General features: G+C 69.5%; 50 protein-coding genes and 1 tRNA gene (2 of these 51 running past the window's edge). 38 read left to right on the forward strand and 13 right to left on the reverse strand.

Annotated features, from left to right (window positions below; all coding sequences use genetic code 11):
• Positions 1-444 carry the 5' portion of a dicarboxylate/amino acid:cation symporter gene (locus tag MRBLWH10_RS00695; RefSeq protein ID WP_341941270.1) on the reverse strand. It extends 978 nt beyond the left edge of the window, so the window shows 444 of its 1,422 coding nt (coding positions 1-444); the start codon lies at positions 442-444; its stop codon lies off the left edge, out of view.
• Positions 445-572: 128 nt separating this feature from the next.
• On the reverse strand, positions 573-905 hold the full coding sequence (locus MRBLWH10_RS00700) for a hypothetical protein (protein WP_105672920.1): 333 nt from the start codon (positions 903-905) through the stop codon (positions 573-575).
• 96 nt (positions 906-1,001) lie between these two features.
• Here MRBLWH10_RS00700 and MRBLWH10_RS00705 point away from each other — a divergent pair, with 96 nt between their 5' ends.
• Entirely contained in the window at positions 1,002-1,364 is a 363-nt protein-coding gene (locus MRBLWH10_RS00705; RefSeq protein WP_105672944.1) for a YbjQ family protein, read from the forward strand.
• 1 nt (position 1,365) lies between these two features.
• Here MRBLWH10_RS00705 and MRBLWH10_RS00710 read toward each other — a convergent pair whose 3' ends face one another.
• Together MRBLWH10_RS00710 and MRBLWH10_RS00715 are read right to left on the reverse strand one after the other, a co-directional pair.
• On the reverse strand, positions 1,366-1,596 hold the full coding sequence (locus MRBLWH10_RS00710; RefSeq protein WP_341941271.1) for a helix-turn-helix transcriptional regulator: 231 nt from the start codon (positions 1,594-1,596) through the stop codon (positions 1,366-1,368).
• Positions 1,593-2,318: a hypothetical protein gene (locus MRBLWH10_RS00715; RefSeq protein WP_341941272.1), complete on the reverse strand. Its 726-nt coding sequence runs from the start codon at positions 2,316-2,318 to the stop codon at positions 1,593-1,595. Before MRBLWH10_RS00715 ends, MRBLWH10_RS00710 begins: the two co-directional genes overlap by 4 nt.
• A 258-nt stretch (positions 2,319-2,576) precedes the next feature.
• Between MRBLWH10_RS00715 and MRBLWH10_RS00720 the strand changes: the two genes are divergently transcribed.
• The 10 genes from MRBLWH10_RS00720 (at position 2,577) to MRBLWH10_RS00765 (ending at position 15,425) form a co-directional block, all read left to right on the forward strand.
• A complete protein-coding gene (locus tag MRBLWH10_RS00720) occupies positions 2,577-5,105 on the forward strand; it encodes an ATP-dependent Clp protease ATP-binding subunit (protein WP_105672917.1) in 2,529 nt (842 codons plus the stop codon).
• 420 nt (positions 5,106-5,525) lie between these two features.
• Positions 5,526-6,974: an aldehyde dehydrogenase family protein gene (locus MRBLWH10_RS00725; RefSeq protein ID WP_341941273.1), complete on the forward strand. Its 1,449-nt coding sequence runs from the start codon at positions 5,526-5,528 to the stop codon at positions 6,972-6,974.
• Positions 6,975-7,270: 296 nt separating this feature from the next.
• On the forward strand, positions 7,271-9,136 hold the full coding sequence (locus tag MRBLWH10_RS00730) for an FAD-dependent monooxygenase (RefSeq protein WP_341941274.1): 1,866 nt from the start codon (positions 7,271-7,273) through the stop codon (positions 9,134-9,136).
• Positions 9,137-9,272: 136 nt separating this feature from the next.
• Complete coding sequence (locus MRBLWH10_RS00735) at positions 9,273-10,274, forward strand: amidohydrolase family protein (protein ID WP_341941275.1); 1,002 nt, start codon at positions 9,273-9,275, stop codon at positions 10,272-10,274.
• A 28-nt stretch (positions 10,275-10,302) separates the two neighbouring features.
• A complete protein-coding gene (locus MRBLWH10_RS00740) occupies positions 10,303-11,319 on the forward strand; it encodes a hypothetical protein (protein ID WP_341941276.1) in 1,017 nt (338 codons plus the stop codon).
• A 1-nt stretch (position 11,320) separates the two neighbouring features.
• Positions 11,321-11,986: a 4-carboxy-4-hydroxy-2-oxoadipate aldolase/oxaloacetate decarboxylase gene (locus MRBLWH10_RS00745; RefSeq protein ID WP_341941277.1), complete on the forward strand. Its 666-nt coding sequence runs from the start codon at positions 11,321-11,323 to the stop codon at positions 11,984-11,986.
• A gap of 5 nt (positions 11,987-11,991) precedes the next feature.
• The gene (locus MRBLWH10_RS00750; RefSeq protein WP_341941278.1) at positions 11,992-12,645 is read left to right on the forward strand and encodes an RraA family protein; all 654 of its coding nucleotides are present in this window, start codon (positions 11,992-11,994) and stop codon (positions 12,643-12,645) included.
• Positions 12,642-13,280, forward strand: coding sequence for a 4-carboxy-4-hydroxy-2-oxoadipate aldolase/oxaloacetate decarboxylase (locus MRBLWH10_RS00755; RefSeq protein ID WP_341941279.1), 639 nt, complete (start codon positions 12,642-12,644; stop codon positions 13,278-13,280). Before MRBLWH10_RS00750 ends, MRBLWH10_RS00755 begins: the two co-directional genes overlap by 4 nt.
• A 35-nt stretch (positions 13,281-13,315) precedes the next feature.
• Positions 13,316-14,968, forward strand: coding sequence for an FAD-dependent oxidoreductase (locus tag MRBLWH10_RS00760; RefSeq protein ID WP_341941280.1), 1,653 nt, complete (start codon positions 13,316-13,318; stop codon positions 14,966-14,968).
• Positions 14,969-15,137: 169 nt separating this feature from the next.
• Positions 15,138-15,425, forward strand: coding sequence for a GIY-YIG nuclease family protein (locus MRBLWH10_RS00765; protein WP_341941281.1), 288 nt, complete (start codon positions 15,138-15,140; stop codon positions 15,423-15,425).
• 192 nt (positions 15,426-15,617) lie between these two features.
• Here MRBLWH10_RS00765 and MRBLWH10_RS00770 read toward each other — a convergent pair whose 3' ends face one another.
• Together MRBLWH10_RS00770 and MRBLWH10_RS00775 are read right to left on the reverse strand one after the other, a co-directional pair.
• Positions 15,618-16,994, reverse strand: coding sequence for an aldehyde dehydrogenase family protein (locus tag MRBLWH10_RS00770; protein WP_341941282.1), 1,377 nt, complete (start codon positions 16,992-16,994; stop codon positions 15,618-15,620).
• A gap of 48 nt (positions 16,995-17,042) precedes the next feature.
• Entirely contained in the window at positions 17,043-18,209 is a 1,167-nt protein-coding gene (locus MRBLWH10_RS00775) for a helix-turn-helix domain-containing protein (protein ID WP_341941283.1), read from the reverse strand.
• Positions 18,210-18,351: 142 nt separating this feature from the next.
• On the opposite strand from MRBLWH10_RS00775, the gene MRBLWH10_RS00780 reads away from it, so the two are divergent.
• The 12 genes from MRBLWH10_RS00780 (at position 18,352) to MRBLWH10_RS00835 (ending at position 30,369) form a co-directional block, all read left to right on the forward strand.
• A complete protein-coding gene (locus MRBLWH10_RS00780; protein ID WP_341941284.1) occupies positions 18,352-19,965 on the forward strand; it encodes a thiamine pyrophosphate-binding protein in 1,614 nt (537 codons plus the stop codon).
• A 178-nt stretch (positions 19,966-20,143) separates the two neighbouring features.
• Entirely contained in the window at positions 20,144-20,824 is a 681-nt protein-coding gene (locus MRBLWH10_RS00785) for an FCD domain-containing protein (RefSeq protein ID WP_105672905.1), read from the forward strand.
• Positions 20,825-20,939: 115 nt separating this feature from the next.
• Positions 20,940-21,989 carry an aminotransferase class I/II-fold pyridoxal phosphate-dependent enzyme gene (locus MRBLWH10_RS00790; RefSeq protein ID WP_341941286.1) on the forward strand — a complete coding sequence of 350 codons (1,050 nt, stop codon included), beginning with the start codon at positions 20,940-20,942 and terminating at the stop codon, positions 21,987-21,989.
• A gap of 185 nt (positions 21,990-22,174) precedes the next feature.
• Positions 22,175-23,944 carry an iron ABC transporter permease gene (locus tag MRBLWH10_RS00795; RefSeq protein ID WP_341941287.1) on the forward strand — a complete coding sequence of 590 codons (1,770 nt, stop codon included), beginning with the start codon at positions 22,175-22,177 and terminating at the stop codon, positions 23,942-23,944.
• A gap of 20 nt (positions 23,945-23,964) precedes the next feature.
• Complete coding sequence (locus MRBLWH10_RS00800; RefSeq protein WP_341941288.1) at positions 23,965-25,083, forward strand: extracellular solute-binding protein; 1,119 nt, start codon at positions 23,965-23,967, stop codon at positions 25,081-25,083.
• 40 nt (positions 25,084-25,123) lie between these two features.
• Positions 25,124-26,278 (forward strand): ABC transporter ATP-binding protein, encoded by a 1,155-nt coding sequence (locus MRBLWH10_RS00805; protein WP_105672901.1) that lies wholly within the window; start codon positions 25,124-25,126, stop codon positions 26,276-26,278.
• Between the two features lie 29 nt (positions 26,279-26,307).
• Entirely contained in the window at positions 26,308-27,573 is a 1,266-nt protein-coding gene (locus MRBLWH10_RS00810) for an amidohydrolase family protein (RefSeq protein ID WP_105672900.1), read from the forward strand.
• 1 nt (position 27,574) lies between these two features.
• A complete protein-coding gene (locus tag MRBLWH10_RS00815) occupies positions 27,575-27,892 on the forward strand; it encodes a hypothetical protein (protein ID WP_105672899.1) in 318 nt (105 codons plus the stop codon).
• Positions 27,889-28,278: a Rieske 2Fe-2S domain-containing protein gene (locus tag MRBLWH10_RS00820; RefSeq protein WP_105672898.1), complete on the forward strand. Its 390-nt coding sequence runs from the start codon at positions 27,889-27,891 to the stop codon at positions 28,276-28,278. The genes MRBLWH10_RS00815 and MRBLWH10_RS00820 overlap by 4 nt, the downstream gene beginning before the upstream one ends.
• Positions 28,279-28,398: 120 nt before the next feature.
• A complete protein-coding gene (locus tag MRBLWH10_RS00825) occupies positions 28,399-28,902 on the forward strand; it encodes an amino-acid N-acetyltransferase (RefSeq protein ID WP_223585874.1) in 504 nt (167 codons plus the stop codon).
• Between the two features lie 9 nt (positions 28,903-28,911).
• Positions 28,912-29,556, forward strand: coding sequence for a hypothetical protein (locus tag MRBLWH10_RS00830; RefSeq protein WP_341941289.1), 645 nt, complete (start codon positions 28,912-28,914; stop codon positions 29,554-29,556).
• 402 nt (positions 29,557-29,958) lie between these two features.
• The gene (locus tag MRBLWH10_RS00835; protein WP_105672895.1) at positions 29,959-30,369 is read left to right on the forward strand and encodes a dehydrogenase; all 411 of its coding nucleotides are present in this window, start codon (positions 29,959-29,961) and stop codon (positions 30,367-30,369) included.
• A gap of 117 nt (positions 30,370-30,486) precedes the next feature.
• Here MRBLWH10_RS00835 and radA read toward each other — a convergent pair whose 3' ends face one another.
• Positions 30,487-31,854, reverse strand: a complete 1,368-nt coding sequence (gene radA / locus MRBLWH10_RS00840) for a DNA repair protein RadA (RefSeq protein ID WP_341941290.1) — start codon at positions 31,852-31,854, stop codon at positions 30,487-30,489.
• 250 nt (positions 31,855-32,104) lie between these two features.
• Between radA and MRBLWH10_RS00845 the strand changes: the two genes are divergently transcribed.
• The 5 genes from MRBLWH10_RS00845 to cydC are packed head-to-tail and all read left to right on the forward strand — an operon-like array spanning position 32,105 to position 38,623.
• Positions 32,105-32,755, forward strand: coding sequence for an ArsR family transcriptional regulator (locus MRBLWH10_RS00845; RefSeq protein WP_223585876.1), 651 nt, complete (start codon positions 32,105-32,107; stop codon positions 32,753-32,755).
• Positions 32,742-34,157 carry a cytochrome ubiquinol oxidase subunit I gene (locus MRBLWH10_RS00850; RefSeq protein ID WP_105672892.1) on the forward strand — a complete coding sequence of 472 codons (1,416 nt, stop codon included), beginning with the start codon at positions 32,742-32,744 and terminating at the stop codon, positions 34,155-34,157. Before MRBLWH10_RS00845 ends, MRBLWH10_RS00850 begins: the two co-directional genes overlap by 14 nt.
• 16 nt (positions 34,158-34,173) lie before the next feature.
• Complete coding sequence (gene cydB / locus MRBLWH10_RS00855; protein ID WP_341941291.1) at positions 34,174-35,196, forward strand: cytochrome d ubiquinol oxidase subunit II; 1,023 nt, start codon at positions 34,174-34,176, stop codon at positions 35,194-35,196.
• Entirely contained in the window at positions 35,193-36,971 is a 1,779-nt protein-coding gene (gene cydD, locus MRBLWH10_RS00860) for a thiol reductant ABC exporter subunit CydD (protein WP_341941292.1), read from the forward strand. Before cydB ends, cydD begins: the two co-directional genes overlap by 4 nt.
• Positions 36,968-38,623 (forward strand): thiol reductant ABC exporter subunit CydC, encoded by a 1,656-nt coding sequence (cydC, locus tag MRBLWH10_RS00865; RefSeq protein WP_341941293.1) that lies wholly within the window; start codon positions 36,968-36,970, stop codon positions 38,621-38,623. Before cydD ends, cydC begins: the two co-directional genes overlap by 4 nt.
• Before the next feature lie 35 nt (positions 38,624-38,658).
• Here cydC and MRBLWH10_RS00870 read toward each other — a convergent pair whose 3' ends face one another.
• Positions 38,659-39,435 (reverse strand): hypothetical protein, encoded by a 777-nt coding sequence (locus tag MRBLWH10_RS00870; protein ID WP_223585880.1) that lies wholly within the window; start codon positions 39,433-39,435, stop codon positions 38,659-38,661.
• Between the two features lie 79 nt (positions 39,436-39,514).
• Here MRBLWH10_RS00870 and MRBLWH10_RS00875 point away from each other — a divergent pair, with 79 nt between their 5' ends.
• The 3 genes from MRBLWH10_RS00875 to MRBLWH10_RS00885 all read left to right on the forward strand — a co-directional run bounded on the left by MRBLWH10_RS00875 (position 39,515) and on the right by MRBLWH10_RS00885 (position 41,957).
• Positions 39,515-40,561 (forward strand): hypothetical protein, encoded by a 1,047-nt coding sequence (locus tag MRBLWH10_RS00875; protein ID WP_341941294.1) that lies wholly within the window; start codon positions 39,515-39,517, stop codon positions 40,559-40,561.
• Between the two features lie 167 nt (positions 40,562-40,728).
• Positions 40,729-40,819: transfer RNA gene (locus MRBLWH10_RS00880), tRNA-Ser, on the forward strand.
• Between the two features lie 424 nt (positions 40,820-41,243).
• A complete protein-coding gene (locus MRBLWH10_RS00885) occupies positions 41,244-41,957 on the forward strand; it encodes a hypothetical protein (RefSeq protein WP_341941295.1) in 714 nt (237 codons plus the stop codon).
• Between the two features lie 295 nt (positions 41,958-42,252).
• Here the strand turns inward: MRBLWH10_RS00885 and MRBLWH10_RS00890 are convergent, their stop codons facing one another.
• Together MRBLWH10_RS00890 and MRBLWH10_RS00895 are read right to left on the reverse strand one after the other, a co-directional pair.
• Positions 42,253-42,468 carry a hypothetical protein gene (locus MRBLWH10_RS00890; protein WP_341941296.1) on the reverse strand — a complete coding sequence of 72 codons (216 nt, stop codon included), beginning with the start codon at positions 42,466-42,468 and terminating at the stop codon, positions 42,253-42,255.
• A 525-nt stretch (positions 42,469-42,993) separates the two neighbouring features.
• Entirely contained in the window at positions 42,994-43,908 is a 915-nt protein-coding gene (locus MRBLWH10_RS00895) for an FRG domain-containing protein (protein WP_341941297.1), read from the reverse strand.
• 932 nt (positions 43,909-44,840) lie between these two features.
• On the opposite strand from MRBLWH10_RS00895, the gene MRBLWH10_RS00900 reads away from it, so the two are divergent.
• A complete protein-coding gene (locus MRBLWH10_RS00900) occupies positions 44,841-45,986 on the forward strand; it encodes an epoxide hydrolase family protein (protein WP_341941298.1) in 1,146 nt (381 codons plus the stop codon).
• Here the strand turns inward: MRBLWH10_RS00900 and MRBLWH10_RS00905 are convergent.
• Complete coding sequence (locus tag MRBLWH10_RS00905) at positions 45,976-47,193, reverse strand: NAD(P)/FAD-dependent oxidoreductase (protein ID WP_341941299.1); 1,218 nt, start codon at positions 47,191-47,193, stop codon at positions 45,976-45,978. The two genes, MRBLWH10_RS00900 and MRBLWH10_RS00905, sit on opposite strands and share 11 nt — an antisense overlap.
• Positions 47,194-47,295: 102 nt before the next feature.
• Between MRBLWH10_RS00905 and MRBLWH10_RS00910 the strand changes: the two genes are divergently transcribed.
• Entirely contained in the window at positions 47,296-47,721 is a 426-nt protein-coding gene (locus MRBLWH10_RS00910; protein WP_341941300.1) for a MarR family transcriptional regulator, read from the forward strand.
• A gap of 184 nt (positions 47,722-47,905) precedes the next feature.
• Positions 47,906-48,904 (forward strand): magnesium and cobalt transport protein CorA, encoded by a 999-nt coding sequence (locus MRBLWH10_RS00915; protein WP_341941301.1) that lies wholly within the window; start codon positions 47,906-47,908, stop codon positions 48,902-48,904.
• 120 nt (positions 48,905-49,024) lie between these two features.
• Here the strand turns inward: MRBLWH10_RS00915 and MRBLWH10_RS00920 are convergent, their stop codons facing one another.
• Positions 49,025-49,600: a hypothetical protein gene (locus MRBLWH10_RS00920; protein ID WP_341941302.1), complete on the reverse strand. Its 576-nt coding sequence runs from the start codon at positions 49,598-49,600 to the stop codon at positions 49,025-49,027.
• Between the two features lie 411 nt (positions 49,601-50,011).
• On the opposite strand from MRBLWH10_RS00920, the gene MRBLWH10_RS00925 reads away from it, so the two are divergent.
• From MRBLWH10_RS00925 to MRBLWH10_RS00940, 4 genes are all read left to right on the forward strand, one after another.
• Complete coding sequence (locus MRBLWH10_RS00925) at positions 50,012-50,677, forward strand: hypothetical protein (protein ID WP_341941303.1); 666 nt, start codon at positions 50,012-50,014, stop codon at positions 50,675-50,677.
• 53 nt (positions 50,678-50,730) lie between these two features.
• Complete coding sequence (locus MRBLWH10_RS00930) at positions 50,731-54,654, forward strand: Pls/PosA family non-ribosomal peptide synthetase (RefSeq protein ID WP_341941304.1); 3,924 nt, start codon at positions 50,731-50,733, stop codon at positions 54,652-54,654.
• Positions 54,651-56,009, forward strand: a complete 1,359-nt coding sequence (locus tag MRBLWH10_RS00935; protein WP_341941305.1) for a M1 family metallopeptidase — start codon at positions 54,651-54,653, stop codon at positions 56,007-56,009. Before MRBLWH10_RS00930 ends, MRBLWH10_RS00935 begins: the two co-directional genes overlap by 4 nt.
• Before the next feature lie 196 nt (positions 56,010-56,205).
• Positions 56,206-57,222 carry a pyridoxal-phosphate dependent enzyme gene (locus MRBLWH10_RS00940; protein WP_105672877.1) on the forward strand — a complete coding sequence of 339 codons (1,017 nt, stop codon included), beginning with the start codon at positions 56,206-56,208 and terminating at the stop codon, positions 57,220-57,222.
• Here MRBLWH10_RS00940 and MRBLWH10_RS00945 read toward each other — a convergent pair.
• On the reverse strand, positions 57,219-57,671 hold the 3' portion of the coding sequence (locus tag MRBLWH10_RS00945) for an endo alpha-1,4 polygalactosaminidase (RefSeq protein WP_341942615.1). It continues 300 nt past the right edge of the window; only the last 453 of its 753 coding nucleotides appear in the window; its start codon lies beyond the right edge, outside the window; its stop codon occupies positions 57,219-57,221. The genes MRBLWH10_RS00940 and MRBLWH10_RS00945 overlap by 4 nt on opposite strands.

Genomic DNA, 57,671 nt, shown 5'->3' on the forward strand with positions numbered 1-57,671 from the left:
GAAGTTCCACCAGGTGCCGACCGTGTACGGGTCGCCCTCCTGCAGGCCCTCGCCCGCGCGGGAACCGGGCTGGATGATGAGGCCGAGGCCGATGCCGATCACCACGGCGATGAACGCCGTGTAGGCGAACCAGAGGAGCGTCTGCCCCGCCAGGCGCGCGGCGTTCTGCACGCGGCGCAGGTTCGAGATGCTCGCGACGATCGCGGTGAAGATCAGCGGGATGACGGCGGCGCGCAGCAGCGTCACGTACGAGCCGCCGATCGTGTCGAGGGTCGCGGAGAGGCCGTTTGGCGCCTCGGCGGTGGCGCCGAGGTTGCGGGCGACGAGGCCTGCGACGATGCCGAGGACGAGGGCGGCGATGATCTGGAAGCCGAACGAGGTCAGCAGCTTCCGTACGGGACCGCGGGTGTCGGGCGCCTTCGCGGCGCGGGCGGTGGTGCTCATGTGGGGGGACTCCAGGAATGACTGCGTGCCGAGTGCACGCCATAGCCTCAACGCTATGAGCGCCTGTGAATTCCCTGGGTGGATGTGACGAAGCATGACGGATGCCGGCGGCATCCGTCGTGCCCGAGTCAGGTCGTGCACTCCTCGAAGTTGTCCTTGAGGATCTTGACGGTGAGGTCGCGGTCCTCGACGCTGGACGCCTGGTCCTTGCCCTGCGCGATGTAACTGAGGGTCTCGTTGCTGAGCTTCGAATCCAGCAGGTAGCCGGCGAAGCAGGCCGCGGCATCCGCGTTCACCTGATCGCTCATGCTCTGCGAGGTGTAGTAGTCGATCAGTCCGTCGGTCAACTGCTTCTCGGTCGGTCGGCTCGCACCGCAGGCGGCGAGGGAGAGGGCGAGGGCGGCGACGGGCAGCGCCATCAGCACGCGTGCGGGGGTGCGCAACTTCCGGTCCGGATTCATGGCCTCCACCGTACGCGTTCCGGCGCCGGATCAGAGGGCGGCGGGCGGAGAGAACTGCCCATACCCCGGGGGCGGCGCCTGTGGCACCATGTGGTCATGTTCATGGTGACGACGAACGACATCCCCGGCTACCGCATCACCAACGTGCTCGGAGAGGTCATGGGCATCACGGTCCGCTCGACCGACTTCGGCCAGGGGTTCACGGCGGGTTTCCGGGCGCTCGGCGGCGGGGAGATCCCCGAGTACACGCAGATGATGTACGAGAGCCGCCAGGTCGTGATGAGCCGCATGTGGGCCGAGGCGCAGCAGCGCGGCGGCAACGCGATCGTCGCCATGCGCTTCGACGCCGGGTCGATCGGCACCTTCAGCGAGATCTGCGCCTACGGGACGGCCGTGGTGGTGGAGCCGGTGGGGGCGCCGCCCGCACCGCCCGTCGTCCCGCAGCAGCCGGCGGTGTGACTCAGGCCATCACGAGCAGCTCGCCGACCTCGCACTGCAGCGCCTCGCAGATCGCCCGCAGCGTCGAGTAGCGGATGGCGCGTGCACGGTCGTTCTTGAGGACCGACAGGTTGACGATGCTGACGCCGACCTGCGCGCTCAGCTCGGTGAGGGTCATGCCGCGATCGGCGAGCAGCTCATCGAGTCGGCAGTGGATGCCGGTGAACTCGTCGTCGCTCTCGGCCGGGGTCACACCAGCCCCTCCGTCTCCTTCTCCAGCTGCTCCTTCTCGCCCTGCAGTCGACTGCCGTGGCGGAAGATCGCGGCGAGGGCGAAGCATCCGACGCCCACGGCGAAGGGCCAGACCGGCACGCTGAACTCGAAGGGGATGAAGGCGTCGTCCGTCTGCGGTAGAGCCTGTGCGGCGACGGTCATCCCGACCTGGCGGAGGATGCCGCCGATCACCGCCGTCGTCATGACGATGATCGCAGTCGCGACGAAGACCCGGGGGACGGTCGCGTCGAACGGGGCGCCGAGCGCGGCGCGCTGCGCGGCCACGTGGATCGCCCATGCGATCGAGGCGGAGCAGACCAGCAGCAGCACACCGGAGATGAGCATCAGTATCTGCGCGCCCACGGGCGGGTTCACCACGGCGCCGTAGCAGTCCAGCTCCGTCCCACCTTCGGCGCCAGCGAAGTCGCAGTTGTCCGGCGTGGAGGCCTTCGCACGGTCGAGCACCGGCTGGTCGAGGGAGATCGTCTTCATGGTGAGCGCCTGGAAGACGGCGAGGAGCACGCCGACCCCGCACAGGAAGACCCAGCCGAGGCTGAGCCGGTCGACCACGTCGAGGACGAGGGTTTTGCGGCGCCGGCGGTGGGAGCTCGCGACGCTCATCGCGACGACCGCTCCGACGATCAGGAAGCCGATGAGCAGGGTCAGCAGACCCGCGCCCAGATTCTCCGCGGTGAACGTCATCAGACCAGCCCTCTCTGCGCCCGGCGGGACACCCTCCCGCCATAACGATTATCGATATTATCGATTTTCGTTAAGGTATCGGATGCTGGTCCTCCCGTCAACGGACGCCCCGCGCGACGGCATCCGCTCCGCCCCGTCACCGACCGCCACGGGCGGTATGCCCACGGCGAACACGGGCATACCGGCTCGATGTGGTGGTTACTCTCGATGTACAAGCGCTTCACGCGTCTTCGCCCCGTGCGAATAAGGAGTCACAGCATGTTCGAGAGATTCACGGACCGAGCCCGTCGAGTGGTCGTCCTCGCCCAAGAAGAGGCGAAGATGCTCAACCACAACTACATCGGCACCGAGCACATCCTGCTCGGCCTCATCCACGAGGGCGAGGGCGTCGCCGCCAAGGCGCTCGAAAGCCTGGGCATCTCCCTTGACGCCGTCCGCGAGCAGGTCCAGGACATCATCGGCCAGGGTCAGCAGCAGCCGACCGGGCACATCCCGTTCACGCCGCGCGCCAAGAAGGTGCTCGAGCTCAGCCTCCGCGAGGCTCTGCAGCTCGGCCACAACTACATCGGCACCGAGCACATCCTGCTCGGCCTCATCCGCGAGGGCGAGGGCGTCGCCGCTCAGGTGCTCGTCAAGCTCGGCGCCGACCTGAACAAGGTGCGCCAGCAGGTCATCCAGCTGCTGTCGGGCGCCCCCGGTCGTGAGCCCGCCGCCGTCGGCGCGCAGACCAACGACTCGCAGGCCAGCGCCCAGGGCGGGTCGGCGGTGCTCGACCAGTTCGGCCGCAACCTCACGCAGGCCGCGCGCGACAACAAGCTCGACCCGGTCATCGGGCGCGAGAAGGAGGCGGAGCGGGTCATGCAGATCCTCTCTCGTCGCTCCAAGAACAACCCCGTCCTCATCGGCGAGCCCGGCGTCGGCAAGACCGCCGTCGTCGAGGGACTGGCGCAGGCCATCGTCAAGGGCGATGTCCCCGAGACGCTGAAGGACAAGCAGCTCTACTCGCTCGACCTCGGCTCGCTCATCGCCGGTTCCCGCTACCGCGGCGACTTCGAGGAGCGCCTGAAGAAGGTCACCAAGGAGATCCGCACGCGCGGCGACATCATCGTCTTCATCGACGAGATCCACACCCTCGTGGGTGCGGGTGCCGCCGAGGGCGCGATCGACGCCGCGTCGATCCTCAAGCCGCTCCTCGCCCGTGGAGAGCTCCAGACCATCGGCGCCACCACGCTCGACGAATACCGCAAGCACTTCGAGAAGGATGCAGCGCTCGAGCGCCGCTTCCAGCCGGTGCAGGTCAACGAGCCGACGCTGCCGCACACGATCAACATCCTCAAGGGTCTGCGCGACCGCTACGAGGCGCACCACAAGGTGCAGATCACCGACGGCGCACTCGTGGCCGCGGCGAACCTCGCCGACCGCTACGTGTCCGACCGCTTCCTGCCCGACAAGGCGATCGACCTGATCGACGAGGCCGGCGCGCGTCTGCGCCTCAGCATCCTGTCGTCGCCGCCCGAGCTGCGCGAGTTCGACGAGAAGATCGCCGCTGTCCGCGAGCAGAAGGAGCTGGCCTCCGAGGAGCAGGACTTCGAGAAGGCGGCCTCGCTGCGCGACGAGGAGAAGAGCCTCCTCGCGGAGCGCCTGCGCCTCGAGAAGCAGTGGCGTTCGGGTGACGTCGCGACCTCTGCGGTCGTCGACGAGGGCCTGATCGCCGAGGTGCTCGCACAGGCCACCGGCATCCCCGTCTTCAAGCTCACCGAAGAGGAGTCCTCGCGTCTCGTCTTCATGGAGAAGGCCCTGCACCAGCGCGTCATCGGTCAGGAGGAGGCGATCGCCGCCCTCTCCAAGACGATCCGCCGCCAGCGCGCCGGCCTCAAGGACCCGAAGCGTCCCTCCGGCTCGTTCATCTTCGCCGGCCCCACGGGCGTCGGAAAGACCGAGCTCGCCAAGGCACTCGCCGAGTTCCTGTTCGACGACGAAGCCGCCCTGATCTCGCTCGACATGAGCGAGTTCGGCGAGAAGCACACCGTCTCGCGTCTGTTCGGAGCCCCTCCCGGGTTCGTCGGATTCGAAGAGGGCGGCCAGCTCACCGAGAAGGTGCGTCGCAAGCCGTTCAGCGTGGTCCTGTTCGACGAGATCGAGAAGGCCCACCCGGACATCTTCAACTCGCTCCTGCAGATCCTCGAAGAGGGTCGCCTCACCGACGGTCAGGGTCGGATCGTGGACTTCAAGAACACGGTCATCATCATGACCACCAACCTCGGTGCACGCGACATCGCGGGCGGTCCCGTCGGCTTCCAGATCGAGGGCAGCAACGCCACGACCTACGAGCGCATGAAGGGCAAGGTCAACGAGGAGCTGAAGCGTCACTTCAAGCCCGAGTTCCTGAACCGCGTCGACGACATCATCGTGTTCCCGCAGCTCAACAAGGAGGAGCTGGTGCAGATCGTCGATCTGTTCACCAAGCGCCTCGGCGAGCGGCTGCTCGACCGCGACATGACGATCGAGCTGTCGCAGGCCGCGAAGGAGCGTCTCATCGAGATCGGCTTCGACCCGGCCCTCGGCGCCCGTCCGCTGCGTCGCGCGATGCAGCACGAGATCGAGGACCGTCTGTCGGAGAAGATCCTGCACGGCGAGCTCAACTCCGGTGACCACGTCAAGGTGGATGCCGCGGACGGCGAGTTCCAGTTCGAGCACGGCCCGCGCGGCGAGAAGGTCGCGGTCGGTGTGACCACCGGCGGCGAGATCACGGCCACCCCCGACCTGGCGGTCGCCAGCGGGGAGTGACCTCCCGATGAACGAAGGGGCGGATGCTGCGGCATCCGCCCCTTCGTCGTCCCCGGGACGGCCCGTGGATCTGCGGCATCGGTCACGGTTTCGGAGTGCGGCACCGGGCGCGGTTTCGGAGTGCGGCGCCGGGCATAGCTTCGGAGTGCGGCGGTGACACGCCGGTGTCGGGTCTGTGGACGCGGCGTGTCGGATGCCGGGTCCGAAACTGTGCTCACGAGGTGGAACCGTGCTCACGAGGTGGAACCGTGCCCGGGAGGGGTAGCCGTGTTCGAGGGGCGGACCCCGGGCGGACGGGCCAGACGAGAGGTGTGCGACACCGTGTCGTGCGGGCGGGGGCCGGATTCGTGCGGAGGGTGGAAGTCGCGGCGTCGGCCAGCGGCTAGCATCGCAGGGACCTCGATCGAGCAGGAGGGTGCGATGGCGCACTGGGAACCGCGCGCAGCGGACGGACGCATCTTCTCCGGCGGCTGGCGCGAGCCCGGCGGCGGCACGGCGTCGGTGATCTCTCCCGGCGACGGCCTGCCCGTCGGCACCGTGGGCATCGCCGACGAGGCGGATGTCGAGCGCGCAGGTCTCCTCGCCGTCGACGCGCAGCGCGAGTGGGCGCGGTCGTCGTACCGCGTCAGAGCGGGCGTGCTCAGCCGTGCCGCCGAGGCGCTGCGCGAGATCCGCGCCGACGTCGAGCACCTGCTCGTGCGCGAGAGCGGCTCCCTGCCGAGCAAGGCCAGCCACGAGGTGAGCAAGGCGATCGACGAGCTCGTCGAGGCCGCGAGCCTGGTGACGATGTCGCAGGGCGACGTGCTCCCCGTCGACGACCCCACGACCCTCGGCATCGCCCGCCGCATCCCCGTCGGGGTGGTCGGCGTGATCGCGCCGTGGAACGCCCCGCTCATGCTCGCGATCCGTTCCGTGGCACCGGCGATCGCCCTCGGCAACGCCGTGATCGTGAAGCCCGACGTCAAGACCGCGTTCTCGGGCGGCGCCGTGATGGCCGAGATCTTCGAGAGGGCGGGGCTGCCGGACGGCATCCTGCACATCCTCCCCGGCGGACCCGAGACCGGCGAGGCCGTCGTGCGCTCCCCGCACACGAACGTCATCTCCTTCACCGGGTCGTCCGCCGCCGGCCGCCGGGTCGGCGAGGTCGCCGGCGGCCTGCTCAAGCGGGTCATCCTGGAGCTCGGCGGCAACAACGCGTTCATCGTGATGGCGGATGCCGACCTCGACCTGGCCGTCGCCAGCGGCATCGGCGGCTCCTTCCGGCACCAGGGGCAGATCTGCATGGCGACCGGTCGGCACCTCGTGCACGAGAGCATCGCCGACGAGTACGTCGAGCGGCTGCGGGCCGCGGCATCCGCCCTGCGCCTCGGCGACCCGCTCACCGACGGAACGACCCTCGGTCCGCTCATCACCACCGCCCAGGCGGAGCGCGTGCAGGGCATCGTCGACCAGGCCGTCGCCGACGGCGCGCGGGTCGTGCACGGCGGCACCCACGAGGGCGTCTTCTTCGCCCCGACGGTGCTGGACGGAGTGGATGCCGCGAACGCGGCGTTCCAGAGCGAGATCTTCGGCCCCGTCGCGCCGGTGACCCGGTTCGCCACGGAGGCGGAGGCACTGGCCCTCGCGAACGCGAGCGACTACGGCCTCTCCGCCGCGATCCACACGCGCGACATCGCCCGCGGTCTCGGCTTCGCCTCCCGGCTGCGCGCCGGCATGGTCGCGCTCAACGGGCAGACGATCTACGACGCCGCGCACATCCCCATGGGCGGGATCGGCGCCTCCGGCAACGGCGGGCGGCACGGCGGCCACTGGAACCTGGACGAGTTCACCTACTGGCAGTGGGTGACGGTCCCGACGATCTCAGACTGAGACCCGGTCTGCGGACGGAGAGGGCGAGTCGCGCCGAGGGGGTCGACTCGCCCTCTTCCGTCGTTCCTGAGAGGGGTGTTTCGTCTCGCTGCGCTCGCTCAACGACCGTGGGGCTGCGCTCGCTCGACGACCGTGGGGGTGCGCTCGCTCAACGACCGGGCGCGCGCGCTCGACGACCGAGGGGACGGATGTGCGACATCGTGTCGGAGTCCGGGCCCGACTTTCGCGCCGCGGTCACGTATCGGGCGGGATTCCGCGAAATCTAGCCTGGGATTCCCGCAGTCGAGGAGGAGTCCGTGTCCGCATCCGTCAAGAGCCCCCGTGCCCCGCTGTCGCCGCTCGGCGACGACGCCTGGCCCGACTCCGTCGAGGTCCTGATCATGGGCGGCGGCCCCGTGGGCATGTCGTGCGCGATCCTGCTCGCCCAGCGCGGCATCGACGTGCTGCTCGTCGAGCGCCGCGACTTCGTGTTCCGCTTTCCCCGCGCGCACCTGCTCAACCCGCGCACCATGGAGGCGTTCCACGACATGCACGTGGCCGACGACATCTACGCCGCCACCCCCACGCACGACCGCTGGCGCAAGGCCGTCTGGTACACGACCGCGACCGGCCCCGGACGCTTCGACGGCATGAAGATCGGCGAGGTCCCCGCCTGGGGCGGCGGACCGGATGCCGAGCGCTACCGCTCCTCGAGCCCCCGGGCCTTCGCCAACATGCCGCAGCTGCGACTGGACCCTCTCATCCACCGCCACGCCGTGGCCGCGGCCCCCGGTCGCATCCGCAGCAGGCAGGAGGTCGTCGGCATCGAGCAGGATGCGGATGCCGCCGTCGTCTCGGTCCGCGATCTGGAATCGGGGGAGCTGCGCACCGTGCGCGCCCGCTACGTCATCGCGGCGGACGGCGGGCGCGACAGTGCGGCCCTGCTCGGCGTCGAGATGGAGGGCCCGCGCGACATGCGCGAGGTCGTCAACTACCACGTCAGCATGGACCTCTCCGCGTGGTCGGAGCCCGATGCGCTGCTCGGCCACTTCATGCACCCCGCCGGGGGAGCGCGCCGCCGGGGCACGATCCAGGCACTCGGCCCTACCCACTACAACCGCGACGCGGAGGAGTGGCTGGTCTCCGTCGCCGCCTGGATGGTCGAGGGCGACCCCGACGACGAGGCGGCGCTGTTCGCGTCGATCCGCCGCATGCTCGGCCTCGCCGACGATCACGAGATCACCATGCACTCGATGACGCGCTGGAGCTACGACGCGCTCGTCGCGAAGCGCTTCCGCGAGGGGCGCGTGTTCCTCGCCGGCGACGCCGCGCACAAGCATCCTCCGACCGGCGGGCTCGGCCTCAACAGCGGCATCCAGGACGCGCAGAACCTGTGCTGGAAGCTGGCAGCGGTGCTCGACGGTCAGGCGACGGATGCTCTGCTCGACAGCTATCAGGCCGAGCGGAGGCCCACGGTCGCCTGGTACACGGCGCACTCGCTCGAGAACGCGAACCGGCATCCTCCGATCGCCGAGGCCCTGGGCTTCACCGACGACGAGGCCGAGGGTTTCCGCAGCCTCGAGGTCTTCGTGAGCGACACCCCCGAGGGGGTGGCGATGCGCGAGCGCGTGGCCGCGGAGGTCGGGCACAACGCCCACGACTACAGCCAGCTGGGCGTCGAGGCCGGGTACCACTACTGGGCGGGGGCGCTCGTGCCCGACGGCACCCCCGTGCCCGGCGACCCGTCGGATCCGGTGACGTTCCACGCGACATCGCGCCCTGGGCACCACCTCCCGCACGTGTGGCTCGCGGGGCGTGAGCGGGTCTCCTCGCACGACCTGATCGCCCCCGTCGGCTTGACGCTGCTCACCTCGGCATCCGCCGCTGAGCGGTGGACGGATGCCGTGGCCGCCGTCGAGGCGAGCATGCCGATCACCGTCGCCGTCGTCGACGACGCCGACGAGGGCTGGGCCGTCGCCCGGCAGGTCGACGCTGACGGCGCCCTCCTCGTGCGGCCCGACCGCAAGGTCGCGTGGCGTGCGTCGGCTCTTCCCGAGGACGCGGCATCCGCCCTCTCGTCCGCGCTCGCCGTGATCCTCCGCGGTGGCGATGCCCCCGCCGACGACCCCGCCGAGCCCTATCTGCGCCGCATCCGCGCCGCGGCCGACGTCCTCGTGCGCTGAGCCTTCCGGGGCGATCCGACACCGTGTCGGACCGCCGCGGAGGAGTTTCCCGCAGACCGCCGATCCCCGCCGCTCGCCGCTTCCGTAGCGTCGGAAGCGCGACGCGAACCCGCACCACCCTTCTGAAGGAGCCCCCGTGATCATCGACGTCCACGGCCACATGACCGCCCCGGATTCCTACTACGCGTGGAAGGCGTCGCTGCTGGCGGCCCGCGGATCGCACGGCGGCAAGCCCCCTGTGATCAGCGACGACGAGCTCATCGCCTCGTATCACGCGCCGCACCCGAGCTTCGGTCACGTCTCCCACCTCGACCACATCAACGGTGCGGGCATCGACCTGCAGCTGCTGTCGCCGCGCCCGTTCCACGCCATGCACTCGGAGCGTCCGACGAAGATCGTCGAGTGGTTCACGGCCGAGACGAACAACATCATCCACCGCACCACCGAGCTGTTCCCCGGACGGTTCCGCGGCATCGCCGGCATCCCGCAGAGCCCGTACCTCACGGTCGAGCAGTGGCTGCCCGAACTGCGCCGCGCGGTCACCGATCTCGGCTTCGTCGGCGCCATGGTCAACTCCGACCCGTACGAGGGCACCGAGGTGCCGCCGGCGATGGGCGAGCGCTACTGGTACCCGCTGTACGAGGCGCTGTGCGAGCTCGACGTCCCGATGCTGCTGCACTCGGCCGGGTGCAAGTACCCTGCTCGCGAGCCGTACAGCCTGCACTTCATCCAGGAGGAGACGGTCTCGGTCTGGAGCATGATCCAGGCGAACGTGTTCGCGGACTTCCCCGACCTCAAGGTCATCGTCGCGCACGGCGGTGGGGCGATCCCGTACCAGATGGGCCGCTTCCTCCCCTCTGTGGTGCGCACGGGGGTCTCGTACCTCGACAAGCTCCGCAACTTCTACTTCGACTCCTGCCTCTACACGCAGGACAGCCTGGAGCTGCTCATGAAGGCCGTCGGCACCGACCGCGTGCTGTTCGGCTCGGAGAAGCCGGGCACCGGTTCGCAGATCGACCCCGCGACCGGTCGCTGGTTCGACGACATCCATCTGCTCATCGACGATATCGAGTGGCTCGACGCCGACCGTCGAGCCGACGTGCTCGAGAACAACGCCCGCAGCCTCTTCCGGCTCTGAGCATCCGCACTTCGAGAAGGGATCCCTCATGACCGAGATCGTCGCCGGATTCGGCACCTCGCACGGACCGCAGCTGAAGGCCGCGCCGCCCGCGGCCTGGGAGACGCGCGGCACCGCCGACCGCCGCAGCAAGGGACTCAAGTTCCGCGGAGGCACCTACTCCTTCGAGGAGCTCGCGGCACTCCGCGAGGACTTCTCCGCCGAGATCACGCACGACGTGATGCAGCGCCGATGGGACAGCTGCCAGGCGTCGATGGACGACCTGTCGCGCTTCATCCACGAGCAGCAGGTCGACGTGCTCGTCATCATCTCCAGCGACCACAAGGAGACCTACGGAGACGAGTGGCTCGCGCCGTTCTCGGTCTTCTGGGGCGACGAGGTCGCGCACGTGCCCTACACGCAGGCGCAGCTCGATGAGATGGCGCCCGGTCTCGCCGAGGCGGCCCTGGGCGATGTGCCCGACCGCACCGTCATGCGTCCGACCCACCGCGGTCTCGGCAAGCACATCATCCAGTCCACGCAGGCAGACGACTTCGACACCGGCGCCACCGAGGTGATCCCCGCGGGCCGCTACGAGAACCACACGATCCCGCACGGCTTCGGCTTCATCTACCAGCGCTTCATGGGCCAGGAGTCCACGATCCCGATGGTGCCGATCTTCATCAACACCTTCTGGGAGCCGAACCCGCCGAGCGCCAAGCGCTGCTACGACTTCGGCCGCGCCGTCGGCCGCGCCATCCAGTCGTTCCCCGGCGACCTCCGTGTGGGCGTCGTCGCCTCGGGCGGCCTCAGTCACTTCGTGATCGACGAGAAGCTCGACGGCGAGTTCATCCAGGCCATGAAGGACCACGACGCCGACTACCTGACGTCGGTCCCCGCCGGCGAGATGATGTCGGGCGCGTCCGAGCTGCGCAACTGGATCGCCGTCGCCGGCATCGCCGACGAGGTCGGGCTGAACGTCACGCGCGTCGACTACGAGCCCTGCTACCGCACCGAGGCGGGCACCGGCAACGCCATGGGGTTCCTGACCTGGGAGCGCGCCTGAGATGACCGCATCCTCGGAGATCGTCGCGGCGCTGCGGAAGCTCGACAGCTGCGCCGTCTCGGATGCCCTGGACACCCTGGGGCTGCCGGGGGCGGTGACGCCGCTGCATCCGATGTGGCCGGCGGGCCGCACGGTCGCCGGTCGGGTGCGCACGGTGACCGCCGCGCCCAAGGCCGCGGCGGGGCCGGCGACCCACATCGCCACCCCGCTCGTCGCCATCGCCGAACCCGATGACATCGTCGTGATCGACAACCACGCCCGTACGGACGTGTCGTGCTGGGGCGGTCTCCTCGCGGAGGCCGCCGTGCAGCGCGGCGTCGCCGGGGTGATCGTCGACGGCGCCTGCCGTGATGTGCAGGAGAGCGAGGCCCTCGGGCTCCCGGTCTTCGCCCGCGCGTCCGTGCCCGTGAGCGCGCGCGGCCGCATCGTGCAGCAGGCGATGGACGAGCGCATCCAGGTCGCCGGAGTCCCCGTGGCCTCGTTCGACTACGTGATCGCCGACGTCAACGGGGTCGTGTTCGTCACGGCATCCGACGCCGAGCGCGTGATCCCCCTCGCCCAGCGCATCGTCGACCGCGAGGCGCGCATGGCGGATGCCGTGCGCAGCGGCCGCGACGTGAGCGAGGTCATGCACGACTCCCAGTTCCCCACCGTCACCGCGGAGTGAGAAGAATGACCGACACCCTCATCGAGCGGTTCGCCGCCCTCGGCACCGCCACCGTCTCCGACGCGCTCGACCGGCACGCGCGCCCCGGCAGCCTGCTCGGCATCGCGCCCCTGACCGACGGCCAGCGCATGACCGGTCGCGCCTTCACCGTCCGCTACGTCAGCGCGCAGGTGCCCGCCGGCACCGTCGGCGACTTCATCGACCAGGTCGAGCCGGGGCAGGTCGTCGTGCTCGACAACGACGGACGCGTGGACTGCACGGTGTGGGGCGACATCCTCACCGCCGTCGCGCACCACCGCGGCATCTCCGGCACCGTGATCGAGGGCGTCTGCCGCGACACGCACCGCGCCCTGTCGATCGGCTATCCGATCTACAGCCGCGGGCGCTTCATGCGCACCGGCAAGGACCGGGTCGAGGTCGCCGAGGAGCAGGGACCCGTCACGATCGGCGGGGTCACCGTGCGGCCGGGCGACATCCTGATCGGCGACTCGGACGGCGTCGTCGCGATCCCGCAGGACATCGAGGACGCCGTGCTGGAGACCGCGGAGATGATCCACGCCCGCGAGGAGTCCATCCTCGCCGCGGCCCTCGGCGGCGCCTCGATCGCCGAGGCGCGGGCGCGGTTCGGCTATCACGACCTGCAGCGGGCCGAGCAGTGATCGATCCGGACGCGGATGCCGCAGAGCTGCTGCGCCTCGGCACCGCCACCCTGTACGAGGCCTCGCGCAGCGACTGCTTCCTCGACGCGGCGTTCCGCCCGGCGTGGGACGGCGCGCAGCTCGTCGGCAGGGCCGTGCCCGTCTCGGCCCAGGCGGGCGACAACCTCGCACTGCACCACGGCATCGAGGCCGCCGGCGACGGCGACGTGCTCGTGGTCGACGGCGGGGGAGCCCCCTTCGGCTACTGGGGGGAGGTCATGGCGGTCGCGGCGCAGGCGCGCGGCATCCGTGGGCTGGTGATCGACGGCGGCGTGCGCGACACCGTGCAGCTCGCCGCGCTCGGGTTCCCCGCGTTCAGCACCGCGATCTCCATCCGCGGCACGATCAAGCAGTGGCCGGGAACGGTCGGGCTGCCGATCACGCTGCGCGGTCGCGTCATCCGCCGCGGCGACGTGATCGTCGCCGACCGCGACGGCGTCATCGCCCTCCCGGTCGACCGCTACGACGAGGTGCTCGCGGCATCCCGAGAGCGCGCGGAGAAGGAGGACGCCTACATGGCGCGCCTCCGCGAGGGCGAGCTGACCCTCGACGTGTACGACTTCCGGCGCCTCGGCGCGCCCATCACCCCGGCCTGAGAGCGCGCCGGTCACCCCGGCCCGAGAGGGAGAACATGACCCAGGAACTGGACGCCGACGTCCTCATCATCGGAGCGGGCCCCGTCGGCCTCGTTGCCGCCCTCGACCTGTCGGCCCGCGGCGTCTCGGTGATCGTCGTCGAGCAGCGCGAGTACCTCGAACCGCCGAACGTGAAGTGCAACCACGTCGCCTCGCGCACCATGGAGGCCCTCCGCCGCCTCGGCCTCGCCGCCGAGGTCCGCGCGGCCGGGCTCCCCGCCGACTACCCGCAGGACGTTGCCTTCCGCACCGCCCTCACGGGGCGCGAGCTCGCCCGCATCCCGATCCCCGCGAGCGGAGAGCGGTACACGTCGACCATCGGGCCCGACACCTCGTGGAACACCCCCGAACCCCCGCACCGCATCAACCAGACCTTCCTGGAGCCGATCCTCGCGCGGCACGCGGCGGACGCCCCCGGTGTCACGCTGCTCAACCGGACCCTGTTCCACACGCTCTCCCAGGACGAGGAGTCCGTGTCGATCGTCGTCTCCGACCTCGACGGCGCGAACGAGCGCACCCTCCGCGGACGCCACCTCATCGGCGCCGACGGCGGACGCTCGAACGTGCGCAAGCAGATCGGCGCGACGCTCAGCGGCGACCCGGTGCTGCAGCACGTGCAGTCCACCTGCATCCGCTCCGCCGACCTGTACGCGCGCATGACCGCGGACGAGCCGCGCGCCTGGGGGTACTACACCTTCAACGCGCGCCGCCTCGGCCACGTGTACGCGATCGACGGTCGCGAGACCTTCCTCGTGCACACGTACCTGTCGCCCGACGAGGCCGCAGCGGAGGGATCGGTGGACAGGGATGCCGCGATCCGCGCGATCCTCGGCGTCGACGAGGACTTCGCGTACGAGGCCGTCTCGAAGGAGGACTGGGTGGCGCGGCGCCTGCTCGCCGACCGGTTCCGCGACCGCCGCGTGTTCCTCGCCGGAGACGCCACGCACCTGTGGGTGCCGTTCGCCGGCTTCGGCATGAACGCCGGGATCGCCGACGTTCTCAACCTCACGTGGGCGCTCGGCGCGCACCTGAACGGATGGGCGGATGCCGGCATCCTCGACGCGTACGAGGCCGAGCGCCGCCCGATCACCGAGCAGGTCTCGCACTTCGCGATGAACCACCAGCAGAAGCTCGCGAAGCCCTCGCTGCCCGACGCCCTGGAGGATGACACGGAGGAGGGCGCCGCGGCGCGGGCGTCCTTCGGCGCTGCCGTGCATGCGCTGAACGAGCCGCAGTTCGCCGCCGCGGGGCTCAACTACGGCTACGTCTACGACGCCTCGCCGATCATCGACTACGACGACGAGGAGGCCCCCGGGTACTCGATGGGCACGTACACGCCGTCGACCGTGCCCGGATGCCGTGCCCCGCACTTCCGCCTCGCCGACGGGACCTCGTTCTACGACCTGCTCACCAGCGGCTACACGCTCGTCGCCCGGCCGGGCGCCGACGGCGCCGCGCTCGCCGCTGAGGCGGAGCGTCGAGGCATCCCGTTCGCCGTCGTCGACGGGTCCACCGCTCCCGCCGAGTACCGCTTCCCGCTCACGCTCGTGCGGCAGGACCAGCACGTGGCGTGGCGCGGCGAGGGCGCGGATGCCGCGGCATCCGTCGAGCTGTGGGATCTCCTCCGCGGCGCGGTCGCCGCGCGCTGAGACGCGCTCCCCTTCGGTCGTTGGGTAAGGGAGCGCAGCGACCGAGACGAAACGCCTCACGGTGCGCGTGACCTGAGATCGTGCATACCTCACCGCTTTTCGTCTCGCTGCGCTCGCTCAACGACCGATGGAAGAAGGCGATGTCGGAGGGGCCGCGTACCGTCCGGGCATGGGTTACGAGTACATCCTCCGGTGCTCTGACGGGACGCTCTACGTGGGCAGCACGATCGATCTCGATCGGCGGCTGGCACAGCATCAAGCGGGTCAGGGGAGCGCGTACACGCGGCGGCGGCTTCCCGTGGAGATGCTCTGGAGTGAGGAGTTCGCGCGGGTCGACGAGGCGTTCGCCTGGGAGAAGCGGATCCAGGGCTGGAGTCATGCGAAACGCATGGCCTTCGTCGAGGGCGGAATCGACGCCGTCGTGGGCTGGAGCCGCCGCACCCGCGCGGCCGGCTGAGACGTTTCGTCTCGCTGCGCTCGCTCAACGACCGGGCACCCCTTTCCGCTCGTTGAGCGAGGGAGCGCAGCGACCGAGACGAAACGCCTCACGGTGCGCGTATGGGCTGAGGTCGTGCGCATCTCGCCGCGTTTCGTCTCGCTGCGCTCGCTCAACGACCCGCGGGGGCTCCGCTAACGAGGGGTGGAGGGGTCAGCGGCGGATGACCTTCGTCGCGGCCATCGCCTTCAGCCCCTCGACGCCGAACTCGAGGCCGTAGCCCGAGGCCTTCGTGCCGCCGAAGGGGATGGACGGGTCGACGCCGCCGTGCTGGTTGATCCACACGGTGCCGGCGTCGAGGCGCTCGGCGACCGCCGTGGCGGCATCCGCATCCGCTCCCCAGACCGAGGCGCCGAGTCCCTGCTCGGTGCCGTTGGCGCGGCGGATCGCGTCGTCCACGTCGGAGTAGCGGATGACGGGGAGCACCGGGCCGAACTGCTCCTCGGCGACGACCGCGGCATCGTCGTCGATGTCGGCGACGATGGTCGGGCGGTAGAAGAGCGGCCCGAGCTCGGGTGCGGGTTCGCCGCCGGTGACGATGCGGGCTCCGCGGTCGCGGGCGTCGTCGACGAGTCGCGCGACGATGTCGAACTGCGCGGGGTTCTGCACAGGGCCGAGCCTGTTCGACTTGTCATGGCCCGAGCCGATCGGCGCCGCCTCGGCCCTGGCGGCGAGGGCGGCGACGGTCTCGTCGTACACGGAGTCGTGCACGTAGAGGCGCTTGAGGGCGGCGCACACCTGCCCGGTGTTCATGAACGCGCCCCAGAACAGGGTGTCGGCGACGGCCTCGACATCCGTTCCCGGCAGCACGATGCCCGCGTCATTGCCGCCGAGCTCCAGGGTGAGGCGTGCGAGGTTCGCCGCGGAGCTCTCGACGATGCGCCGCCCGGTGGCGGTCGATCCGGTGAAGACGATCTTCGCGATGTCGGGGTGCGAGGCGAGGGCGGCTCCCACCTCGCGATCGCCGGAGACCGCCGTGACGACCCCGGCCGGAAGGTGGCGGTTCAGGATCTCGACGAGGGCGAGGACGCTGAGCGGGGTGTTCTCCGAGGGCTTGATGACCACGGTGTTGCCCATCCGCATCGCGGGGGCGAGGTGCCACACCGCGATCATGACCGGGAAGTTCCACGGACCGATCGAGGCGACGACGCCGAGAGGCACGTAGTGCAGCTCGGCCCCCGCGCCCAGCTGCTGCGGTTCGAGCACGGTGTCCGCCGCGCCACGAAGCCAGTGCGCCGCGCCGTGCGCCTCTCCGGCTCCGGCGACCTTGCCCTGCTCGTGCGTGATGATCTCGCCGAGCTCGTCGGCGTGCGCGTCGATGTCGTCGGCGGCGAGGCGCATGAGCCGCGCGCGCTCGGCATGCCCGAGGGCGGCCCAGGCGGGCTGCGCTGCGGATGCCGCGGCGATCGCCGCGTCAAGATCGGCGACGGTCTGCACCGGGGCGTGGCCGACGACCTCGCGGGTGGCGGCGTCGAGGATCGGGCGGCCGAGGGCGGGGTCGGCGCTGACGGTGGTGAGGAGGGCGTTCATGTCTGGTTCCTTCCCCCGGCGGTCGCCGGGTGGGGCGTGCGGATGGGGTCAGCGGAGCCCGGCGAGCGTCGCCACTCGCAGGGCGGTGTGCAGTTCGCGGCGGACGAAGCCGTCGGCGAGATCGACGTCGGCGATGGCGCGGACGCGGTCGAGGCGGTAGTACAGCGTGCTGCGGTGCACGTGCAGCTCCTGGGCGGTGCGCTGCGCGTCGCAGCCGAAGTCGAGGTAGGCCTCCAGTGTCTGGGCGAGATCGGGACCGGACTGCGCGTCGAGGATGCGCTGCACCGGCTCGGGGAGGTCGCCGAGCGCGAGCTTCTCCAGCGGGAGCTGCAGCAGCACCCTGTCGAGTCCGAGGTCGCTCCAGTGCACGACGCGTCCCCTGGTCGGATCGATCGCGGCCCCTCGTGCGGCGATGCGCGCTTCGCGTCGGGAGCGGTGCGCCTCGGCGAGTGGTGCGTGCGCGCCGCCGACCCCTGCGCGAAGGCCGGTGAACGCCGGCTGCGCGAGGAGGGCGGTGAGGCGCTCGTGGTCGATCTCGTAGGGGACGACGAGCACGGCCTCGCCGTCGACCACCGTGCCGACGGCCTTCAGGGTGGGGAAGACGGGGATGCCGGAGAGCGCCCGGTCGAGCACGAGCCGCAGGGCGGCCGAGCCCGGATCGACGGTCGGCGACGCCGAGATCGTGATCACGGTGTAGTGCGGCACGGGGGAGATGAGGCCGCCCGTGAGCAGCTCGTCGGCGGCCCTCGTGCGCTGCTCGGCGTCGCCGTCGAGGAGGGCGGTGAGGAGTCGGAGTGCGCGGTCCTCGTCCTCCCTGTTGCCGAGAGCCATCGCGGCGAGGGTCACGCCGATGCGGTCGCGGGAGGAGCGGATGACGTCGTCTTCGGCGAGCTCTTCGTCTGGTGTCTCCTCGGGGATCGTCGAGGAGACGTAGCCGACGAGATGTCCGTCGTGCCGCACGGGGGCGACGTGCCTGGTCAGACCGCCGTCCATCGGGGGGATGCGGACGGGGCCGTCGGCGTGGCCGACGCGGTACTCGCGGATCGACTCGCGCGCACGGGAGGAGCCCTTGTGCGCGAGGATGATCGCCAGCCTGGCGTGGTCGACGTCGCGGTCGTGCACGCTGAAGGCGATGACGTTGAAGTCGACGTCGAACACGATGATGGGTCGTCCGAGTCGGTCGGCGTACGCCTGGACCTGTCCTTCGAGATTCATCGTCCACCTCTCCGTGCGCCGCGATGCGCATCTCTTCCGTTCCTCCGCGCCGTGGATCGGATGCCGGAGAACCGGCCGACTTGTCGCGCAGCGGAGATTAGATCTATATTCATTATAGTCAATTACACGAGAGGCGACCAGTATGGCGAAGATGACAGGCGGCGACGCGCTCACCCAGGCTCTGATCAGCGAGGGGACCGACACGGTGTTCGGCATCCCCGGAGTCCAGCTCGACGGCCTCACCGACGGCATGTACCGCCGCCAGGACGAGGTGCACCTGATGGTGCCGCGGCACGAGCAGAGCACCACCTACATGGCAGACGGCTATCACCGCGTCACCGGGCGCCCCGGCGTCGCGATGGTGGTCCCCGGACCCGGCGTCCTCAACGCGGGTGCGGGCATGGCCACCGCCTACGCGTGCTCCTCGCAGATCATGCTGCTCGCCGGCACCATCCCGTCGACGCTCGTCGGCTCGGGTCTCGGCGCCCTGCACGAGATCCCGAAGCAGAGCGAGACCATCGAGGGTCTCACCAAGTGGACGGCACGGCCGACGCGCGCCGAGGAGATCCCCGAGCTCGTGCACGAGGGCTTCCGCCAGATGCGCACGGGGCGGCCCCGTCCCGTCGCGCTCGAGCTCGGCCCCGACCTCCTGCACGCCGAGATCGACGTCGAGGTGGGGGAGCCGTTCGCCGTCGAGCCGCCGGTCGCACCGGAAGACGGGGTGGCCGAGATCGCCGCGCTGCTGCGTGCGAGCCGCCGACCGGTCATCCACGTGGGCGGCGGCGTCCGCGGACAGCGCGCCTTCGAGCTGCTGTCCCGCCTCGCCGAGCTGCTCGACGCCCCCGTCGTGATGAGCGAGAACGGCCGCGGAGCCATCGACGCGCGCGACCCGCACGCGCTCCCCGCGTTCTCCCTGTGGGAGCTGCGCGAGTCGGCGGATGCCGTCGTCTCCTTCGGCAGCCGCTTCCTCACCCCGTTCGGTCAGCAGCTGAACGTCGGCGATGCCCGCCTCGCGCTCGTGAACGTCGACCCCGACGATCTGCGCGCTCCGCGTCGCCCCGACATCTCCGTGAACGCCGACGCCACCGCCGTGCTCGCGGCCCTCGTCGAGCGGCTGCGGCCGCAGGAGGGCTGGGGTGCGGAGATCGCCCGCCTCCGTGCGGAGGGTGAGGCCCGCGTCCGCGAGCAGGTCGCTCCGCAGATGGCGTTCGTCGACGCGATCCGCGCCGCGCTGCCGGCCGACGGCATCTTCGTGAACGAGCTCACCCAGATCGGCTACGTCTCCACCTACGGCTTCCCGGTGCAGGCGCCGCGCTCCTACGTGTGGCCGGGCTATCAGGGCACGCTCGGCTACGCCATGCCCACGGCGCTGGGTGCCGCGGTCGGCGCGGGCAACCGCCCCGTGGTCGTCGTCACCGGCGACGGTGGTATCGGCTGGTCGCTGCAGGAGTTCGCCACGGCCAAGAAGTACGGCATCCCTCTCATCACGGTGCTGTTCGAGGACAGCAGGTTCGGAAACGTGTGGCGCATCCAGCGCGACACCTACGGGGGGCGCTTCATCGGCTCCGACCTCACGAACCCCGACTTCGAGCTGCTCGCGATGGCGTTCGGCATCGACTTCTCGCTCGCACAGGATGCGGATGCCGTGCAGCGCGCGATCGGCGAGGCGATCCTGAACGGGCGGCCCGCCGTGATCAAGGTGCCCGTCGACGTGTTCCCGTCGCCGTGGGGATTCATCCACGAGCGCAAGCACTGATCCCTGACGGCGGGGTCCGGTCGCGCCGGTCCCCGCCGTCTCCGGGGCGTCATGGACGCTCCGGGACAGAGGGTGATCAATATAATCGATCGCCGGGTGCGCGCTCCGTCTGCGTGCGTCTACTGTGTAGACACGCGTGCGCTCGGTGCGTCGTCACGGGAAACGAAGGGGGTGCGCGGTGTCGCAGATCACGAATGCCGCCGTCGCGGTGCAGGTCGCCCGCGCGCTGGAGCAGGAGATCACGACGGAGGCCTGGAAGCCCGGTCACTTCATCGGGCGGCGGCAGGAGCTCTCCGCGCGGTTCGGCGTCGCCCCGGCCACCCTCGGCGAGGCCATCCAGCTGCTGCGCTCGCGGGGCATCGTCGACGCCAAGCCCGGCCCCGGCGGCGGCATCTTCGTCGCCGACCGCTCGCCGTTCACCCAGCTCAGCGATCAGCTGCTGCGGCTGCGGGAGAGCACGGCGACCGTGACGAACTGCCTGCGGGTCCTCGACGCGCTGGACAGCACGATCCTGCACGACGCCGTGGAGTTCGCCACGGATGCCGACATCGCCGAGGTGCAGCGCTGCGCCGACGCGCTGAAGGCCGCGTGGGGCACGCCGGAGGCGTCGAACGCGAACTGGGCGCTGCACGCGCGCATCGCGCGCATCACTCCGAACGAGCTGCTCCGGAGCCTCTACACGAACCTCGTCGACTACATCATCGTGGAGGAGCTGGAGGGCGCGACGGCGCCGACCACGCCCGAGCGGCTGCAGACCCATCTCGACTTCGCCGCCGCCGTCGCCCGTCGCGATCACGCGCTCGCCTCGTCGGCGGTCGAGCGTCACCGCGGCTCGTCGATGGCGGCCGTCCTGTCCTGATATCCCGGGCTTCCCGAGCCTGAGATCCGCCCCTGGAGGGTTGACAGGGGAGGTCCGTTTCAATAATGTTCATATTCAATATTGATAATTGCCCTCGCCCCGAGGAGGCGCCCCTATGACTCTCGAGTTCCGCAGCGTGATCGACAAGATGCTGGCCGCTCCCAACCGTCCTGCCCGCGTCTCCCTGCCCCCCATCCGGCTCTCCCAGAACGAGATGCCCTGGGAGCCGGCGCCGGTGATCGTCGACGCCATGGAGAAGGCGGCCCGCTCGACGCACCGCTACCCCGACTACCACCGCACCGCCGCCCGTACGGCCGTCGCCGACGCCATGGGGCTCGACGTCGAGCGCATCGCGATCGACAACGGCTCCGGGTCCCTGTTGCACGGACTCGCCCGCCTCGTGTGCGAGCCCGGAGTGCACGGCGTCTACTGCTGGCCCTCCTTCGAGGCCTATCCCGCGGCCCTCGCGCTCGCCGGCGCCCAGAGCACCCCCGTGGCCCTCGCCGAGGACGGCGCGATGGACCTCGCGGCCATGGCCGCCGCGATCACGCCCGAGACGCGCATCGCGTACCTCTGCAACCCGAACAACCCCACCGGCGGGTTCGTCGACGCCGACGGCATCCGCTCCTTCCTCCGCGACGTGCCGTCGACCGTCCTCGTCGTGCTCGACGAGGCGTACCGCGAGTTCGTCACCGCCGAGCCTCTCGAGGCGACGACCGCACTGCTCGACGAGTTCCCCAACCTCGTCATCCTGCGCACGCTGTCGAAGTCGCACGGGCTCGCCGGTATCCGCGCCGGGTACGCGGCCGCCTCCCCTCGTATCGCCGAGGCGCTGCGCCGCACCTCTGTCGGCTTCGCGCTGAACAGCGTCGCCGAGGCTGCGGTCATCGCCGCGTTCAGCCCCGCGGGGGAGGCCGTCGCCGCCGAGCGCATCGCGGTGATCGTCGCAGAGCGGGAGCGGATGCAGGAGGCGCTGCGCGCCGGCGGGGTCTCGTTCCTGCCGAGCCAGTCGAACTTCCTCTTCGTGCACGGCGATGCCGACGAGCTGCTGGAGCGCTTCGAGGCGCAGGGCGTGCTCGCCCGGCCCTTCCCGCATGCGGGGGGCGTTCGCGTCACCGTCGGCCTCCCGGCCGAGAACGACGCCGCACTCGCCGCCCTGCTCTGACCCTCGCGGCTCGATGCCGACCCCCGTCCGACACAGTGTCGGAGGCGGGGGAGAGGACTTCGGAGCCGCCGCCGAAGAACCGTCCACCCGACGGTTCGTACGCTGACAGACATCACGAACGCCGCGGTTCGGACCCGAACCGGACCGCGGCGCAGACCCGCACAGTGTGCGCGAAGGGAACGGCAGTGACTGCGACGATCGATTTCGAGCGCGACCGGCGTGCATCGCAGCGCCGGGCGGTCACCGGCGGCACGCTGTGGGCCGTCTTCATCGCCGCGCTCACCCTGATCTTCGTGTTCCCGGTGTCGATGATCGTGATCGGCGCCTTCCGCGACGGCCTCCCCTCCGACAACATCCCGTTCACGATCGGCGGCCTCGTCGAGGCGTTCCAGGACCCGACGACCTGGTCGACGATGGGGAACTCCGTGATCCTCGTGCTCGTCTGCGGCACGATCTCGGTCGCCGGCGGTGGGCTGTTCGCCTGGGTCGCCGCGAACACCAACGTCCCCGGCCGCACGCTCCTCACGCCGCTCATGGCGGTGAACCTCTTCGTGCCGCCGCTGTTCCACACGCTCGGCTGGATCATGCTCGGCAACGCGCAGAACGGCCTCATCAACCAGTTCGCCCGGATGCTCGGCGCCACCGAGCCGTTCATGAACATCCAGGGCTGGGGCGGCCTGATCCTGCTGATGTCGCTCGGCTACATGCCCTTCGCGTACCTGCTCATGCTCGGCGCGTTCAAGAACCGCGACCAGTCCCTCGACGAGGCGGCGGCGATCAGCGGCGCCGGCGCGGTGCGGACGTTCTTCACGATCACGCTCCCCTCGGTCGGGCCGGCGATCACGGGCGCGGCCATCCTCATCGCGGTCCTCGTGTTCCAGGCGTTCGACAGCCCCCAGCTGATCGGCCGTCAGGCGAACATCTTCGTGTTCTCCACGCAGATCTACCACTACGTGCGCGACCAGGCCCCGGCCGAGTACACCAAGGCGTTCGCGCTCTCCCTCGTGCTCATCGTGCTCGTCCTCGCCCTCTTCATCGCCCAGCGGTGGCTGCTGCGCGGTCGCAGCTTCACGACCCTCACCGGCAAGACGTCACGCCGCGAGCCGCAGGAGCTGGGCCCGGTGCGCTGGGTGTTCACCGCCCTGATCGTCGTGTTCATGCTGCTCAACCTCGTGCTGCCGCTGTTCGCGATGATCCTCGGCAGCCTGCAGCCGATCTTCGGGGTCATGAGCACCGGCCTGACCTTCGACAACTACGTCGAGATGCTCACCGACCCCGTGTTCAGTTCGAGCCTCGCGCTCACCGCCTGGTTGGCCGTGATCGGCGGGTTCGGCTCCATCGCGATCGCCATGCTCACCGCGTACGTCACGGCACGCCGCACCGGCTTCATCCGCTCGTACACGTCGTTCGCGGTGTGGATCCCGTGGGCGCTCCCCGGTATCGTGCTGGCGCTCGCCTACATGTTCGCGGTGCTCTACGTGCCGGCGTTCCGCGGTCTCTACGGCTCGGCCTTCCTCATGACGCTCGTGCTCATCGTGGCGACCATCCCGGTGTCCAGCCGGATCGCGGAAGGCGCTCTCGCGCAGCTGTCGCCGGAGCTGGAGGAGGCGGGTCGCACCTCGGGCGCCGGATCCTGGCGGGTGCTGCTGTCGATCGTGCTGCGCCTGGTCATCCCCAGCTTCCTGTCGGGCTGGTTCCTCTCGGCGCTGTTCATCTCCGGCAACCTCGCCGTGCCGATGCTGCTCGCCCCGCCCGGACTTCAGCCGGTCTCGCTGACCGCGTTCCAGCAGTTCCTCCAGGGCAACATGTCGCAGGGCGCCGCCCTCTTCATGATCATCCTCGTCGCGGCCATGGCCGTGCTCGCGATCGCCGCGCTCTCCCTGAAGCTCGGCACGCGACTGCGCGGACGCACAGGCGCCGCGCCCGCAGTCCCCCTCACCCGCATCACACCCTGACACACCCGAGAGGCAGAATAATGACGTTCTCCCGCAAGACAGCACGGCTCACCACGGCTCTCATCGCCGTCGGTGCGCTCACCGCCCTGACCGCCTGCTCGTCGGGCGGAGCCGCCGCCAAGCCCGACAAGCCGATTGAGGTGCCCGGCGCGACCGCCGACGGCAACGCGCACATGAACGAGCTGTACGACAAGGCGGTCGCCGACGGCAAGACCGACATCGTCCTGTACGGCCCCAGCGTCTCGGCGCAGAAGGACCTGTTCAAGGTCTTCACCGACCGCTTCCCCGGCATCAAGATGGTCCAGCAGGACCAGCCCGATGCGCAGAGCATCACCAAGATCGAGGCCGAGGCCCAGAGCGGCAGCAAGATCGCCGACATCTACGACGGCGGAGAGTCGCCACAGGTCGCCGCCGAAGACGGCATCTGCACCCAGGCCGACGTGCGCACGGCGCCAGACGGCTTCGAGATCCCCGGCGACTTCGACGGCCGGCTGACCTACTACGCGATGCGCTACTTCGTCTTCGTCTACAACACCGACATGGTCAAGGAGGACGAGGCGCCGAAGAACTGGGACGACCTGCTCGACCCGAAGTGGAAGGGCAAGATCACCGTCGGCGACCCGACGGTGCCCGGCGGCATCCGCTACATCCTCACCTCGCTCATGGTCCCCGAGAGCGAAGACACCTGGGGCAAGCCGTACATCGAGAAGCTCGCCGCGCAGGACGTGCAGTTCGCGCAGTCCGAGCCGAACGTGCCCGCGGACGTCGCGAGCGGCCGGTTCCCGATCGGCATCGCCGTGTACCAGGGCTTCTACGAGGACGTGAAGGAGAAGGGCGGCCCGATCGCCGCGGTCTTCCCGCTCGACGACGGCGGCAACTTCATGTCGCGCACCGGCATGTGCATCATCGACAAGAGCCCGCACCCCGACGCCGCGCAGCTCTACATCAACTGGCTCTACTCGCCCGAGGGTCAGCAGGCGCTCGCCGAGAAGAACCGCTCCTACGGCTGGACCCCCGAGGCCCCCGGCCCCGAGGGCACGCCGCCGCTGAACGAGCTCAAGCGCGTCCCGTTCGCGAACTCCGACCCCGAGTTCAACCAGCCCTACTTCGACTTCATCACCGAGCAGTTCACGAAGTAGCACCCCTTTCCCGAATCTCCTGCGAGAAGGCGAGACACCCATGACTGAGGTCCTGGTTTCCGGACTCACCAAGCGGTACGGCGGCAAGTCGGCACTGCACGGACTCGATCTCACGATCGGCTCCGGCGAATTCGTCACCCTGCTCGGCCCCTCGGGCTGCGGCAAGACGACGACGCTGCGCTGCCTGGCCGGGTTGGAGCGTCCGACCACGGGCCGCATCACCATGGGCGATCGCATCGTGGTCGACACCGACCGCAAGACGTTCGTCCCCGCGGACAAGCGTCAGGTCGGAATGGTGTTCCAGAGCTACGCGCTCTGGCCGCACATGAGCGTGGCGGAGAACGTCGCCTACCCGCTCAGGGTGGCCAGGCTCGGAGCGCAGGACCGCCAGAAGCGGATGCGCGAGATGCTCGCCGCCGTCGGCCTCGCGGAGTTCGAGAAGCGTCCGGTCACCGCCCTGTCGGGCGGTCAGCAGCAGCGCGTCGCACTGGCGCGTGCTCTGGCCGCCCGGCCGGGCATCATCTTCTACGACGAGCCCCTGTCGAACCTCGACTCCAAGCTCCGCTACCAGATGGGGCAGCAGGTGCGGGCGCTGCACAACCAGTTCGAGACCACCTCCGTCTACGTCACGCACGATCAGGAGGAGGCGATCACGCTCTCCGACCGCATCATCGTGATGAGCGAGGGCGAGATCGTCCAGGACGGCGCCCCGGCGGAGCTCTACGACCGCCCGCAGTCGGCCTACGTCGCCGACTTCATGGGCTTCCAGAACATCCTCCCCGGATCCGTCGTCGCCGTGAGCGGCGGCGTCGCCGATGTCCGCGTCGACGGCACCTCCCTCGTCGTCGCCGGCACCGCGACCTCCTCCGTCGCGGTCGGCGACCGCGCCGACATCGCCTTCCGTGCCGCCCACGTCAGGACGACGGACGACACGGCATCCGGCGCGGGGCGCTTCACCGGAACCGTGGAGCGCACCACCTACCTCGGCAGCGCGGTGAACCTCCTCGTCCGGGTCGACGGCCTGCCCCTGCGCGTCCGCGTCGAGACCTCGGACCTGAGCCCGGATGCCGTACCGCAGGCCGGCGACGAGCTGCGGTTCGCGGTCAACCCCGCCCGCGCCGTCGTCATCAGCCGCCAGGCGTCGGAGGACGACTACCTGACCATCGAGACGAACGCGATCGTCTCCCCGCGCTGAGGCGCCCCCGACCTTCAGAGAGGAAGAACATGAGTGATCTGCCCACCCCCCGATCCGACGCGCCGCGCATCCGCGAGCTCGCCGAGATCGGCGGACGCTCCGACAGCCGCGACGTGCTCTCGCACGCCACCAAGCAGGCGAAGGAGGACTACGACGACTACTTCATCGTCGACATCGACGCGCACGTCTCGGAGGACCACTTCTGGGGCGAGGTGCTCGACCTCATCGACAACGACGTGTGGCGCGATCTGGGCCTCAGCCAGTTCCACGGCTTCGGCGGCAACAACGCGCTGCTGAACATCCAGCCCGGCATGTCGCACCAGAGCGTCGGCGGCCGCATCGGCCACCAGGGGCGCAAGGAGCCGGTGGACCCCGGCGAGGGGCATCCGTTCGTCACGGCGGCCCGCCGCGGCATGGACGCCATGGGCCTCGACTTCCAGGTCGTGTTCCCCAGCGCGATGCTCATGCTCGGCATGCACCCGCAGGACGAGGTCGAGGTGGTGCTCGGCCGCGCGTTCAACCGCTGGCTGACCGAGGTCATCCTGCCGCCGAACCCGCGTCTGAAGGGCATGCTCTATCTGCCGTACAACACGCCGGAGGTGTGCGAGGAGCTCGTCGAGAAGTACGCCGACGACCCGGGCATCATCGGCTACACGGTGTGCTCGACCCGCAACAACCCGGTGCACTCCGATGTCTACACGCGCCTCTACAAGCTCATCGAGGACAGCGGCAAGCCGCTCGCATTCCACTCCGGCTACCACTGGGGCGACCCGTCGTTCTCGCAGCTGAACCGGTTCCTGTCGATGCACGCGCTGTCGTTCACGCACTACAACCAGATCCACGTCACCAACTGGATCATCAACGCGATGCCCGAGCGCTTCCCGAAGCTCAAGATGGTGTGGGTCGAGAGCGGTCTCGCGTGGATCCCCTTCCTCATGCAGCGCCTGGACCACGAGGTGCTCATGCGGCCGAGCGAGGCGCCGGGACTGAAGCGGCTGCCGAGCGAGTACATGAAGGAGATGTGGTACACCACGCAGCCCATGGAGCGCACCAACATGGAGCTGCTCGAGGCCACCATGAAGTCGTTCAACGCCGAGACGCAGCTGCTGTACTCCTCGGACTGGCCGCACTGGGACTGGGACGCCCCGTCGACCATCACGCGGCTGCCGTTCCTCTCGGAGCAGGCCAAGCGCAACATCCTCGGGCTGAACGCGGCGCGCGTGTTCAACCTCCCCACCGACCGACAGAAGCCATCCGCCGAGCAGGTGCTCGCGGAGCGACCAGGGATCTCGTGACATGACCACTGACACCACCACCGCCGTCTCCTCCGTCGCCGCCGAGCTCGACGGGCTCGTCGCCCGGCTCGGGGAGCTCACCGCTCGGATCGCGCAGGAGGAGCGCGGCGCCGAGGTCTCCGACGAGCACATCGCCGACGTCCTCTACGCCGCCGCCCGCCTGTTCTCCGCCAAGACCGACCGCGTGGGCAAGATCTCCTGGCCCATCCGCGAGGACGCGCTGAACGCCACCGAGACCGTCGTGCTCGTCACGGCCCTGCTCGACGCCGCCGACGTGAACCTCTTCGACATGGCGATCTGGTACCGGAGGGCCGAATGAGCGCCCGAGTGGTCCGCAGAGACGTCAGGGTCGCCAGCCTCGGCGACCTCAAGGAGCGCGAGCGCATCGTCGTCGACGTGGAGGGCACCGAGCTCGGCGTCTACTTCCACGCCGATCAGGTGCGCGCCTGGTACAACGTCTGCCCTCATCAGGGCGGCCCGGTGTGCCAGGGCAAGATCATGCCGCGCACCGTGCAGCTGGTCAGGGGAGAGGACGGCCTCAAGAGCGGCGGACCCGGGTTCCACCCGACCGACCGCAACATCGTGTGCCCCTGGCACGGCTTCGAGTTCGACATCCTCACCGGCAAGCACCCCGCTGATCAGAGGGTGGGGCTGCGCCCGGTCCCCGTACGAGTCGACGGCGACGACGTGATCGTCACCGTCTAGCAGGATCCCGAGAGGGGCGGATGCCGCGGCATCCGCCCCTCCTTCATGCCCCCCGGTGTCGGTGCGGGCACGGATTCGCGGTTCAGCGTCCATGCGGGCGCGTGGTTCTAGGCTTGAGGTGTGAGCGAGTACATCGTCCGGCCGGCGCGCAGCGCCGATGTGATCGGCATCCGCAATCTGCTGCAGCCGATGGTCGAGCAGCGGATCCTCCTGGGCAAGGACCTGGCGGTGCTCTACGGCGCCGTGCAGGAGTTCGTCGTCGCCGAGTCCGACGGCGTGCTGATCGGATGCGGTGCGCTGCACGTGTTCTGGGAGGACCTCGGCGAGGTCCGCACCCTGATGGTGAACGACGAGTGGCTGCACCACGGCGTCGGCCGTGCGATCGTCGATCGCCTCGAAGACAACGCCAGGACGCTCGGACTCTCGCGGCTGTTCTGCCTGACCTTCGAGGTGGAGTTCTTCGGGCGCCGCGGGTTCACCCCGATCGGCGAGCAGGTCGTCGACCCCGATGTGTACTCGCAGCTGCTCCGCAGCGGCGACGCCGGCGTCGAGGAGTTCCTGGATCTCGCCCACGTCAAGCCGAACACGCTCGGCAACACCAGGATGCTCAAGAGCCTCGGTTAGCCTGGAGGAATGCCCCGTCAGTCCGCAGCCGTCTACCGTCGTCGGCGGCTCGTCCTGCTCCTCGGGCTGATCCTGCTCATCGCCGTGATCGGCGTCGCCGCGTGGCTGCTGATCGCCCGGCCGTGGGCGGGCGCCGCCGAGAAGCCCGCACCGACGGCATCGTCGTCGGCGACTCCGACCGCGACCTCGACGGACGCCGCCGAGACCCCGAGCGGCGAACCCACGGCTTCCGAGACTCCGGGTGTCGTCGCGTGCGAGGCGAAGGACATCGTCGTCGAGGCGGTGACGGATGCCGAGAGCTACCAGCCCGGCGTGCTGCCGCAGCTCTCTATCCGCCTCACCAACAACGGCGCGGCCGATTGCACGATGGACGTCGGCTCGACGACCCAGGTCTTCACGGTCTCCAGCGGCGACGACGTGTGGTGGCGGTCGACGGACTGCCAGGAGAATCCGAGCAGCATGATCGCGACGCTCGCCGCGGGCGCGACCGTCGAGAGCAAGACGCCCGTCGCGTGGGATCGCACCCGGTCGAGCGTGGAGACGTGCGGATCGGAGAACCGTCCGCGCGCCCCCGGTGGAGGGGCCTCGTACCACGTCGACGTGCAGATCGGCGGCTTCCCGGCCGCGGGATCGAAGCAGATTCTGCTCTATTGAGCGCGAATACCGCAGTGAACTCAGAATTCGTGCAGACAGCACGGATTCTTTGGGATACCATTGACTTGACTCTCGGGAACATGCGGCATCACATGCCATCCCCAGTGGCGTCGACTTACAGCGTCCCCAGCGCTTCGACACTTGCCGCTCGAGAGTTCGAGGGCCCTCTCGAGTACCCCAGTCCCCAATGTGGGACTCGAGAGGGCCCCAATCGTATCCGCGGGGCTTCGCCCGCCGCGTGACGCAGGGCCGTGAAAATTCGCGCGGTGCCCGATGCGGCGCCGCGCTCGCCTCGGAGGCGGAGCGCCGCGGCATCCCGTGCGCCTCGCTGTGCCGTGCCCGACCGCCGGGGTGCGTTCAGGTCGAGCGCGTCTCGTCGGTGGAGCCGAATAGGCTGGAGTCATGGCAGCGAAGAAGGCGAAGCCCGCCAAGAAGAAGCCGGCGCCGGAGGACTTCCGGTCGGATGCTCTGGCGCAGGCCCTGGAGAAGCAGGACGTCGCGGCCGTCGCGCTGGCCCTTCGGCACGGCACCACGGTCGTGCCCCTCATCACGCCGGGTGCGCGGGACAACCCCCTCGACAGCGGCGAGGTGTGGACCTACCGCGACCCGAAGAGCGGCGACCTCGCGCTGCTGCTGTTCAGCGACGCCAAGAACAAGCCTGCGAACCTGCCCCCGGGCGTGGGGATCTACTCGGCCGACTGGCTGCGGAAGTTCCTCGTCACGCACCCGATCACGACGGTGTTCCTCGACATCGCCGGCCCGCATCCGATGCAGGCCTCGCCGGAGGAGCTGTTGAAGGCCCTCGACGCCTGAGCCGCGGCTGAGGGACGTGTCGCCTGGTCACGGTGCTCCTCGCTCGATGACCGCGGGACGGGTTCTGATCGTTGAGCGAGCGGAGCGAGACGAAACGCTTCATGCTCCGCTCGCCGCTCAGAACGGCGGGATGTCGCGCTCGTCGCGTCGAGCGGCACTGCGCGCGCGGATGTCGCCGAGCGCCGCGCGGAGCGTCTTCGAGCGATCGTCGATCACCTGCTCGTAGCCCAGTCGCGCGGCCTCCGACCGACGCTGCGCGGCCTGCGTCACCGGGCGCACCTCGCCGGCCAGGCTGAGCTCTCCCACCGCGGCCACCGTGCGCGGCACCGAGCTGTGCTGGATCGACCCCGCCACCGCGATCGCGATCGCGAGGTCTGCTGCCGGCTCGGTGAACCGCACCCCGCCGACCGTCGACACGTACACGTCGAGAGAGCTCGTCGGGATGCCGGCGCGCCTCTCGAGGATGGCCAGCACCATCGCCACGCGGGAGGCGTCGAGTCCGTGCACCACCCGGCGCGGGTTGGGTGCCGACGAGCTGACGGTGAGCGCCTGCACCTCCACCGGCATCGCGCGCCGGCCTTCGAGCGCGATCGCCACGCACGTGCCCGGCTCGGTCGCCCCCTGCGACAGGAACAGACCTGAGGGGTCTGGCACCTCGGAGATCCCGTCTCCGGTCATCTCGAAGCAGCCCACCTCATCGGTCGGACCGAAGCGGTTCTTGAGCGCGCGGAGGAACCGCAGCGAGGTCTGACGGTCGCCCTCGAAATGGCAGACGACGTCGACCAGGTGCTCGAGCACGCGGGGGCCGGCGACCTGTCCGTCTTTCGTGACGTGGCCCACGATGATGATCGGCAGGCTGCGCTCCTTGGCGACTCTGATGAGCGTCGCCGCGACCTCACGCACCTGACTCGGCTGACCGGCCGCGCCGTCGCTCAGCGACGACGACACCGTCTGCACCGAGTCGACGATCACGAGCTGCGGGCGCACCTCGTCGATGTGCCCGAGGATCGTCGCGAGGTCGGTCTCGCTCGCCAGGTACAGCTCGTCGTGCAGGGCGCCGGTGCGCTCCGCGCGCAGCCGCACCTGCGCCGGCGACTCCTCGGCGCTCGCGTAGAGCACGCGGCGGTCTGCCCGTGCGGCCTGAGCCGCGACCTCGAGCAGGAGCGTGGACTTGCCGACACCGGGCTCGCCGCTGAGCAGGATCGCCGCACCGGGCACGATGCCGCCGCCCAGCACACGGTCGAACTCGCCGACTCCGCTCGTGCGGCGAGGGGCATCCGTCGTCGTGATCTGGGTGATCGGGCGGGCCGCGCGATCGGCAGAAGGGGCCAGGGCCGTCACCCGATTGAGGATGCCGGTCTGGGCGCCCTGCTCCTGCACGGTGCCCCACTGCTGGCACTCGCCGCAGCGCCCGACCCACTTGGCGGTGGTCCACCCGCACTCCGTGCAGACGTACGCGGGAGGAGCGGGTTTTCGGGCGGCCATGGGTCAAGGCTATCCGCGGCATCCGACACCGGGGCCACGGCGGATGCCGCGGGCGTCCGTGCGACCGCCCCGGCATGACGAGGTCGGGCCGGACGCGTGCCGGAGTATCCGTTTCCTAGGCATCCTCGACGGGTCGTGCCGATGCTCATACGGCCCCGCTATCGGCGGCATCCGACATCCCTATCGCGATCGGGCATTATTCACGGCCCTATTCTCACGGCGCCCCCGAGCGGCGGAACATAATGGAGACATGGCCAGCGCCGGGCCCGTCTGCGGGCCGATCTCCAGCTTCTCCCGGGTGCAGATCCTGCATCTGGTGCAGAGTCGAGCCGACCGCTCGATCGGCGAGCTGTGCGAGGCCACCGGGCTCCACGCCAACACCGTGCGCGAGCACCTGCAGCGTCTGATCGACGGCGGCTACGTGATCGCCGAGGTCGAGCGCCGCTCCACCCGCGGCCGTCCTCGCACCCTCTACAGCGCCGCGACGGGAGCCCCCGGGGCCTCCAGCGCCGTCGCTCGCGACAAGGCGAAGGCCGCGGCGGCGCGAGGAGACCTCATGCGCAGGATGCTGCCGGCCGCGGCATCCGAACTCGGACGCGAGGCCGACTACCAGCTCGACGCGCTGATCGAGCACCTGGAGGAGAGCGGATTCGAGCCCGTCGTCGACGACGAGCGCCTGACCGTCGATCTCTCGCCCTGCCCTCACGCGGCGGCGCGACCGGAGGATCGTCCCGTGCTGTGCCAGGTCCATCTGAGCCTGATGCAGGGAGTGCTCGCCGAGGTCGGCGGGCCGCTCACCGCGGAGTGCGTGCGCGGCGAGCAGTCGGAGTGCACGGTGCAGCTGGGCGACGCGCGAGTGCCGTCGATCGAAGTGCGAGGAGCGACACATGGAATGGCTTGATCCGCTGGCGCTGAGCCGATGGCAGTTCGGCCTCACCACCGTCTACCACTACCTGTTCGTGCCGCTGACGATCGGCATGGCGCTGGTCGCGGCGATCTTCCAGACCGCGTGGGTGCGCACCGGCAAGGTCCAGTACCTGCACCTGACCCGCTTCTTCGGCAAGATCTTCCTGATCAACTTCGCCATGGGCGTGGTCACCGGCATCGTGCAGGAGTTCCAGTTCGGCATGAACTGGTCGGACTACTCCCGCTTCGTCGGCGACGTGTTCGGCGCCCCGCTGGCCTTCGAGGGGCTGCTCGCCTTCTTCTTCGAGGCGACCTTCATCGGGCTGTGGATCTTCGGCTGGGACAAGCTCCCGCAGAAGCTGCACCTGGCCACCATCTGGTGCGTCTCGATCGGCAGCATCCTGTCGGCGTACTTCATCATCGCCGCCAACGCGTTCATGCAGAACCCGGTCGGCTACACCTTCAACCCCGAGACGAACCGGGCGGAGCTCACCGACTTCTGGGCGCTGCTGACCAACCCGGTCGCGCTCGCCGCCTTCCCGCACACGATCTTCGGCGCCCTGATGTTCGCCGCCGGCGTCGTGATCTCGGTCTCGGCCTGGCACCTCGCACGCGGCCAGCACTTCGACACCATGCGCATCTCGCTCAAGTTCGGTCTGTGGGCGATGATCGTCTCGACCGCCGGCGTCGTGCTCACGGGCGACCAGCTGGGCCTCGCGATGTACGCCGCGCAGCCGATGAAGATGGCGGCGGCCGAGGCCACGTTCAACACGGTCTGCGGCCCTGACGCCTCGTTCAGCCTGTTCACGCTGGGCACCCCCGACGGCAGCTCCGAGCTGTTCTCCATCCGCGTGCCGTACCTGCTGTCGCTGCTGTCGACGCACACGTTCGACGCCTGCGTGCACGGCATCAACGATCTCAACGCCGAGTACGCGACGACCTTCGCCGACACCGGGCTGACCGAGTTCGCCCCGATCCTGTGGGTCACGTACTGGGCGTTCCGCTGGATGATCGGCCTCGGCATGGCCGCAGCGCTCGTCGCCGTCGTCGGCCTCTGGCTGACCCGCAAGGGCGCCAAGAAGCCCCCGGCTCCCTGGATGTGGAAGCTCGCGATCTGGTCGTTCCCCCTCGCGCTCGTCGCCAACATCATGGGCTGGGTCTTCACCGAGATGGGCAGGCAGCCCTGGATCGTGTTCGGGCTCATGACCACGCAGGACGGCGTCTCGCCGGGCGTCTCGGGCGTCGAGGTGCTCATCTCGCTGATCGCTTTCACGGCGATCTACGCGGCGCTCGCCGTCGTCGAGATCCGACTCATCGTGAAGGCCGCGCAGAAGGGCCCCGACACCACAGAGCAGCCCCACGAGGAGACGGCCCAGCTGTCGTCTGTCGTCTACTGAGAGAAAGGAGAAGACCGTGGAATACCTCTGGTTCTGGATCGTCGCCTTCTTCTTCGTCGGCTACTTCGTGCTCGACGGATTCGACTTCGGCGTGGGTATGTCGCTGCCGTTCCTCGGCAAGGACGACGTCTCCCGCCGTCAGGTGATCAACACCATCGGCCCCGTGTGGGATCTCAACGAGACCTGGGTCATCGTCGCCGGCGCCTGCCTGTTCGCCTCGTTCCCCGAGTGGTACGCGACGCTGTTCAGCGGCTTCTACCTCCCGCTCCTGCTGATCCTGCTCGCGCTCATCCTCCGCGGGGTCTCGTTCGAGTACCGGCACCAGCGCGACTCGCTGAAGTGGAAGCGCGGCTTCGACCGGATGATCGTGATCGGCTCCGTCGTCCCCGCGCTCCTGTGGGGCGTGGCCTTCGGCAACATCGTGCAGGGCGTCGCCCTCGATGAGAACCACATCTTCGTCGGCGGGCTGCTGTCGCTGCTGAACCCGTACGCGCTGCTCGTCGGCGTGACGACGCTGCTGCTGTTCTTCCTGCACGGCGTGCTGTTCGTCGCCCTGAAGACCGACGCGCAGGTGCACGAGGATGCGCGTCGTCTGGTCCGCCTCGCGGCGGTGCCCACGATCCTCGCCGCGGCCGGCACGGTCGTCTGGACGATCGTCATGGCGGCAGGGCGGGAGGCGCCGCTGCTGTGGATGGTGATCGGATGCGGCGCTCTCGCCGCGGTCGCTCTCATCGGAGCAGTCGTCTTCTCGCTCCGCGGACGCGACGGCTGGGCGTTCGCCGCCGCCGCGGTGACCGTGGCCGGTGCGGTCGTGATGCTGTTCGGCGCGCTGTTCCCGTACGTGATGCCGTCGACCATCGACCCGGCGTACAGCCTCACGATCGAGAACGCGTCGAGCACCCCGTACACGCTGCAGATCATGAGCTGGACCGCACTGGTCGCGATGCCGCTCGTGCTGCTCTACCAGGGCTGGACGTACTGGGTGTTCCGCAAGCGCGTCCGGCGCAGTCACATCGAGGCGGCTCCGGCGCACGCGTGAAGCCCCTCGACCCCCGTCTGCTGCGGTACGCGAGTGCCGCACGGGTGTTCGTCGCGGCATCCGCGCTGATCGGCGTGGCGCAGACGGCGGTCACGGTCGCGTTCGCGTGGATGCTGACGGATGCCGTCACCGGCGCCGTCGCGGGGCGCGACGTGACGGCGTCGATCCTGTGGCTGCTCGGGCTCGCCGGCATCCGCGGACTGCTGATCGCCGCGTCGGACGCCGCGGGCACGCGCGCCGCGGCGGCGACGGGTGCGCAGCTGCGGGCCGCGCTGATCTCCGCGGTGGGGCGGCTCGGACCCGGGTGGCTCGCACACCGCAACCGCGCCTCTCTCGCGGTCACCGCGGGGCACGGGCTCGAGGCTCTGGACGCGTACTTCGCGCGGTACATCCCGCAGCTCGTGCTGACGGTGATCGCGACCCCGGTGCTCGTCGCCGTCATGTGGTGGCAGGACTGGCTCAGCGGCCTCACCGCGATCATCACGCTCCCGCTGATCCCGCTGTTCCTCGTGCTCATCGGCATGGCGACGCGCACCGTGCAGCGCCGCCAGTGGCAGACGCTCCAGACCCTCGCCGTGCGGTTCGCCGACACCGTGCAGGGGCTGTCGACGCTGCGGCTGTTCGGACGCGACCGGCGTGCGGCCGACCGCATCGAGGCGACGGCAGACGACTACCGCCGCGAGACCATGAAGGTGCTGCGGTTCTCCTTCCTCTCGGGTTTCGCGATGGAGCTGCTCGCGTCGCTGGCCGTGGCCCTGATCGCGGTGTCGATCGGGTTCCGGCTGCTCGCGGGCGACCTGTCGCTCGAGGTCGGACTGTTCGTGCTGCTCCTCGCGCCCGAGGCGTTCCTGCCGATCCGTCAGGTCGGCGTGCAGTTCCACGCCGCGGCCGAGGGCGTCGCCGCCACGGAGGACGTGTTCGAGGTGCTCGACGCGGCCGGTGCTGCGGGAGCCGGTGCTGCGGGAGCCGGTGCCGCGACAGCCGGTGCGTCGGTCGCCGGTGCTGCGGTGGGGGCGCGCCAGAACTCCGGAGAACCGGGAGCGCATGCGGGGGGAGGCCCTCGCCCGGTTCACAACTCCTCACAAACCTGGCTGGATCGACGCGGAGACGGCCTGGAGAGCGGCGAACGGGCCGTTTTTGAGGAGTTACGGACCGCCGCGCCCGCGCACCTCGTCGTCGAGGACCTGCGCGTGCGCGATCTCGCGCCCGTCTCCTTCACCGCAGAGCCCGGAACCATCACGCTCATCGAGGGGCCGAGCGGAGCGGGCAAGTCGAGCCTGCTCGCGGCGCTCCGCGGAGCGGTCCCGTTCGACGGCTCTGCGGCGTTCGGGGGCGCGGACGTCCGTCACCTGAGCCCCGCCGACTGGCTCGCCTGGTCGGGGCAGCGGCCGCAGCTGAGCCGCGGGACCATCGCCGCGAACGTGGCCCTCGGCGATCGGGAGCCGGATGCCGACGGCATCCGCTCCGCCCTCGCCGCGGCCTGCGCCGGAGCGCTCGACCCTGACCGGGAGCTCGGCGTGCAGGGCAGCGGGCTCTCCGGAGGGCAGGCGCAGCGGGTGGCCGTGGCCAGGGCTCTGTATCGGCACGCGCGCGGCGCCCACCGGGTCCTCGCGCTCGACGAGCCCTCCAGCGCCCTCGACCCCGACACGGAGGCACGGCTGTGGACGAGCCTGCGCGAGCGCGCGGATGCCGGGGCGACGATCCTGCTCGTCTCGCACCGTCGATCGGCCCGCGACATCGCCGACCGCGTCGTCGACCTGGGGGTGGACGCATGACCGGCGCCTCCGTGTCCGCGATCCTGCGGCGGGCCCAGCCGCCGTTCCTCCGCTTCCTCCCCGGCCTCGTCTGGGGCGTGCTGTCGGCGGCCGCCGCGGTGAGCCTGCTCGCGGTGAGCGGCTGGCTGATCGTCAGCGCCTCGATCGTGGACTCTCTGGTGCCGCTGTCGATCGCGGTGGTCGGCGTGCGCTTCTTCGCGGTCTCCCGCGCGGTGACGCGCTACCTCGAACGTCTGACCGGGCACGATGCGGCCCTCCGCCAGCTCGCCCGCACCCGTTCGGATCTGGTGCGGCGATTGATCCCGTTGTCGCCCGCTGGCCTCGGCGGCACCGATCACGGCCGGGTGCTCTCCGCGCTGGTCGACGACGTCGAGAACCTGCAGAATCTCCCGCTGCGCGTGGTCCAGCCGTTGGCGGTCGCCGGGGTGGTCGCGGTCGGCGCCGTCGGGGTCGTGGCGATCATCTCGCCGCCCGCCGCGCTCGCGCTCGCCGCGTGCCTGCTGATCGCGGCGGGCGCCGCCGTGGGGCTCGGATGGCTGTTCGGCTCGCGTGCGGAGGCGTCGCTGTCGTCGCGTCGAGCGGATCTGTCGGCCGCCCTGGTCGACTACTTCGGTGGCCTCGACGTGCTGATCGCCTACGGCGCGGAGGAGCAGGCACGCGGGCGCATCGCGGATGCCGATCGGGCCCTGCGCCGTGCGGTCGGCCGTGCGTCCCTCGCTCAGGCGATCGCGGCCGGCGTGGTGTCGGTCGCGGCCGGAGCGGCATCCGCGTGGGCGCTGGCGGTCGCGGCTCCCGGCATCCTCTCCGGGGCGATCGACGGGCCGTGGCTGGCCGTCGTCGTGCTGGTGCCGATGGTGGTGTTCGAGATCTTCGGGGCCGTGCCGATCGCCGCGTCGTCGTGGCGGAGCGTCAGGGCGAGCGCCCAGCGCATCGCCGATGTCCTCCCGGATGAGGCGCCGCGAGAGCTCCGCTCGGATGACGGAGCGGATGCCGACTTCGGCGGGGTGCCGACGCTGAGGCTCCGCGGAGCTCGCGCGCACTGGCCGGGCGGGGCCGTCGCGCTCGCGGGGGTCGACCTCGATCTCGCCCCGGGGGAGCGGGTGCTCGTCTCGGGCCCGAGCGGTGCGGGCAAGAGCTCTCTGGCCGCCGTGCTCGTCGGCTTCCTCCGCGTCGAGGGCGAGTATGCCCTCGACGGCATGGACGCCTCGTCGCTCTCGGGCGCAGCGCTGCGCCGGACCATCGGCCTGTGCGAGCAGAGCCCGCAGCTGTTCGACGAAGACCTCAGGCAGAACCTGCTGTTCGCGAGGGACACGGCGACGGATGCCGAGCTGCTCGACGTCCTCGACAGGGTCGATCTCGGAGCGTGGGTGGCCGAGCGTGGAGGGCTCGACGCTCGGGTCGGGGACCGCGGTGCGCTGGTGTCCGGCGGTCAGGCCCAGCGGATCGCACTCGCGCGGGCGCTGCTCCGGGGCTTCCCGGTGCTCGTGCTGGATGAGCCGACCGCTGGCGTGGACCCCGCGGCATCAGATGCGCTGCTGCGGGATCTGCTGCGCGCCGCGGGGGAGCAGTCGGTGCTGCTCATCTCGCACGTCGCCCCGCCTGCGGGCACGGTCGACCGCGTCGTCCGGCTCGAGGGTGGCCGCACGGTCTGAGGTCGCACGAAGCGTGACCGAAGATTCGGGACGGGTCAGGGAGCGAGGTCGGCGCGGGGTTCCATGACGACGCCCATCGCCTCGAAGGCGCGGCGGCGCTCCTCGATGCGGCGGTGCAGCTCGACCTGCGCCTCCTCCACGACCGACGCATCCAGGTCGACGGTCGGCGGATGCGGGTCGCCGTGGTTCGCCGCGATGTAGGCGTCGAGCTCTGGGCCCGAGGTCCACGACGTGATCAGGGCGAAGCGCGGGGCGACGCCGCGGTGCCACACCGCATGCCAGAAGCGCTGGGTGTCGACGATGATCCGGGAGCCCTCGCGGAGCGGCAGGCGGATCTCGGTGGCGGGGTCGAAGCGGTCGGAGCGCAGGATGAGCAGGGAGTCGGCGTCGTCAGAGAGGTTGAAGAAGCCGCGGACCACCCAGCCGGTGCCCTCGTCGTTGAGGCGGTTGTTGTCGTCCTGATGGAGGTTGTAGATCGCGTCGGCGTACTCGTTGGGCTGCAGCTCGATCACGCGGCATCGTCCGACGCCGGCGCCGGGCTCGATGGCGCGGCGGTGCAGCACGGGGGCGAGGGCGACCTGCGAGGCGACCCACACCCCGTCCTTGTCGGGGCGTGGAGGGGTGTGGTTCCAGAAACCGTTGCACTCGACGTCGCCGGCGAAGCTCGCGAGCGGGGCGAAGCGCGTGATCCCCGACGAGCGCCACGGCACGTACTCGAGATCGAGCCACTCGGCGGGGTCGGACGACTGGTCGTGGTCGTCGAGCACGACGTAGCCGGTCTCGGCCAGTGCCTCAGACGTGATGTAGCCCATGCCGCGTCCTCCTCGGTTCTCGCTTAGGCAATCCTAACTCGCGGCATCCGTCGCTCGCAGGCGCCGATAGCCTGGAAAAATGACTCAGCCGCAGGGCGCCCACCTCGTGGGCAGCGTGAACTACGACGATGCCGAGACCACGATGCGCACGGCATCCGCGATCCTCGGACGGCGGCTGCGCCGTCTGCCCGACGGGGAGGTCGGCACGAGGTTCCACTGGATCATGTTCCAGCCCGACGTGCTCGGCCAGGCCGAGGGCATCGAGCGGGTCGGCGACGAGCCGATTCCATTCCGTGCAGGGATCGACGCCAGGCCGCTGCGGATCGCCCAGGGAACGGATGCCGCCGGCATCCGCCTGCCCGCCCTCGGCTACGCGTCTGCGGCGATCGACTCCTACGTGGTGTTCTCTCGTCTCCGTGCGGCGGGGGAGATCGCCGAGGGCACCCGGTTCCAGGTGTCGCTGCCGACCCCGCTCGCGGTGATCTCCTCGTTCTTCTCGGGCGACGACCGGGCGGCGATCGAGCCCGTGTACACGGCGGCGATCCTGGGCGAGGTCGACGAGATCCTCGCGGCGATCCCGCACGACGACCTGGCGATCCAGTGGGACGTCGCGAGCGAGATGGGCATCATCGAGCGCGCGGCCGGCTACGGCAAGGTCATGGAGGCGTGGTGGCCGGGCGACGCCTTCGACGGTCTCGTGTCGCGACTGGCTGCGCTGGTGGATGCCGTGCCCGCCGACGTCGAGGTCGGCGTGCACCTCTGCTACGGCGACGCGGGGGAGAAGCACTTCGTGGAGCCGACGGATGCCGCGAACCTCGTGCGCTACGCGAACGCCGTGACCGCGGCATCCGCGCGGGATCTGACCTGGCTGCACCTTCCCGTGCCGATCGAGCGTGACGACGAGGCGTACTTGGCACCGCTCGCCGGCCTGTCGTACGACGGCGAGCTGTACCTCGGGCTCGTGCACCGCGAGGACGGCGTCGGCGGAGCCTCCCGGCGCATTGCCGCCGCGCAGCGCTTCGCTCCCGGGTTCGGCGTGGCGACGGAGTGCGGCATCGGCCGCGCCCCCGCAGGAACGACCGAGGACATCCTGCGCACCCACGCGGAGCTCGCCGCCACCTGGTGAGCCGGGTCGCGTCGCGTCGCGTCGTGCCGTGTCGACTTCACGTGAAGTCGCCGAGTGCACGGCTCGTTGGCGCGAACGTCCCGTGCACTCGGCGAGAGCACGGGAAGTCGACGGGCGCCCGACCGCTCGATTCGCGCCCGGGCGGCGTCTCGCGTAAGCTAGTCCGCGGTGACGTGTCCGAGCGGCCGAAGGTGCAACTCTCGAAAAGTTGTGTAGGGTAACCCCCTACCGTGGGTTCAAATCCCACCGTCACCGCCACTTCAGAAGCCCGTTCTCCCTAGAAAACACTGGGGAGGGCGGGCTTTCTTCATGCCCGGTGACAACTAGGTGACAACAATCGCCGCGCTTCGAGCCTCATCGAGAGCGATTGCGACGTCGTCGCGGTCGTCGTAGAACGGGTCGGCGTACGTGTCGAGAGTCATCGCCGCCGGTTACGGGACTGATCGCCGCTCGCGCGTCTTCGGCGTGCCGACAGGATCACGGTCCCGACCATGACGGCGTTCTCCGCGCGCCGTGGGCACGATCTACATTGCAGGATTCCGGACGACGCCGTTCCGTCGATCGGAGGTGCTGCAGGTCAGGGCCGCGCAGGCCGCACGGCAGCATCTCGGGCGCCCTCGACGCGGCGTAGGGGATAGTGATACGGAGATCTAGTGATCCTCGGAATGGCTATTGTCGGAGTGTGGAATCGAGAGCCGACTATTGGGCGCTGCTGGCGCAGGTGATGCCCGTAGTGATGCTCGCGTTGGTGGTCGAGGGACGCTTCATGTCGCGTCAGCTGGCCAGGAAGCGAAGCTATTCGACGAACGGCAACCTCCGGATGGCCTACGCCGTCATCTTCATTGTGAATTGCCTCGGGCTCTTCCTCGGATTCGGCATTGCACTTCGAGGTGCGACTGGAACGGAGGTTGGACCCGTCGGTACGTTTATGGCAGAGAATGCGCTGAACCTCGGTGTCAGTACCGTCTTCCTGACGCCCCTCCTCTCTGTCACAGCGGCGCTAGTGGGCGACAAGATCACAGCTACACATCGGAAGATGCCGTACTCGGAGGTGTCTCGTCGCGAAGCCAGGAAGAGGATCGCGCGGATCGCGCTGTCGGACGTGCGGCGAGAGGCGGCGGTCGCGCGGCTCTGGGCCCGTGGGGAGATCGCCAACTTGTATGTCCATGCATACGCCAAGCATCGGCTCTCCCCGAAGATGCCTGGGGACACCGCAGAGTTCGATGCTGCGATCGACGAGATTGACAGCGCCGTCGAGTGGATGGGCGAGAAATTCGCGGCGATGGCAGGAAAGCTCGAATCGGCCGAGGAGACTTTCAAGGCTCGTGGCGAGCTGGTCTCTGATCAGGAGATCAGGGAGTTGAGGGCGCTATTGAAGCAAGTTTCTGGACTCTGACGTCCCTAGTGGAAGTGCGCGCGCCGTTTCTGTCAAGTTGTGCTTGCAAATCCAGCTTCTTTGCGGCTCGAGACGAGTTGCGCGGTGTGGTTCTTTCGTGCGGTCGGACGGGACGATGATCCCTCCTCATGTCTCGACGGCGTGTCGTGTTTGAAAGCGTTCCGTTGTCACTCCCCAATGTCATAGTTAGACAGAACTGAGGAACGCCCCGCACCATATGATCGGGGCGTTCGTCGTGTACAGCTCTACCAATCCAATAGAGCGGCCGCCACCCAGCATCGGCCGCCCACACGCATCACTTCGAAACGGTGACGTCTACGCCGCCAGCCTGCGGGCCGCCATCGATCAGGCGGAATGCGTGAGCGAGCTCTCTGATGCGCCCAGACTGGCGGGTGAGTGAATACTCACTTTCCCGCACCTCCGCAACCGCGTCAGTGATCACGTCGTACAGAGCGACCTGCGCCGTCTGCCGCGCATAACTTGCGTTCACGCTCTTCGTTTCCTCTGCCATGGTGTCTCCTTTCGCCCTCAGCCCAGCGCTTCGGTACGCCACACATGATCCTGGGAACCACTGACACGCCGTCACCTCGACACGCGAAGGAGGTGCGATGAGAGTCACACTAGGGATCGCCGCCGGCATAAGCCTCAGCATCCTCGCCCACATCATCTGGAAGCGCGCCTTCGGAGGGGCGCTCAGCAGAGGGGACACCTGATGGCATGAGCGGACGGCGCGTATCAACCCGCGCATGAACCCAGTTCCGCACGGAGTTTCTACGAGGCGGGGAAGCATCTCGACGCTGACCCGACACCAGGCACCAGGCGAACTGCTGGCTCTGCGGCATGCGCATCAACTACGCGGTCCCTGCGAACAGCGCACCCGACTCCCACAACCTCGACCACTTCTACCCAGTCAGGGACTATCCGGAGCTGCAGCATGACCCCCGCGTACGCCCGCCACTCCCACGCCGAGTGCAACAACGAACGCGGAGCCGACGCACCACTGCCCGGCCTTGGCATCCTCAGCCGCAACTGGTGATCAGACTCCGACCGCGGACGAATACTGCCCCATCCCGGCGAAGTCCGGGAACATCGTGTCCCGGGTGAAGCCGAAATTGCGCTGCAGCATCGCGAGGAGAATCGGCTTGACTTGCTCCTTCACCGTGATCGCAATGATGTCCGGGAAGACTGTTTGCCTCCGACCGCGCTCGTTGGCGATTCCCATCGGCCCGCAGAGCTTGGCTAGCCGATGGTGCGGAGACGATGCCCATGTCTGGGACGGTGGTGATAGCTCGCCGAGCTCTGATTCCGGCCACTCGCCAGAGGCCCTGGGGTCGCTGTTGAAAACGAAGACACCTCGCTGCGCTGCTATCCGAGCATCGATTGGCGGTGTCGCGTAGAGCATCCGTGCTGGGTCGTGGGACCCGTCAAACGCAGCTTCATAAGTGTCGGCGCTGTAGGGACGATCGATCTCGGTGAACTGCTGACGCCTCATCGCCAGGAGGACGCCATCCTGTCGGCGTACAGTCCGTCCGGTCTCATCGCTGGAGTCGTCGTCACAGAGGAACCAAAGGGCGACGAACGGGTCAGTCGTGCAGTCAATCAGCCGAGTGACCGCACCATGGTGTCGAAGGCGAGCGAGAATCTCCCAATCTCCCATGCGCTGGGCTCCGTCGACGCCGAGTCGTCGAGCCTTCCGGATCATCGCGCGCTCGGTCTCGTGCATCTGCTCAGCACTGAGCCCCTCCCGGCCCGCTTTGGAAACCAACCTCCATTGAGCGTCAGCCTGTCCCCGCCAGACAACACCTTCCTCCGGACCCCGGAGAGTGACTCCGGCAATCGCGGTCATCACATCCGATGCTGCATCGATACGGGTGTTTCCTCCCTGGTAAGGGAAGTCGGGGTGGGACGCCTTCTCAGAGGTGAATAGCATCCACTCGGGCCAGAGCGTCATGAGGACAGCATGGCCACTCCCACGTGATGCCGCAAGCCGAGGCGCCGACACATACCCAAACAAGGGGGAGGGGCGTCAACGCCTCTACGAACCTCGAGTACAGGCACACCTCCCGACGACCTCGACGAATGGGTGATAGGTCGCTTGACTGTAGTTGCTGAGTACGCAGAGAGTCCGCAGCAATACCAATCCGGGCCGAGTCCTGCCTTCAATGTCCAATGTGAGATTATGAGGGCCAGATCCGGGATTGCGCCGAACGTGATGCGAATCACGCCGAGGACAACGCCGCGGCGCCGCTGATCGCACACACACGTCATGCCCGGGCAACGGTCTCCAAGATTCATGCAGGCACCGTGTCGGCTTCGCTACCCCCCCAACGGCATGGACAGCTTGATCGCAGACGTAGTTCGTCGTGTCGTGCGCCAGGAATTCGCGGCTGTGCTGGGGCAGCAACGGTTTCGATTGGCGCTGACGTTGCCGGATGCGGCCGTAGCGGTCGGACACAGCCTCGAGTCGATACGGAAGGCGGTCGGGAACAACGAGCTGGTGCCGTCGTATGCGAACTCCAAGCCATGTAGTCATGGTCGACTAGCTTCCGCTGGCTTCGCCGCCTGCCAGACGAGCCACGGCGACAACATTGTGACAATAGCGCCTGTGATTGAACGCGGCTCAGCACGACGCATGGGGGCTCAGCACGACGCATGTGATTGAGAATCCGCGTGATTTCGGGAATTCAGGGCGAGGTGCCCGCCGTCGCGGAGCACTTACGCTGGTTTCAGATCGCACCGTCACCGCCAAATGAAGAAAGACCTCCACGATGTAGAGGTCTTTCTTCATTTCCGAGACCCGAGGGCGCCACCCGACGGGCCCGGTGTCGGTGCACCGGGGTAGCGTCGGGACTGCACCGCCGCCGTCTCGGAAGAGGTCTCCCCATGCCCGGAATGTCACCCCTAGAGGTCAGTGAGAACGATCTCGATGACCTGCGCCGGCGACTTCGTGCGACGCGCTGGCCGGAGCCGTGGCCTGTGCAGGGCTGGGATGCGGGCACCGATCAGGATGAGCTCCGCCGGCTCGTCGACGTATGGCTGAACGGCTTCGACTGGCGCGTTCAGCAACAGCGCATCGACGCGCTGCCCTGGCGACGCGCAGACATCGACGGCGCGTCCGTCGCGTACCTTCGCTTCGATCCCGAGCCCGGAGGTTCCGGCGTCCCCGTGCTGCTCACGAACGGCTGGCCGAGCACGGCGCTCGAGCTCGTCGACGTCGCGCGACGCCTGGCGACGCCGTCTCTCTTCGGGGGAGACTCTGCAGACGCCGCCCCCGTGATCGTGCCGGCGCTTCCCGGTCTGCCGTTCTCGCCGCAGCGTCCCAGGCTCGGCGAGCAGACGCACGAACTCTGGCACGCGCTGATGACGCGGCATCTCGGTTTTCCCCGCTACCTCGCCCATGGCGGCGATCTCGGGGCGGGGATCACCTCTCGACTCGCGCAGGCGTATCCCGACGAGGTGGTCGGCATCCATCTGCCTGCGGTGGCACCTCCGGCGCACATCGATGAGGAGACGATCACGCCCGAAGAGGAGGCCCATCTCGAACGGGTGCAGGAGTGGCTGAGGACCGAGGGCGCGTATCAGCATCAGCAGCAGACCCGCCCGCTGACGCTGGCGCCCGCGGTGTCGGACTCTCCGGTCGGACTGCTGTCGTGGATCTTGGAGAAGCATCGTGCGTGGAGCGACTGCGATGGCGATGTCTCCTCCCGGTTCAGCGACGACTACCTGCTGACGCTCGCGTCCGTGTACTGGTTCACCAACTCGATCGGCACGTCGTTCCGGGCCTACTACGAGCATGCGTCGGGGCTGACGTCGCGCATCGAACGGGTGCGGGTGCCGACCGCCGTCGCTCTCTTCCCGCACGACATCGCCTCGCCGCCTCGACGGTGGATCGAGCGCACCTACGACCTCGTGCGATACACGCGGATGCCGCGGGGCGGCCACTTCGCACCGCACGAGGAGCCGGCCCTCCTCGCCGATGACATCGCGGCGTTCGCCCGCTCGCTGCCGCACCCTCCGATCACGGAGTGACGCTCGCCGGCACCACCCGCTCGTCGAAGTCGATGTGGTGGCCCTGCAACCACATCATCGCCTCGCCGCCGTCCTTCGCCGCGGCGCGGAACTTCCCGGGGAGGATCAGGTCGCGGAGCACGCGCATGACCGGCCCCGCGGCCTTGTCGGACGATGAGCGGTGCCCGATCTCGACGATCTTCTCGACGCGGGTCTGACGCAGCGACTGGAACGTCGCGAACGCCGATGCGGTGGTCGGGCAGTCGCGCAGGCACTGGGCGAGGATCACGGCATCCTCCAGCGACATGGATGCGCCCTGACCGGCTGCGGGAGAGGTGGCGTGAGCGGCGTCGCCGATGATGGCCATGCGGGATCCGTCGTGCCACCTCTTCACCACGGGCATGTCGTAGGTCGCCCAGCCCTGGATCGGCCCCGGCGCCGCGTCGATGATCGCGGAGGACGGGCCGGCATCTCCGTCCATCAGCTCGTGCAGCCAGGTCCGCCATTGCCCGTCGCTCATCCCGGACAGCTGCCCGCGGGCGGGCTCGTCCTTCATCGGCGGGTTCGCGAACCAGAGCGTTCCTCCGTCGGGGGTGTTCATCCAGGCGAAGAAGCACCTCGTGCCGAACTGCATCCGGAAGTCCTGCGGTGGTGCATCCACCGTGAAGCCCGGGATGTACCCGCCGGTGTTGAGCACAGGCACGTAGCGAGGCACGGGAGCCGTGGGATCGATGAGGCGCCGCACGGTGGAGTGGATGCCGTCGGCTCCGATGAGGATGTCGCCGGTGGCCTCGGTGCCGTCCGCGAAGCGCGCGATGACGCCGTCGCCCGTGTCGCGCGCGTCGATCAGACGCTTGTCGTGGTGGACGGGGATGCCGTGGTGACGCGCAGCCTCGGCCAGTGCGACGAACAGCCGCGCCCGGGGCATCATGAGCGAGGTGAGTCCGTCGGGGCGGCGGAAGGCCATCGGCATCTGCCCGAGCGAGCGCCCTCGTCCGTTCACGAAGCTGATCGTGTCGACGGGGTAGCCGATCTCGGCGACCCAGCTCTCGAGCCCGACGGCGCGCAGAGCATCGAGGCCGTTCGCCTGGAAGTTGATCCACGACCCGCGCTGGTCGGCGTCCGGCGGGAGCTGCTCGAACACCTCCGCCTCCATGCCGATCCTCCGCAGGGCGACGGCAAGCGTGGGGCCGGCGATGCCGCCACCGATGATGAGCGCCTTGGTCATGACTCTTCCTCCTTGGTATCTTGATCGTCAAGCAATCATGAGCGAAGGAAGCCTTGAATGTCAAGTAGTTTGAGTGTCAAGGAACAACAGGTCGGCGCCGCCATGCAGAAGTATCAGGCCGCCGTCGACGACTTCGACCGCCAGATGGCGCGGCTGCTCGGCGTCAACGGCACGGACCTGCGCTGCCTCGAAGTGCTCATCGGCGCGCAGGAGGAGATCACCCCGCGGATCATCGCCGACCGATTGGGGCTCACGACGGGGAGCGTCACGACGATGCTCGACCGCCTGGAACGAGCAGGATACGTTCAGCGCACCCCGCACCCGGATGACCGGCGCAAAGTCGTGGTCGAGGCCACGGATGCCGCGCGGCGGCGCACGTGGGAGATGATCGGTCCGCTGGTCGAGGAGAGCACGGATGCCGTCACCCGCGACTTCACCGATGCCGAGCTCGATGCCGTGGAGAGGTTCCTCACCCGCGCGACGTTGCTGCAGGAGCGCCACACGTCGCGGCTTCGCGGACGCGACTGAGGTCGAACACCGACTGTTCCCGCGCGATTCACGCGACTGCGCTCGCGCAGACCCCCGCAGAAGCGCACAATGTCAGCAACGACCGAGACGAACGCGCTGCCGCGACCTCCGCGACCGCTGAAAAGGAGCGGCTCATGACGGACACGTGCGAGCGCGTGACGGATCCCGTCTTCGCGGGTGCCCGATGATCGTCGACTGCGCCCGCTATCTACACGGGCGGCGTCAGGGCGAGGGACCGCTGGGCGTGCGGGAAGCCGCCGCGCTGGGAGACCAGGACGGTTTCGTGTGGTTGGGTCTGTACGAGCCGGAACCCGGCGAGCTCGCCGAGGTGAGGGAGGCGTTCGGCCTGCACGAGCTGGCGATCGAAGACACGCAGACCTTCCACATGCGTCCGAAGATCGAGACGTACACGGAGAACGACACGCGGCTGGTGATCGTCCGCACGGCGCGCTACGACGATGCGGCCGAGGAGGTCGAATTCGGCGAGATCAGCGTGTTCGTCGCGCCGACCTTCGTCATCACCGTCCGGCAGGGCGTGGCGAGCGAGCTGCACGGTGCGCGTCAGCGTCTCGAACTCCAGCCCGACCTGCTCGCCGCGGGCACGGATGCCGTGCTCTGGGCGATCTTCGACCAGGTCGTCGACGGATACGCCCCCGTCGTGGCGGGGCTCGAGCACGACATCGACCAGATCGAGGCGACCGTCTTCTCCGGCAGCGCGGCGCCGACGGAGCGGATCTACTCGCTGCGCCGCGAGGCGACCGACTTCTACCGTGCGGTGCATCCACTGCTCGGAGTGGTGGCCTCCGTCGAGCGCTCGTCCCGTCAGGCCGCGCTTCAGCCGTATCTGCGCGACGTCCACGATCATCTGACCCTCATCAATGAGGAGGTCGCGGCGCAGCGCGATCTGCTCGGTACCGTCCTCGAGGCCAATCTCTCCGTGATCACGGTCCAGCAGACCGCCGTCGGGGTGCGGCAGAACGCGACGATGGAGCGCCTCACCGTGCTCGCCACCGTGTTCCTGCCGTTGACGTTCATCACCGGCTTCTTCGGGCAGAACTTCAGCTGGCTCGGCGACCACACCGCCGGGTTCGTGCCGTTCCTCGTCTACGGGATCGGCGGGCTGCTCATCCCGCTGGGAGTGCTCTACTTCTGGCTGCGTCATCCCGGCGGGCGCAAGGACTGAGCGCGACCGATATGGGTTCCGCCTCCTGGTGCTCCCGAGCGTTCGCGTCTCCTCTACGGCATCCGGAGGGATCGCGCCGTACTATCCGGGAACCGTGGCTGTTCCAGAGCGCAGAGCGAACTACGCGGGCGTGGCGTCGTAGGCGGGCGGGTCCCCGGCGATCGCCGCCAGCCCCCGCAGGTAGTGCGAGTCCGAGTACAACATCACGATCTTCCGGATGCGGTAGCCGCGCGGACGTCTGTGCCAGCGGGCATTCGGCTTCACCTCATGGAGGTAGAACCAGTCGTCGACGATCTGATCGGCGACGCCGATCCAGGTGGCGGACGATCTCTTCGTCGATTCGATACCCATGAGCGCCCCCGGTTGGGGGAAGTCGCGCAGGAGGGACCGGGTGCGATCGAGATCGACCCTCTCCGTGTGAGGGAGGCGAGTCGGGGGCCACTCCGGCCGTGTCTGCGCGAAGAGGCCTTCGAACGACTTGTCTCTGCCGACCTTGTGGATATCGCTCACACGCACTGCTGCGTATCCGTCGAAGAAGCCGCCATCGGCCGTCCGGGCGAGCAGCACCCACTTCTTTCCCACATCGATGACGAAAGCGCTGATCGCCCATGGATCGGAGTAGCGATGGATCTTCAGGAACGTTCTCGATACCTGCGCCGACCCGAGCTGTGAGCGGATGCGTGCAAGTCGTCCCATACCCACATCCTGGTCGACATCCGCGCGGCAGGTCAAAGGAGTTCAACCGAACGGCGGATTCCGAAGGTCGGGCAACCGCTTTCTGAGTGACTTCGAATCGATTTCCTGAGGGAACAAGCGAATTCGAAGGCTTTTCCTCTTTCCCTGAGTCTTGCGGAGGAGTATCGTCACCCAGGTCACGAGTTCGCGAGGCCCCCCGCACGCGGCTCGTCAGGCTTCTCGACACTGGGGACTCTCGAGAAACGAAGCGGGGTGGCGGCTTTCTGGGGAGGAGCCGCCTCCCGCCTCATCCTCCCGCGTGATCGCTGTCATTCGGCGCCGCAGTTCTCCGGCTGTTCACCGGCCACGAGTACCATGTGTCGCGCTGCGGCCCGGGCTCCCCGCGCCGCCCGATCGGATGGTGAGGACCCCATGGCCAAGAAGACCAAGGCGCAGAAGTCGGCAGAAGCGGCGCTCGATGCGGCCGCCGCCGCGGCGAAGGACGCGAAGAAGCTGAGCAAGGCCCTCCCGAAGAAGGACGGCAGGAAGCTGCGCGCGCTGGTCGATGACGCGAAGGATGCCGCGCAGCCGTCCAAGAAGAAGCTCGTGAAGAAGCCCCGCAAGGTCGAGAAGGCCGCGGTCGAGGCCACCGCGCGCCTGGAGAAGGCGACCGCGAAGATCGCGAAGAAGACGTCGTCGGCGACGGCAGCGGTCGAGAAGAAGAAGTCGGTCGAGAAGAAGCCCGCCGAGAAGAAGAAGTCGGTCGAGAAGCCCGCCGAGAAGAAGGCCGCGGAGAAGCCGGTTGAGAAGAAGCCGGTCGAGAAGAAGGATGTGGTCGAGAAGAAGGATGTGGTCGAGAAGAGGCTGATCTCAGCGAAGACGGCTGCGGTCGAGGCGACGGTGAAGACCCCGGCCAAGGCCCCCACGAACGCTCCGGCCACGCCCACGCCCGCTCGGCGGGCGATCCCGAAGGCCGCGGCATCCGTCGACCTCGATGCGCTCACCGTCACGGCTCTGCGCGCCCGCGCCCGCGCGGCGGGTCGCACGGGCTACTCGCGCCTGACCAAGGCGCAGCTGATCGCGCTGCTCTCCTCCTGACGGGGCGAGAGCGAGACCACCCGACAGCGCCAGCAGACAGCGACAGACCGACAGTGCCAGACGTGCAGCAGGGCTACGACCGCACCGCCCAGGCGCCGGATCCCCGGACGCTCATCGACATCCTCCGCGACACCGCCGCCCGGCATCCCGATGCCTCCGCCATCGAAGACGCGGCCGGCGCCATCAGCTACGCCGAGCTCATCGCCCGCATCAACGTGACGGCCGCGCGTCTGCACGACCAGGGTGTGCGCCGCGGCGACCGCGTGGGCGTGCGGATGCCGTCGGGCGAGCGTGCGCTGTACATCTCGATCCTGTCGATCCTCGCGGCGGGCGCGGCCTATGTGCCCGTGGACGCGGATGATCCGCAGGAGCGCGCCGACCTCGTGTTCGGCGAGGCGCGGGTGCGCGGCGTGATCAGCGCCGGGGGTGTGTTCACGCCGGCGGATGCGGCGGGGGAGAGCGGCCTGTTCGAGGGAGCCGACCCGCACCCCAGCACCTCCGCCGTGCCGGTCGTCGCCCCGCCGACCCCTGATGACGACGCGTGGATCATCTTCACCTCGGGCTCGACCGGCACTCCGAAGGGCGTGGCCGTCTCGCACCGATCGGCCGCGGCCTTCGTCGACGCCGAAGCCCGGCTGTTCCTGCAGGACGCGCCCCTCGGCCCCGGCGATCGCGTGCTCGCGGGTCTCTCGGTCGCCTTCGACGCCTCGTGCGAGGAGATGTGGCTGGCGTGGCGGCACGGCGCCTGCCTGGTGCCCGCGCCGCGAGCCCTGGTGCGCTCGGGTGAGGACCTCGGTCCCTGGCTGATCGGTCACGGCATCACCGTGGTCTCCACGGTCCCGACGCTGGCGGCGCTGTGGCCGCAGGACACGGTCGAGAACGTGAGGCTGCTCATCTTCGGCGGCGAATCGTGCCCGCCGGAGCTCGTCGCCCGACTGGTCGGCGACGGCCGCGAGCTGTGGAACACCTACGGCCCCACGGAGGCGACCGTCGTCGCCTGTGCGACGATCATGCACGGCGACGGCCCCGTGCGCATCGGCCTGCCGCTCGACGGCTGGGCGCTCGCGGTCGTCGACGCCGACGGTCGGCTCGTCGCCGACGGCGAGGCCGGAGAGCTCATCATCGGGGGAGTGGGCCTCGCCCGCTATCTCGACCCGGCCAAGGATGCCGAGAAGTACGCTCCGATGCCCACCCTCGGATGGGACCGCGCCTACCGCTCCGGCGACATGGTGCGCGCCGACCCGGAGGGCCTGATCTTCCAGGGGCGTGTCGACGATCAGGTCAAGATCGGCGGACGCCGCATCGAGCTCGGCGAGGTCGAGGCGGCGCTCCAAGCCATCGACGACGTCACCGCGGCAGCGGTCGCCGTGCGCAGGACGGATGCCGGCATCGCCCTGCTCGTGGGCTACGTCGTCCCCGCCGAGGGCTTCGACCGGCAGCGCGCCCGCGCTCAGCTCGCCGAAGCCCTCCCCGCCCCGCTCATCCCGCTCCTCGCGGTGGTCGACGACCTGCCCGTCCGCACCTCGGGCAAGGTGGACAAGGCCGCTCTGCCCTGGCCTCTCGTCGATCAGGATGCCGCGGACTCGACCCTGTCCGGCACGGCCGCGTGGCTCGCCGAGCAGTGGTTCTCGGTGCTCGGCATGCGCCCGAGCGAGGAGAACGCCGACTTCTTCCAGCTCGGCGGCGGATCACTCGCCGCGGCGCAGCTGGTCTCGCGCATCCGCACGCGCGCCCCCGAGTTCACGATGGCCGACGTGTACGACCTGCCGCGGCTGCGGCAGATGGCGGATGCCGTCGACGAGGTCGCCACCGACCAGGAGGTCCGCACGGCGACCGCTGCGGCCCCCACGCCGCGGCGCATGCAGTGGGTGCAGACGCTGCTCGGCATCCCGCTGTTCATGCTCTCCGGGGCTCGCTGGATCACCTGGCTGCTGACGGCGAGCTGGCTGCTGCAGCTCGTGCCAGGGTTCGACTTCCTCCCCACCGCACCGGGGTGGGCGATCCTCCTCGGCCTCCTCGTGTTCGTGACCCCCTTCGGACGGATGGCCCTGTCGGCCCTCGTCGCCCGGCTCCTGCTGGCCGGGGTGCGCGGCGGCGACTACCCCCGCGGCGGCGGCGTGCATCTGCGGCTGTGGCTCGCCGAGCAGGTGTCGCATCAGGTCGATGCGGTCGGGCTCGCGGGCGCCCCCTGGGTGATCTTCTACGCCCGTGCTCTCGGCGCCCGCATCGGCAAGGGCGTCGACCTCCATTCGCTCCCCCCGGTGACGGGGATGCTGCACATCGGCGAAGGCGCGGCCATCGAGCCGGAGGTCGACCTCGCCGGCTACTGGATCGACGGCGACACCGTGCGCATCGGCGAGATCCGGATCGGCGCCGACGCCACCGTGGGTGCACGCAGCACGCTCGCACCCGGCACGAAGATCGGGCGCGGGGCCGAGATCGCCCCTGGCTCCGCGGTGTTCGGGCGGGTGCGCGCCAGGCAGCGCTGGGCCGGTTCACCCGCAGCGCGGGTAGGCGGCAAGAGCATGCCGTTCGCTCCGGAGGCTCCCCCGAAGCGCCGCCGCTGGCTGTGGGCATACGGCGGCTCCTCCGCGCTGCTGGGGCTGCTGCCGTTCCTCGCCTTCGCGGTCGGCGGCCTCGTGCTGGCAGCCGGCATCCGCGGCTCGGAATCGCTGGCCGCGGCGATCGGGCCGCTCGCGCTGTGGCTCGTGCCGGCCGTGCTCGTGACCGGTCTGGTCTTCGCGGCGGCGGTGCTGCTCATCGTGCGGGTGCTCTCGATCGGTCTGACCGAGGGCGTGCACCCCGTGCGCGGACGGGTGGCCTGGCAGGCCTGGACCACCGAGCGCCTGCTCGACTCCGCCCGCACCCTCCTCTTCCCGATCTACTCCAGCCTGTTCACCCCGATCTGGCTGCGGATGCTCGGCGCGAAGGTCGGCCGGGAGGTCGAGGCGTCGACGGTGCTGCTGATCCCCCGCATGACCGTGATCGACGACGGCGCCTTCCTCGCCGACGACACCATGGTCGGCACCTACGAGCTCAACGGCGGATGGATGCGCATCGCGAAGGCGCGCATCGGCAAGCGCGCCTTCCTCGGCAACTCCGGGCTGGCCGCCGCCGGTCACCGCGTGCCGAAAGACGGCCTGATCGCCGTGCTCTCCGTCGCTCCGGAGCGGGCGAAGGCGGGCTCGTCCTGGCTCGGATCGCCGGCCGTGCGGTTGCGTCGCGTCGTGAACGACTCCGACCTCGAGCGCACCTACCGCCCGCGGCAGTCGCTGCGGTGGGCGCGCGGCCTGTGGGAGCTCGGCCGCATCCTCCCGGTGTTCATCACGTGCGGCCTCGGACTCGCCGTGCTGCTCGGCCTCGCCTGGATCACCGAGACCTGGGGGCTGCCGATCGCGATCCTGCTGTCCGGCGCCGTCCTGCTCGCGGCCGGAGCGTTCGCGGCCGCCATCACGACCGCGGCGAAGTGGATTTTCGTCGGACCGATCAGAGCGGGCGAGCATCCGCTCTGGTCCAGCTTCGTGTGGCGCACCGAGGTCGCCGACACCTTCACCGAGATGGTCGCGGCGCCCTGGTTCGCCACCGCGGCAGCGGGGACCCCAGCCCTCGTCGTCTGGCTGCGCAGCCTCGGCGCGAAGATCGGCCACGGCGTCTGGACCGACAGCTACTGGCTCCCCGAGCCCGACCTCGTGAGCCTCGGCGACGGGGCGACGGTGAACCGCGGTTGTGTGGTTCAGACCCATCTGTTCCATGATCGTGTGATGAGCATCGACACGGTCACCCTCGAATCGGGTGCCACCCTCGGCCCGCACTCGGTCGTGCTGCCCGCGGCGACCATCGCCGCCGACGCGACCGTAGGGCCGGCATCCCTCGTCATGCGGGGCGAGACGGTACCCGCCGGGAGTCGCTGGAGCGGCAACCCGATCGGCCCGTGGCGGGCCGTGACGGTGCGCGCCTACCAGGCGGCGGACGGATGAACGTCGACCCCTACACCCCGCACTCCGGCGACCCGCGCATCCGCGTCGAGCACTACGACCTCGATCTCGACTACAAGCTGTCGACGAATCGACTCACCGCCACCGCGGTGATCGACGTGCGCATCGAGCAGGACACCGCGGCCTTCGCGCTCGACCTCGTCGGTCTGCGCGTCAGGAAGGTCCGCATCGACGGGCAGTCGCGGACGAACTTCACCCAGACCGATCGCAAGGTCAAGGTCGCGCTGGGCGGCACGGTGCCCGCCGGCGATGTCGTGCGGGCGACGATCGAGTACGCCGGTGCGCCGAAGCCGCGGCACACGCGATGGGGCGCCCTCGGGTGGGAGGAGCTCGAAGACGGGCTGCTGATCGCCTCGCAGCCGACCGGCGCCGCCACCTGGTTCCCCTGCAACGACGTGCCGTACGACAAGGCGACCTATGCGGTGCGGGTGACGACGGACCCCGGGTACACCGTGGTGGGCTCCGTGCCGCCGTCGCGCTCGGTGTCGCGAGGTCGGGGCGTGTGGGTGTTCGACATCCCCGTGCCCACCGCGACCTACCTGATGACCCTGCAGATCGGCCAGTACACCGAGGAGCGGATGCCGCTCGGCGACGTGGCGGGGCGGCTGTTCTATCCCCGGGCGCTGGCGGCTCGCGTGCACGCGGACTTCGACGGCCTCGCGGCGATGATGTCGACCTTCGAGCGGTCGTTCGGACCGTATCCCTTCGGCGAGTACACGGTGGTGGTCACCCCCGACGAGCTGGAGATCCCCCTCGAAGCCCAGGCGATGGCGATCTTCGGCGCGAACCACATCGACGGCGAGCACGGGCTGGAGCGCCTCGTCGCGCACGAGCTCGCGCACCAGTGGTTCGGCAACAGCGTGGGTCTGCGCCGCTGGCGCGACATCTGGCTCAACGAGGGCTTCGCCTGCTACGCCGAATGGATCTGGTCGGAGGCGTCGGGCGGTCCGAGCGCGCAGTCCAAGGCGCTCGCCCATCACGCTCGCCTCGCCGAGCTGGAGCAGGATGTCGTGCTCGCCGACCCCGGGGCCGACGCGATGTTCGACGACCGCGTGTACAAGCGGGGCGCCCTCGCCCTGCAGGCGCTGCGGCTGACGATCGGCGATGAGGCGTTCTTCGGCGTGCTGCGCGCGTGGACCTCGGCGCGCGCCTACGCCACCGCCGTCACGGCCGACTTCGTCGCGCTCGCCGAGTCGGTGAGCGGGATGCCGCTGGCCGGCCTGTTCGAGTCGTGGCTGAGCGACACGGCGCTGCCGGCTCTGCCTCCAGGGCCCGCGGGGGAGACCGCGGCTCCGCTCACCGGTCCGATTCTCGGCCTGGATCGTTCGCGTCGCTGATCCCGTCGTCTCCGTACGGCGCGTGCGGGTGCGCGGGGCGGCGCGGACGCGCGGGTTTGCGGCAGGACCCGACTCGGGTTACAGTTCCGGTGTGTCCCTGACGTGTCGTTGTTGTCGCTGAGCGCTCCGCTCGCCTCCACCGACCCCACACAACCGCGCGCGTCAGCCGCGCGCCCCTGAACGTCAGGAAACTCCCGTGCGCTACGCCCAGCACATCGCCGAACTCGTCGGCCACACGCCCCTCGTCCGCCTGAACGCCGTCGCGGCAGGCATCCGTCCGACCGTGCTCGCGAAGGTCGAGTACTTCAACCCCGGCAGCTCCGCCAAGGACCGCATCGCCGCGTCGATCATCGACGCCGCCGAGCGCGAGGGCATGCTGAAGCCCGGAGGCACGATCGTCGAGGCCACGAGCGGCAACACGGGCGTCGGCCTCGCGCTCGTCGCCCTGCAGCGCGGATACCGGATGGTGTTCGTCGTCCCCGACAAGTTCGCCGGTGCCAAGGTCGCCACCCTGCGCGGCTACGGAGCCGAGGTCGTGGTGACGCCGACCAGCGTCGAGCCCACCGATCCGCGCTCGTACTACAGCGTGGCCGCCCGTCTGGCCGCGGAGATCCCCGGGGCCTTCAACCCCAACCAGTTCGCGAACCAGAACGGTCCGCGCGGGCACTTCGAGACCACCGGTCCGGAGATCTGGAGCGACACCGACGGCCGTGTGACCCACTTCGTCGCCGGCATCGGCACCGGCGGCACCATCACCGGCACCGGCCGCTACCTCAAGCAGGCGAGCGACGGCAGGGTCAGGGTCATCGGCGCCGACCCCGAGGGCTCGATCTACTCGGGCGGGCCGATCCACGGCTACCACGTGGAGGGCGTGGGGGAGGACTTCATGCCCTCGACGTTCGACCCCTCCGTCGTCGACGGGTACGAGCGGATCTCGGACGCCGAGTCCTTCGCGATGACCCGTCGCCTCGCCGCCGAGGAGGGGCTGTTCGTCGGCGGCTCCAGCGGCATGGCGGTCGTCGCCGCGCTCCGCACGGCATCCGCCCTCACCGAAGACGACGTGGTCGTCGTGCTGCTCCCCGATCACGGGCGCGGCTACCTCGACAAGCTCTACGACGACGAGTGGCTCGCCGAGCGCGGCTACGCCGTGCCGGAGGCCACGGTCGACCCCGTCGTCGCCGAGGTGCGGGCCTTCCTCGACAGCGCCGGCTAGCAGGTCTCGAACGCGTAGTCCTCGTCGTCCGGCGCGACGAGGTCGCGGTCGCGCAGCACCATCGATGCTGGGGACTCCTCATCGGCGCACATCTCGGCGAACGATCGCGGCAGCTCGTCGGCGTACTCGATGTCGATGACGTGCCCGCCGTACACCTCCGTGTAGCGCGGGCACTCCCGGTACACGGCGCACTCCTCGGTCACCGCGAAGTCGAACCCCGCCTGCTCGTGCAGGACCGCCGCATCCTCTGCCGCGTTCTTCTGCCCGGCGGCGAGACCAGCGGCGTGTGCGCGGTCGACGAGCATCGCCGCGAGTGCGAGGTTGTCGTCGAGGGAGAGTGCGCCGTCGGAGCGCGTGTATGAGTCGAGGTTGTCGAACTCGACGGCGTCGAAGCCGGCATCCGCGCATCCGTCGATCCACGGTCCGACCGTCGCCGCGATGCGCTCGCG

It is taken from the genome of Microbacterium sp. LWH10-1.2 (genome assembly GCF_038397765.1).
Classification (GTDB): domain Bacteria; phylum Actinomycetota; class Actinomycetes; order Actinomycetales; family Microbacteriaceae; genus Microbacterium; species Microbacterium natoriense.

Coding starts and splice junctions, on each gene's coding strand:
- MRBLWH10_RS00700 (WP_105672920.1), bottom strand. CDS start 905: ATGAATCCGGACCGGAAGTTGCGCACCCCCGCACGCGTGCTGATGGCG.
- MRBLWH10_RS00705 (WP_105672944.1), top strand. CDS start 1,002: ATGTTCATGGTGACGACGAACGACATCCCCGGCTACCGCATCACCAAC.
- MRBLWH10_RS00715 (WP_341941272.1), bottom strand. CDS start 2,318: ATGACGTTCACCGCGGAGAATCTGGGCGCGGGTCTGCTGACCCTGCTC.
- MRBLWH10_RS00720 (WP_105672917.1), top strand. CDS start 2,577: ATGTTCGAGAGATTCACGGACCGAGCCCGTCGAGTGGTCGTCCTCGCC.
- MRBLWH10_RS00725 (WP_341941273.1), top strand. CDS start 5,526: ATGGCGCACTGGGAACCGCGCGCAGCGGACGGACGCATCTTCTCCGGC.
- MRBLWH10_RS00740 (WP_341941276.1), top strand. CDS start 10,303: ATGACCGAGATCGTCGCCGGATTCGGCACCTCGCACGGACCGCAGCTG.
- MRBLWH10_RS00745 (WP_341941277.1), top strand. CDS start 11,321: ATGACCGCATCCTCGGAGATCGTCGCGGCGCTGCGGAAGCTCGACAGC.
- MRBLWH10_RS00750 (WP_341941278.1), top strand. CDS start 11,992: ATGACCGACACCCTCATCGAGCGGTTCGCCGCCCTCGGCACCGCCACC.
- MRBLWH10_RS00760 (WP_341941280.1), top strand. CDS start 13,316: ATGACCCAGGAACTGGACGCCGACGTCCTCATCATCGGAGCGGGCCCC.
- MRBLWH10_RS00765 (WP_341941281.1), top strand. CDS start 15,138: ATGGGTTACGAGTACATCCTCCGGTGCTCTGACGGGACGCTCTACGTG.
- MRBLWH10_RS00770 (WP_341941282.1), bottom strand. CDS start 16,994: ATGAACGCCCTCCTCACCACCGTCAGCGCCGACCCCGCCCTCGGCCGC.
- MRBLWH10_RS00775 (WP_341941283.1), bottom strand. CDS start 18,209: ATGAATCTCGAAGGACAGGTCCAGGCGTACGCCGACCGACTCGGACGA.
- MRBLWH10_RS00780 (WP_341941284.1), top strand. CDS start 18,352: ATGGCGAAGATGACAGGCGGCGACGCGCTCACCCAGGCTCTGATCAGC.
- MRBLWH10_RS00790 (WP_341941286.1), top strand. CDS start 20,940: ATGACTCTCGAGTTCCGCAGCGTGATCGACAAGATGCTGGCCGCTCCC.
- MRBLWH10_RS00800 (WP_341941288.1), top strand. CDS start 23,965: ATGACGTTCTCCCGCAAGACAGCACGGCTCACCACGGCTCTCATCGCC.
- MRBLWH10_RS00805 (WP_105672901.1), top strand. CDS start 25,124: ATGACTGAGGTCCTGGTTTCCGGACTCACCAAGCGGTACGGCGGCAAG.
- MRBLWH10_RS00810 (WP_105672900.1), top strand. CDS start 26,308: ATGAGTGATCTGCCCACCCCCCGATCCGACGCGCCGCGCATCCGCGAG.
- MRBLWH10_RS00815 (WP_105672899.1), top strand. CDS start 27,575: ATGACCACTGACACCACCACCGCCGTCTCCTCCGTCGCCGCCGAGCTC.
- MRBLWH10_RS00820 (WP_105672898.1), top strand. CDS start 27,889: ATGAGCGCCCGAGTGGTCCGCAGAGACGTCAGGGTCGCCAGCCTCGGC.
- MRBLWH10_RS00830 (WP_341941289.1), top strand. CDS start 28,912: ATGCCCCGTCAGTCCGCAGCCGTCTACCGTCGTCGGCGGCTCGTCCTG.
- MRBLWH10_RS00835 (WP_105672895.1), top strand. CDS start 29,959: ATGGCAGCGAAGAAGGCGAAGCCCGCCAAGAAGAAGCCGGCGCCGGAG.
- radA (WP_341941290.1), bottom strand. CDS start 31,854: ATGGCCGCCCGAAAACCCGCTCCTCCCGCGTACGTCTGCACGGAGTGC.
- MRBLWH10_RS00845 (WP_223585876.1), top strand. CDS start 32,105: ATGGCCAGCGCCGGGCCCGTCTGCGGGCCGATCTCCAGCTTCTCCCGG.
- MRBLWH10_RS00850 (WP_105672892.1), top strand. CDS start 32,742: ATGGAATGGCTTGATCCGCTGGCGCTGAGCCGATGGCAGTTCGGCCTC.
- cydC (WP_341941293.1), top strand. CDS start 36,968: ATGACCGGCGCCTCCGTGTCCGCGATCCTGCGGCGGGCCCAGCCGCCG.
- MRBLWH10_RS00870 (WP_223585880.1), bottom strand. CDS start 39,435: ATGGGCTACATCACGTCTGAGGCACTGGCCGAGACCGGCTACGTCGTG.
- MRBLWH10_RS00875 (WP_341941294.1), top strand. CDS start 39,515: ATGACTCAGCCGCAGGGCGCCCACCTCGTGGGCAGCGTGAACTACGAC.
- MRBLWH10_RS00890 (WP_341941296.1), bottom strand. CDS start 42,468: ATGGCAGAGGAAACGAAGAGCGTGAACGCAAGTTATGCGCGGCAGACG.
- MRBLWH10_RS00895 (WP_341941297.1), bottom strand. CDS start 43,908: ATGACGCTCTGGCCCGAGTGGATGCTATTCACCTCTGAGAAGGCGTCC.
- MRBLWH10_RS00900 (WP_341941298.1), top strand. CDS start 44,841: ATGCCCGGAATGTCACCCCTAGAGGTCAGTGAGAACGATCTCGATGAC.
- MRBLWH10_RS00905 (WP_341941299.1), bottom strand. CDS start 47,193: ATGACCAAGGCGCTCATCATCGGTGGCGGCATCGCCGGCCCCACGCTT.
- MRBLWH10_RS00910 (WP_341941300.1), top strand. CDS start 47,296: ATGCAGAAGTATCAGGCCGCCGTCGACGACTTCGACCGCCAGATGGCG.
- MRBLWH10_RS00915 (WP_341941301.1), top strand. CDS start 47,906: ATGATCGTCGACTGCGCCCGCTATCTACACGGGCGGCGTCAGGGCGAG.
- MRBLWH10_RS00920 (WP_341941302.1), bottom strand. CDS start 49,600: ATGGGACGACTTGCACGCATCCGCTCACAGCTCGGGTCGGCGCAGGTA.
- MRBLWH10_RS00925 (WP_341941303.1), top strand. CDS start 50,012: ATGGCCAAGAAGACCAAGGCGCAGAAGTCGGCAGAAGCGGCGCTCGAT.
- MRBLWH10_RS00935 (WP_341941305.1), top strand. CDS start 54,651: ATGAACGTCGACCCCTACACCCCGCACTCCGGCGACCCGCGCATCCGC.